Genomic DNA, 57,671 nt, shown 5'->3' with positions numbered 1-57,671 from the left:
TAAGAACTTTATTAAGTTGCATCTTATTTTCCTTACGTTATCAAACTTAGTTTCTACAGCCGATAAATTGCTATAGATAGTTACTTGCTACAATAGTTATTACTATCAATAGCTAATTGCTTTTAAGCGTGGCTACAGAAACGGTGACCATGCTGGCGCTCTTACACGTCCATTAGTTGCCGGTAATCTAGCTTTAAAACGACCATCGATAGATACCATCGACAGTACATTTGTTTGGTTGTAAATAGAGCTATAGATAACCATACCTCCATTTGGTGCAATACTTGGCGACTCGTCTAGTAAGGTTTTAGTTAGAACCTGTACCGCGCCTGTTTCCAAGTCTTGCTTGGCCAAGTTAAATCCAGAGTTGCTGCGATTCACCATAATCAGGAATCGACCATCAGGGGTAATTTGACCACCTAAGTTCTGGCTGCCTTGCCATGTAATTCTTTGGGTAGAATTATCTGACAAATTTACATTATAAATCTGGGGTTTACCACCGCGATCAGACGTAAAAATGAGAGACTTGCCATCAGGATGCCAGAAAGGTTCCGTATTGTTGGCACGGCCGCGAGTAATTTGCGTCAGTTTACGAGTCTGTAGATCAAGCGTGTAAACCTGAAGACTGCCTGTCTTCGAAAGTACTAATGCCAGTTTCTTACCATCAGGAGAGAATCTTGGCGCACCATTGTGACGAGGGTATGACGTCACCTTTTCACGTTCACCGGTGTAGATGTTCATGATAAAGATTTCCGCTTGACCATTTTGGAAGCTCACGTAAGCAAGTTTCTTACCATCTGGAGACCAAGCTGGAGACATCAGTGGCTGCTTTGAACGAAGAACCAAACGCTCGTTGTAACCGTCGTAATCCGCTACTCGCAGCTGGTACGGGTACTTGTCCTTATCATTCACTACAACGTAAGAAATACGCGTTAAGAATGCGCCTTTCTCACCTGTTAGTTCTTCATAAACAAGATCTGAAATTCGGTGTGCGTACTCACGTAAACGTGGGCCAGGTACGGTTGCTTTCTTATTGAAAAGAACGTGGTCTTTCGAAAGAACCAGTTGGCCCTCATCGCTCAGTGCACGGCTTTGACCATTAGTTAACTGACCACGTACGATATCAACCAGTTGGTAGTTCACTACGTATTGACCTTGCGCATCTCGAGTAATGCTACCGGTCAGCAATGAATCAACACCTAGGTTTGTCCATGCATCGAAGTCTACGTCCGCCTCGCTGTATGGTGTTTGTGGCATTTTGCTGGTTGCAACTGGGCTGAATTTACCACTGCGCTGCAAGTCTGATGCGATCACAGCAGAAACATCGTGTGGTAGCTTCTCTTTACCTTCCCATTTAAAAGGCACAATCGCAATCGGTCGTGCAGAGTTGATACCATCGGTAATAACGAGCTCCAACGCAGCGTGTGCAAACTGACTGCTGGTCGCTATTACAAACACAAAACTCAGTAATAGTTTCTTTAACACGGGTTCGTCCTTTTACTCTGGTAATACTGTTAGGTTAATGTTTTTCAACGAGTTTACGATATCTGGGTCTTTCGGTAGTGGGTAAGACTGCACTTGGGCTACTGCTCGTTTCGTCGCAGCACATAGCCGGCTGTCACCCTCTAGGATCGAAAGGCTACCTAAAATAGCGTTTGAACCAGTTGGGATCAGCTTGAGGTTAACCCTACACGACTTTCCCCTAAAGCTATCCTCCAATAGCAGGTTTTGCTCTATGAGCTGGGTATAAATCGCACCATATCGCTGAACTTCATCACCAATAAATTGTTGTCTTGCTGAAGAGTTTTGCGAAGCCTCGGTTTCAAGGCCTGCAAAGATGTCGTTAAGTGCCGCTTCTTGCTGCTTACGCTCTTCTTCAAGTCGCTTTAATCGCTCTTGCTCTTTACGTGCCTTTTCAGCCGCTTCTTTTGCCGCTTTCTCTTTCGCTAAACGCTCTTTTTCAGCTCGTTCAGCCGCCTCTTTCTCTTTACGTGCTTTTTCTGCCGCTTCTTTAGCCGCTTGCTCTTTTGCCAAGCGTTCCTGTTCTGCTTTTGCGATAGCAGCCTCTTTCGCTTTACGCTCTTGTTCCGCTTTAACTAATGCGGCCTCTTTGAGCTTACGATCGGCTTCAGCTTTCGCTGCGCGCTCTTTCTCTTGCTTAAGACGAACTTCTTCAGCTTTACGCTGTTTCTCTTGCTCAACGCGACGCTTCTCTGCTTCACGAGCTGCTTTTGCCTCTTTGGCTTGCTTCTCTTTCAGCTTGCGAATGTTCTCTTCTTCCGCCTTACGGTTGCGCTCTAAGCGTTCACTTTCTCGGCGTAGCTTATCAAGGCGCTCTTGTTCTTTCTTACTCGCAGCTTCGCGTTGCTGACGAATCTGCTGCGCTTGCTGGCGAACGAGCTGCGGATCAATAACAACCGCTTGAACCATTTGGCCGCTTGGCTCGGGCTCAGACATAGTAAAATCTGCACCCACAATCAGCACAACGAATAACACCACGTGCAGCGCTAGCGACACGATAAGTGGTGTACTTAAGCTATTCGATTTAGTCTTTTTTGTTTTCATGAATGCTACGGAGTTATTCCCTTATATCCGTCAGTAGGCCAACCTTAGGCACCCCTGCTCGGCTTAATTCATCAAGTAGTAAAACAACTTCAGCATACGGCGTTGCAGCATCGCCACCAACCGCCACTGGTGAATTTGGTTTAATTGAAAGCTCCGCTTTCACTCGCACAATGATCTCTTCTAATGACAGACCACGTTGAACTTCTTCGTTGTTCACGCTTAGCCCTAGTTCACCGTCTTTATTTACTTCAACAATGATAAAGCTGGCGTTATCGTCACCGAGAAGATCTTGAGCCGATTTTGCTGTTGAGGCTTGTGGCAACTCTACGTCCACACCTTGAGTAACGAACGGCGAGGTCACCATAAAAATAATCAGCAAAACCAGCATAACGTCGATGTAAGGTACAACGTTAATCTCTGCGGTCATTTTGCGCTTTTTAGGTTGGTATCCTGCCATCGATTATTCCCTGCCAGCCATCGCTTGACGGTGAAGAATGCTGTGGAACTCTTCAGAGAATGTCGCGTAGTTATGTTCTAGCTTACCTACACGGCTGCTGAATCGGTTGTACGCCATTACTGCAGGAATCGCTGCAAATAGACCCATCGCGGTTGCGATAAGTGCTTCTGCGATACCTGGCGCAACCATTGCTAGCGTTGCTTGTTTTACTTCACCCAATGCGATGAATGAGTGCATGATCCCCCATACGGTACCAAAAAGGCCGATGTATGGACTGATTGAGCCAACCGTTGCAAGAAACGGTAAATTGGTTTCCAGTTCATCGACTTCACGAGCAACGGCAACACGCATCGCACGGCCAGTACCTTCCATAATGAAATCTGGTGACGCTGCGTTAGACTTACGCAGGCGTGCAAATTCGGTGAAGCCTGCGTAGAAGATCTCTTCTGTACCAGAAAGCTCGTCTTTACGCTTGTTGCTTTCTTGGTATAGCTTAGACAGATCAACACCTGACCAGAACTTATCTTCAAAGGTCTCAGTGTGTTTCGCCGCTTGAGAAAGCACTTTACTTCTTTTTATGATCATCGCCCACGAGACGACCGACATACCCATTAGGGTAAGCATTACCAGTTTAACCAGTAAGCTGGCTTCTAAAATAAGGCCTAAAATTGAGATTTCAGCAGTCACTGTTTGTCAGCTCCGTAAGAATAAAAGTCGGCATAGCCTTAGGTTTTATTTTCTGATTGTCGATACATGCTACCTTAACCATTGCTTTACACAATGCTTTGCCATCAGGATTTACGATCTCCTGACAGAATACTAGGGAAGCACGTTTCAGTTCATAAATCTTTGTAATGACTTGTAAAGCATCATCAAGGCGCGCACCTTGGATAAAATCGATATCCATGTGTCGGACAACAAAACCGATGTTTTGTTCTAAAAGGACTTGCTGAGATACCCCAATTGAGCGCAGCATCTCGGTTCGAGCGCGTTCAAAAAACTTCAGGTAGTTGGAATGATAAACGACGCCACCTGCATCTGTGTCTTCATAATAGACGGTGACAGGCCAGGTAAATGGCTTAGATGATCCCTGCAAACTCATACCACAATACAAAAACGTTAAAGATATCACTATAACTCAACTCTTTGACATTAATAGTATAACGGCATGAAATATTTGATTTGTGTGGTGAAAAAAAAGGCCATCTGTATAAGATGACCTCTTTTCGGCTAAAAACCAAACAGTGCGATAAAGCCTGTATTCACGGGCATTGCGCCGCTATATGAACCTTAACACTGTTAGGTAGAGCAAAATTGTGAGTGAAGCATATGGGCTAAACAGCAACTGCCATACCCACGCTCTAGGCTTAAAACCAACCCCGAAAACCATGCTTGAACACACCGCCCAAATCAACATTGGACCGATGACCGCATTGAAGCCGCCAATACTCTCGGCGTAGGCTTCAGGATCCCACATAACCAAGCCAACATGCACGAAACCCAGTACTAGAGACAAAACTCGAAGAAGAGTCTTGTCCATAGGTTGGTGCAGCTTGGTCACTTGCTCAGTGAGATTACTCACTGTCTTTATCCATCATTTCTGAGTGCTCTAACCAAAGAGCGTTAATGATGCCGAATGCACATGCTAGAAGTACACCCAAAATCCATGCGAAATACCACATAAAATTTCTCCTAAGTTATTTAACTTCTAGCTTAGTAAGCTGAAACGTCGTTATCTTCGATGTGTTTCTTATCAAGACGACCGAACATTTTGTAGTAAGTCCAAGTCGTGTAAGCAAGAATCACAGGTACCATTACCGCCGCTACTGCAGTCATCAGGCCAAGTGTTAGTTCACTCGCTGTTGAATCCCACATTGTTAAACTGTGGTTCGGGATTAGGCTTGAAGGCATCACGAATGGGAACATCGCAAAACCAGCCGTTAGGATAACACCAGCGTTTGACAAGCTTGAGAACAAGAATGCAAAACCACCACGCTCAAAGCGAGACGCTACAACCGCTAGCAATGGCATTACCACACCTAGGATAGGCGCAGCCCACATTGCTGGGTACGTTTCAAAGTTCGCCATCCAAGCACCAGCTTGAACTGCTACTTCTTTGTTTAGTGGGTTTGAGTCAGCCATTGTGTCTAGCGTGCTTGTGATCACGTAGCCATCGATAGATTGAACCCAGAAACCACCTGCTACGAATAACGCAACCGCGATTAGACCTGTGATCTGAGCAACACCTCGAGCACGCTCGTGTAGTGACTCAGTCGTCTTCATTTGCAGCCAAGTTGCACCTTGCATAACAAATAGCATCAAGCTTAGTACGCCACACAGTAGAGCAAATGGGTTCAGTAGAGCGAAGAACGAACCTTTGTACTCAGACATCAGCAGGCTGTTTAGCTCAAATGGAACACCTTGAAGCAGGTTACCAAAAGCAACACCAAAGATAACTGGTGGAACTGTGCCGCTGAAGCAAAGCGCGTAATCCCAAGCTTTACGCCATTTTGGATCTTCAATCTTAGAACGGTAATCTAGAGCAAGTGGACGTAGCCAAAGTGCTGCTAGCGTTACGTACATCGCTAGATAGAATCCAGAAAACGACGTTGCGTAAACTAGAGGCCATGCAGCAAACAGCGCACCACCCGCTGTGATTAACCAAACTTGGTTACCATCCCAGTGAGGAGCAATGGTGTTCAGCATAATACGACGTTCAGTGTCGCTCTTACCGATAACAGGAGACAGAGCTGCAACGCCCATGTCGAAGCCATCAGTCACGGCGAAACCTACCAGTAGAACACCGATTAGGACCCACCAAATAAGTCGTAAGATTTCGTAATCAAACATAATATTCCCTCACTTATACTTCTACTGAACGGCTAACTTTGTCTTCAACAGAGTTGTCGTTTTGTTCGAAGTGGTAACGGCCTGTCTTAAGGCTACTCGGGCCTTTGCGAGCAAATTTAAGCATTAGGTAAACTTCTGCAATTAGGAACACTGTGTATAGTGCAAGAATTGCAAATAGTGATGTCCAAAGCTCGCCAATAGTCAGAGCTGATGCTGCAACGTTCGTCGGTAGGATTTCACCTACAGCCCACGGCTGACGACCGTATTCTGCAACAAACCAACCTGCTTCAATCGCAATCCAAGGTAATGGGATTGAGAATAGAGCGGCTTTAAGAACCCATTGCTTCTGTTCGATTTTTTGACGACACGTTTGTACAAACGCAGCACCAAATACGAATAGCATGATGAAGCCACACGCAACCATGATGCGGAACGACCAAAATAGAGGCCAAACAGTCGGGATAGAATCATCCGCCGCCATTTGGATTTGCTCTTCTGTCGCGTCAACCACGTTCTCTGTGTAGCGCTTAAGCAATAGACCGTAACCTAGGTCACCTTTCACTTCATCAAATGCTGCCATGTTCTCTTCAGACTTATCGCCTGCACGCAGTTTTTCTAGAAGCTCGTATGCGTACATACCCGTGCGGACACGATCAACGTGCTCGTCACGCAGATCACGTAGGCCTGTTACCTCTTTATCGAAAGAACGCGTTGCGATGATACCCATTACGTAAGGGATCTTAATCGCGTAGTCAGTATGCATTGTTTCTTGGTTTGGAATACCAAACACAGTAAATGCAGCCGGTGCTTCTTCTGTGTGCCATTCAGCTTCTACCGCTGCTAGCTTCACTTTCTGAACTTCACCTAGCTCATAACCTGATTCGTCACCTAGAACGATTACAGATAGAATCGCAGCCATACCGAATGATGCAGCAATCGCGAAAGAGCGACGAGCAAAGGCAAGATCACGACCTTTTAGAATGTAGTAAGAGCTGATACCTAGGATGAACATTGCACCCGTTGTGTAACCAGAAGCCACTGTGTGTACGAATTTAACTTGCGCTACTGGGTTTAGGACAACTTCAGCGAAGCTCACCATTTCCATACGCATTGTTTCAAAGTTAAATTCAGCACCCACTGGGTTCTGCATCCAGCCGTTGGCAACCAGGATCCACAGCGCAGAGAAGTTAGAGCCAAGTGCTACCAACCATGTTACTGCTAAGTGCTGACGCTTTGACAATCTATCCCAACCGAAGAAGAAAAGACCAACAAAAGTAGACTCTAGGAAGAATGCAACAAGCGCTTCGATTGCCAGAGGGGCACCAAAGATATCGCCAACATAGTGAGAGTAATAAGACCAGTTAGTACCAAACTGGAACTCCATGGTTAAGCCGGTTGCTACACCTAGAGCGAAGTTGATACCAAACAATTTACCCCAGAACTTAGTCATGTCCTTGTAAATTTGTTTGTCGGTCATTACATATAGAGACTCCATGATGGCAAGCAAAAACGCCATACCAAGAGTCAGTGGAACAAATAAGAAGTGATACATCGCTGTCAGTGCAAACTGCAATCGCGACAGATCAACAACATCAATCATGGTAACTCCTTTGTGTCGGCTGAATGACACTTGTGTGATTATTCACCGCAAAAATCCATGTTAAAACAATTAACGTGATTGTTATTACAAGTTGAAATTTGTAGCAAAAACGTACCGTTATAGTTAGATTATTGTTAAGCATGAGCTAATATAGCTGGCGCTAATATTACTGGTAAAATCAGTATGTTTCAAAAGGTTTATAGGAGAACCCTGCGTTGATTTGTATCAAATTTCTACGAGCAATTTAGAGTTATTTTTAACCAAACATGATTAAAATCACACCAATTATTAGGTTGGTAATAACGAGGCATGATATCTGTGACATGCCGCTATCACTCAATCAACATTTGAATTACAACTACCCATAAAGTATTAACAAGAATTATGACAATTTATTTCAATTTTTGTTAGCGACGTCAAATTTGAAATCAATGTTTTCAGTTTTGGAATGGCATATCGGCGACTAATATCGACTCGCTCAAAGAGTTGTTATTCTATAAAAAACTAAAAACCCCGGCGCTTATGCAACCAGGGTTTATAAAACACAACGACTAATTAACCTGGTCTATCAATACCAAAATGTAGGTAAGCACGATCGGTAGCGATTCGCCCTCTTGGGGTTCGTTGTAGATAACCCTGCTGAATTAGATACGGCTCTAACACATCTTCAATGGTGTCACGCTCTTCACCAATAGCAGCGGCCATATTGTCGATACCTACCGGGCCACCGCCAAATTTCTCCATGATCGCCAACAGAAGCTTTCTATCCATATAGTCAAAGCCCTTGGCGTCAACATCGAGCATGTTAAGTGCCTTGTCAGCAACATCTGCACAAATATGACCATTGCCCTTCACTTCTGCAAAGTCACGGACACGACGCAGCAGACGGTTAGCAATACGAGGAGTGCCTCGAGCGCGACGCGCCACTTCCAGTGCGCCTTCAGGGTCCATAGATAGCCCCAAACAGTCAGCACTGCGCTGTACAATGTTTTGTAGGTCATCAACCTTGTAGTACTCAAGGCGCTGCGTAATACCAAAACGGTCACGTAATGGCGATGTCAAAGAGCCCGCTCGCGTTGTCGCACCGATTAGGGTGAACGGAGGCAAGTCGATTTTGATAGAACGCGCCGCAGGGCCTTCACCAATCATGATATCCAATTGGTAATCTTCCATCGCAGGATAGAGCACCTCCTCAACCATTGGGCTCAATCGGTGAATCTCATCGATGAACAGCACATCGTTTTCTTCAAGGTTGGTTAAAAGCGCTGCTAAGTCGCCCGCTTTTTCTAATACAGGCCCTGAAGTGGTGCGGATATTCACATCCATTTCGTTTGCTACGATGTTGGCAAGTGTGGTTTTACCCAAGCCTGGAGGGCCAAAAATCAATAGATGGTCGAGTGCTTCATTACGAAGTTGCGCCGCTTTGATGAAGATCTCCATCTGATCACGGACGTGATCTTGGCCTTGGTAATCCGCTAACGCTTTAGGTCTTATTGCGCGATCGATGACGTCTTCGTCTTTGAATACTGGGTTGTCCGGCGCTATTAGGCGATCCGCTTCAATCATAGGTCATTCCAACTCAAGAGTGACAAGCTCTTGTTCTATTTAAGTTCTTTACTGCACTCCCCGACTCTAGCTTGAAGGCAAAGTGTTGCGGAGTGCATTTTATGTATACAGGTAAACCGAGTTTATACCATCGATTTTAGTGCTTCACGAATCAGTTGCTCGCTTGTCATGCCATCTTTCGCTATCTGCGACACAACCTTCGAAGCCTGAGTTGGTTTATAACCAAGAGCGAGAAGTGCACTTACCGCCTCTTCTTCAGCATCGTGCGCATTCGGTGTTGAATCAATTGGAGCCGCATCCGTTGCCGGTGTAAACAGATCACCCGCGCCCCAGCCTTTGAGTCGATCTTTCATTTCTACAACCAAACGCTCAGCGGTTTTCTTACCAACGCCTGGAAGCTTAACCAGCGTTGAGATATCTTCACGCTCAACACTCTGAACAAACTGGCTTGCAGTCATACCTGAAAGGATACCGAGTCCAAGTTTAGGACCAACACCATTAGCTTTAATCACTTCTCGGAACAGAGCTCGCTCTTTAACGGTGTTAAAGCCATAAAGCAGCTGGGCATCTTCACGCACAACAAAATGAGTATAGATAATCGCTTCTTCGCCTACTGCAGGTAGTTCATAGAAACAGCTCATTGGCATTTGTACTTCATAGCCAACGCCACTCACTTCGATTAACAATTCTGGTGGCTGTTTTTCAATTAAAATACCGCGAAGACGTCCGATCACAACTTACTCTCTTGATGGAAAATTATTTGATGGACAGAATATAAAAGAACTGGATGCTTATCCAGTTCTTTCTATTTGATTGGGGAATTAATTAGGTGTGCTTGGCGTTTGACACCGCGCTATTCAGGCTGGTGACTAATTGCTTAACGAGATCAACTTGTTGATTCAGTTGAATGCCGTTTGATGCAACTTGCCCTGACACGGTTTTGGTCTCTGCGACACTCTTTGCAACTTCGGTACTTGCCTGGTCGAGCTCATGCAAAGATCCCATCTGCATGGTCATGATGTCAGTGAGCTGATTCACGTCTGAAGAAATGGTCTGAACCTCGGAAATAATGCCATTCATTTCAGCTTCCGTGGTTTCGATAATGGTACGTCCGTGCTCAACTTCTTCTTTACTTCGGTCCAGCAGTGTTCGGATCTCAATCGCAGAATGGCTACTTTTCGCGGATAGCTCGCGCACTTGATCCGCCACCACCGCAAAGCCTCGGCCCTGCTCCCCAGCTCTCGCCGCTTCTATTGCTGCGTTGAGTGCCAGTAGGTTGGTCTGCTCTGCTACTGACGTAATCAGGTCTGCCACTTTCATGATCTCTTGGTTACTTTGGATAATCTGACTAATGGCGTTTGTCGATGCTTCCAAAGATTCTGAGCTTTTCTGCGCTTTCACTCCAACCGCTTCGCTGCGCTCTTTAAGTTCATTGACGAACGAGTTGGACTCCTCAAGCCCTTCTGTCATCTGGTGAAGCTGCTGACTCATCTGCTCAGCGGCACTCGCTTGAGATTCACAGTTCATGTTTAGGACTTCAACTTGAGAGTGGAGGTCTTTTGACTGCTGATCAAGCTGCACTGAGACGCCTTGCAAGCTCTGTGAATTATTGTTGGCTTGATCCAACACAACAGAGAGTTGAGCTTCACTTTGGGTAGCTTGCGCAGCAACACTTTGGCTCTCTGTTTTCGCGGCTTCTGCTTGCTCAATGGCGATTTCTTTCTGCTTAGCGGTAAAAGCTTGTGCTATGCATATCACCACCAAAGGCATCACTACTCCAGACCAAGTCTCCACCACCATTGCCTGCTCATTTAAGACGATATTTGGGAATACTGCACCGTTCAAATGCATAGAGGTCATTACCACCGCCACGCCTATCACTAAGGCACTCCATGTAAGGGCGATAATTCTAGTTCCAGATAAAAAGAAAGCGACCACCAGCAAAGGCACCCAGTAAGCTTGAGTAGAATCGACGACCCCGCCGCTTTGATAAATGATGTTTAGCGCATGAACGGCCATGCCGACAAAACCAAAATTAAGGGCCAAGATTGGGTTTTTCGAGAGCTTTAAAACAATGGCAGAAACCAGTTCAAGAACAATAAGGAAGATAGAGGTAGCAATTAATAGCTGTTCGCCATGCTTGCTCCATTTGATCAGACTGTAGAGTCCAACGATAAACGCAATGAAAGTAAACAGTAATAAAATGTCCGCCTGTCGCGACTCATTACTGCCCCATTGATGAGTTTTGGGTAGAAAGAGCGATCGCCACCATGTAATTGGGTTCATCGATAATCATCCTTGATTGACTTGTAAGACCTCCGACCAATGTTAGTTAATTGTTAAATAGAATGCGAACCTATTTAACAAAAACTGTTTTTGAAGTCTCATTTCATATCAAAGATAAGTAATTGATGGCGATTGGAATATCAATTGGAAGGATTAACGATAACGGCCGCGTCTCGCTGTAGTTGCTTTACCTGCTAACGCGATCAGCGTTTTATTGGTATTAGCATGACAAATTGCGACACCCAGTGCATCGGCAGCATCTGCTTGCGGTTTTGCTGGGAGTTTAAGCATGCTCATCACCATGTTTTGCACCAGTGATTTGTCTGCCCCGCCATTGCCAGTTACGGCTTGCTTGATAAGACGTGCGGCGTACTCATGTACTGGAAGATCTGCATTTACAGCAGCAACAATAGCACTGCCACGAGCCTGACCGAGCTTAAGCGCCGAGTCGGCATTTTTCGCCATAAACACCTGCTCAATGGCAAATACATCAGGCTGGAACTGAGTGATGATCTCACTCACACCGGCATAAATCTGCTTCAAGCGTCCTGGCAGTTCTTTCTCCGACATACGAATACAGCCACTACCCAAATATTGCAGGTGGCGACCATTTTGACGAATAACACCATAGCCCGTAATACGCGAGCCGGGATCGATTCCAAGGATAATAGACATGTTCTGTTCTTTCTTCTCGATCAGTACCGATAGTGATAAGTAGTAAGCGGGATTATGACGAGGCATTCGATCAGGCATAAAGGAGAAATGATACCTGTAACTCACTGTATTACGCTTCAGCAAATTTAGCCCCTTGATAGAAGGTACAACTTTTGCCAGCTTGTTTTGCCTGATATAAATCTGCATCCGCTCTTGCGAGTACAGTATCAAAGTTTTCAGTCGTTCGGTATTTTTCTAGCCCTGCACTGAACGATATGCTTAGTTTTACATCACCAAACATCAATACTTGGCGACTAACTGCACGATGAAGTTGTGTGACAACGTCTTGGATATCAAATTCACCATGTCTGATCAGTACTACTAACTCTTCACCACCGACACGAAACGTGTTCGATTCACCTGCTATGTTTTGGATTCGCTTTACACATTCAACCAACACCGCATCGCCAGCATCATGGCCATAAAGATCATTAAACTGTTTAAAATCATCGATATCTAGTACCAAAGCATATTGAAGCTCATCGATACCCTTTTGCCCGTCAACAGTTGAATACAATGCCAGTCGATTTCGCGCACCAGTTAAAGCATCATGGAGCGCTAAGGCCTTTAAATCGGTCACAGCTCTAACCCGACTCGTTTCATAAGCATGGGACACCACCCAAATACATAGATACGCTAGGATAAAATTTGCCACTAACGTAGCAGGAATCCATTCAGTCGCACTCGCCCCCGAATAAATGACATACACTTCCAGTATCAAACACACTAGGCTCCAATAAAAACCAACTTGTTTCCCCATCGCGAGGTAAAAAACCGTTGGCAAAACAATCGCCCATACGAAAAGTGCTTCTTCAATCAGTTTGGAGTGAGTACCAAAAATAATTAGGAAGGCGAGAACAAAGCTATGAAATGCGAGAAACCATTTAGGATGACTTCGGTTACGTATGTAAAACAACATAAAAGCAGAGATAAAGAAGTAGAAGATCTCCATCACTCCAAGAGCCATCGCTTTGTGTTCAAAAATAAAGATATTCGCCATACCAAGAAAAAGCGCAGCTCCACCCAAATTCAAACACATTCCAATTAGTACTTTACGTCGAAGCTGTTCCGTCGCTTCTATATTTAAGGCGTCCATACCACTTACATTTTATTAACTTATTGAATTTCCACCCTATCGTACTCGCAATAAAAACGCCACTCCTAGCTGGAGTGGCGTTTCTAATTAAAGAGTTAGTTAACTAAATTTACTCTTCTTCTTTCTTTTCAGCAGCTTTAACCGCGATCGCTAGCTCTTCAAGCGCAGCTGGGTTCGCTAGGCTTGGAGCGTCTGTTAGTAGACAAGAAGCATTCGTTGTTTTCGGGAACGCGATAACGTCACGAATGTTCTCTGTACCACAAAGTAGCATTACTAGACGGTCAAGACCGAATGCTAGACCTGCGTGCGGTGGTGTACCGAACTTAAGTGCGTCTAGTAGGAAGCCAAACTTAGCTTGCTGCTCATCAGCTTCGATACCTAGGATGTCAAATACTGCAGATTGCATTTCAGCATTGTGGATACGTACAGAACCGCCGCCTACTTCGTAGCCGTTAAGAACCATATCGTACGCGTTTGAGTTAGCAGCCGCTGGGTTCGCTTTTAGCTCTTCCGCAGTCACACCTAGAGGTGATGTGAATGGGTGGTGCATAGCGTGTAGGTTGCCTTCGTCGTCTTCTTCGAACATTGGGAAGTCAACAACCCATAGCGGAGCCCACGCAGACTCATCTGTCAGCTCTAGGTCTGTACCTAGTTTCAGACGTAGCGCGCCCATTGCTTCAGATACAGTGTTTGCTTTGTCTGCGCCGAATAGGATGATATCGCCAGTCTCTGCGCCTGTGCGCTCAAGAATACCGTTAATCACTTCTTCGTTTAGGAACTTAGCAACTGGAGATTGGATACCTTCCATGCCAGCAGCACGGTCGTTAACCTTCATCCAAGCTAGACCTTTCGCACCGTAGATACCAACGAACTCACCGTAACCGTCGATTTGCTTACGAGTTAGCTTAGCGCCACCTGGTACACGGATTACTGCAACGCGACCTTTTTCGTCGTTTGCTGGGCCTGAGAATACTTTGAACTCAACGTCTTTCACTAGGTCAGCAACGTCTACTAGCTCTAGTGGGTTACGTAGGTCTGGCTTGTCAGAACCGAAACGACGCATCGCTTCAGAGAATGGCATGATTGGGAACTCACCTAGATCAACGTCTAGAAGCTCTTGCCACATGTTGCGAACCATCTTCTCAGTTGTTGCACGTACTTCTTCCGCGCTCATGAAAGATGTTTCGATATCGATTTGAGTGAATTCTGGTTGACGGTCAGCACGCAAGTCTTCATCACGGAAACACTTAACGATTTGGTAGTAACGGTCAAAACCAGACATCATTAGCAGCTGTTTGAATAGCTGTGGAGACTGAGGAAGCGCGTAGAACGAACCTTTGTGAACACGGCTAGGTACTAGGTAGTCGCGTGCACCTTCTGGTGTCGCTTTCGTTAGTACTGGTGTTTCGATGTCTAGGAAGCCGTTGTCATCTAGGAAACGACGAACAAAGCTAGACGCTTTAGCACGTAGCTTGATGCGATCGCTCATTTCTGGACGACGTAGGTCTAGGTAACGGTACTTTAGACGCTGCTCTTCTGAGTTCTTCTGGTTGAAGTCTAGTGGCAGAACGTCAGCACGGTTGATGATTTCAAGACCTTTAGCGATGATCTCAACTTCACCCGTTGCCATGTCTTTATTTACTTGGCTGTCTGGACGAACGCGTACTTCACCCGTTAGTTTGATACAGAATTCATTACGAAGTTGGTTAGCTACTTCGTACGCATCTGCCATATCTGGGTCTACAACTACCTGAACGATACCTTCACGATCTCGCATATCGATGAAAATAAGACCGCCCAAATCACGACGACGGTTTACCCAGCCGCAAAGTTCTACAGTTTGTCCCGCCAGGGACTTGTTCAGGTTACCACAGTAATGGGTACGCATAATGAATTTCCCAATCTCTTAATAATTACTAATTTCTATGCTGTAACTAGACCGAATCTAATTACAATTCAAAGATCCATTTATACGCGGAAACTTATCTAAAATCGACCTTTCCCACGCCTATTTGTTGTGTTTTATTCGACGTTGACGCGTTATAGCTCACGAAACAGCCAAAGCGGTACAAATCTCGAACAAATATTCGTCAACACTGAAAAAATTGCGCTAATTATATATTGAAAGTACCCAAGTCAGCAAAAGTCTCGTAGAGTGTTTTTGACTGAAACAACCAAAGCACTTTTAGATACCATGACAAGATTACCTTTAAGGCTCGGGCTGACCATGTGGTCACACTCAGAGTGGCAGAGCCAATTCTATGGAAAAGGCACCAAACCAGCAGAAAGACTAGAGAAATATTGTCATGTTTTTCATACTGTTGAAGGTAATACCACCTTCTACGCAACTCCGTCTATCACTACGGTAAACAATTGGCGTAGCGCAAGCCATGATGACTTTCGGTTTACATTTAAATTGCCTAAATTCATCACCCACCAGCAGCAACTCAGACACTGCCAAGCAGAGTTGAAAGAGTTCCTGCAAATCATGTCACCGCTGCATGAACGTATTGGTCAATGGACAATTCAGTTGCCTCACCAGTTCGAGCCAGAATCACTGCCTGTGCTGCAACAGTTTTGCAAACTCTTCCCGAAAGAGATGAAACTCGGTGTCGAAGTGCGACACCTTGGATTTTTTAATAAAGGCGACGACGAAAAGCGTTTTAATCATTGGTTAGTAGAAGAGAACATCAACCGCATCATTATGGACAGTCGCCCTGTGTTTGCCGCAGCGCCAACAACGGAAGCCATTATTGATGCACATAAGAAAAAACCACGCGTACCCGTGCATGCAATCGCGACATCGAACAACCCGATGGTTCGTTTTATTGGTCAGCACGACGAGAAGCCCAATCTTGAGTTTTTCAAACCTTGGTTATCCAAGCTCCCGACGTGGGTAGCGGAAGGAAAACAGCCTTATTTAATGATCCACACTCCAGATAATGACCATGCTCCAGAACTGGCAGCCACGATATACAAACAGCTAATCGAGCAATGTCAGCAGCACCACAATATCAATCTGCCCCCACTCTCCGAATTTCCGGCTAATAAGGGTGATACGCAAATCAGCATGTTCTAACTCACCTACAGCCAAGCCATTGGCAGTGAAACCTGAGTTTTCGTGACACAGTGACATTTTTTACGTAAAATACGCCCCCTTTTATTTAGCACGCGAAAGTGCGCTAATTTGCTGACTGTCGAGAGAGAACGCTATGAGCAACAAAGACACTATCTTTTCCGCTCCTATTGATAAAATCGGTGATTTCACCTTTGATGCAAGGGTCGCTGAAGTATTCCCAGATATGATTCAACGCTCAGTTCCAGGCTACAGCAACATCATTTCTGCGATCGGCATGATGGCGGAACGCTTTGTCAAACCACACTCAAACATCTACGACCTAGGTTGTTCTTTAGGTGCTGCGACGCTGTCTATGCGCCGTCACATTCAACAAGAAGGCTGTACAATTTACGCCGTTGATAACTCAGAAGCCATGGTCGAACGTTGTAAGCTTCACGTTAACGCTTACCGCAGCGACACCCCTGTAGAAGTGATTGAAGCGGACATTCGCGAAATTGAAATTACGGATGCTTCCGTGGTCGTACTCAACTTCACGCTGCAGTTTCTTTCGCCAGAAGATCGCTTCGCTCTACTAGAGAAGATCTACGCGGGTCTTCGTCCTGGTGGTGTGCTTATCTTGTCTGAAAAATATGTCTTTGAAGATGAGAACGCAAACGAACTGCTGATTGACCTGCACCACGACTTTAAGCGTGCAAACGGTTATAGCGAGTTAGAAGTGAGTCAAAAGCGCAGCGCTATCGAAAACGTGATGCGTCCCGATTCGATTCAAATGCATAAAGAGCGCTTCGATAAGATTGGCTTCTCTAGCCACGAAGTTTGGTTCCAGTGCTTTAACTTCGGCTCGATGTTTGCGGTTAAGTAGTCTAGCTAATTGATACTGAAGAATCCCCGTCATTCCCTACGGTGAGGAACGAACGTGATAGGGAATCTCTTTTTTGCTTTAGCTTAGTCACTAGTATTTTTTATGAGTGTCGAGCGACTCAGAAAGCGCCCTCAACAAAACACTCTAGCATCTATTTATAGATCCCCGATGCACTCGTCGACTCGCGCTCGAGGATGACAGTAGTCTCGGGAAACAAAATTTAGGAACTTGTTCTAATGTTTAATTTTGCCAATTTTTACCAACTCATTGCTCAAGATACGCGCCTGCAACCTTGGCTGAATATTCTTCCTCAACAGTTAACGGATTGGCAAAATGCGGAGCACGGAGACTTCGACCGCTGGCTGCGTGCTTTAAACAAGATCCCACAAGGTGCACCGGATCAAGTTGACCTTAAAAACTCTGTTACGCTGACTAACGACACACCATTTCACAACGGTGAGTTGAAGAAGCTAGAAAACCTGCTGAAAACGTTCCACCCATGGCGCAAAGGTCCGTACACGGTTCACGGTATTCATATTGATACTGAGTGGCGCAGCGACTGGAAATGGGACCGTGTTCTTCCGCACATCACACCATTGAAAAACCGCAGCGTACTTGATGTTGGTTGCGGTAACGGCTACCACATGTGGCGTATGTTGGGTGAAGGTGCTCGACTGACTGTCGGTATCGACCCTTCTCACCTGTTCTTAATTCAGTTCGAAGCAATTCGTAAACTAATGGGTGGCGACCAGCGTGCACACCTGTTGCCACTCGGCATTGAGCAATTACCAAAACTGGAAGCGTTCGATACGGTATTTAGCATGGGCGTGCTCTACCACCGTCGTTCTCCTCTTGATCATCTAATCCAACTTAAAGATCAGTTGGTTTCTGGTGGTGAGCTAGTGCTAGAAACTTTGGTTATCGAAGGTGATGAAAACGCGGTACTTGTGCCAGTAGACCGCTATGCACAAATGCGTAACGTATACTTCTTCCCATCGGCTCGTGCTCTAAAGCGCTGGCTAGAGCAAGTGGGTTTTAAAGACGTACGTATTGTCGATGAAAACGTAACAACGGTCGGTGAGCAACGCACTACCGAATGGATGACGCACAACTCACTACCTGATTACTTGGATCCAAATGACCCAAGTAAAACAGTTGAAGGCCACCCGGCACCACGCCGTGCCGTTTTGGTGGCAACTAAACCATAGGCCCAGAAAAACTGTAGACGCTGACAAGCATTTGACGAAAGAAGACTCGAAATTGGATAAAATCCGCAGAGTGCTCAATGAATGAGCTATTTCGTCGAATGATAATTGGCTCTAGGCAAACATAGCCTGTCAATATGACCGGACGCTAACATTAGGATGCTTCACGCATCCTTTTTTGTGGGCTAAACTATTCAATAGTCTGAACTATTTTCTAATTTCAAAGGTTTTTATATGTTTAAGCGATTATCGCCTATTCTGGCGGTTGGTTTGCTCTCTGGCTGTACTCTCACTAACGGTGCGGCTTATCATCAAGAAACTCTGGATGCCATTGCAAAATCAGAGACAAACATCGCAAATAAAGTTCAAAACTTAGAGCTTCAACTTAGCAATCAAAGTGACTACATCGAGAGTCTAGAAGAAGAAATCATTGCCTTATCCAATGAAGTTGAAGTTCACCTAACTACTCTAGAAAAACAACAGGTCGAAGAGATCGAAGAGGAAGAAGTGATTGTCACTCGAGTCCCAGTTATTTCAAACGAGCAACCAACCATTCTAGGTGCCATTGAAAAAGTTACGATTGAGTCAATCAAGCAAAAGTTTGATGCTCGCGTAGATACTGGCGCCACGACTTCGTCGTTGAATGCAGTAGATATCAAAGAATTTGAGCGTAATGGCAAGAACTGGGTGAAGTTTCACCTAGCTGATAAATCGCAACCAGCAGAGGATCAAAAGTGGATTGAAGCACCCGTTGTACGCTACGTGAAGATTCGCCAATCGACCAGCGACGAGACAGAACGTCGAGCTGTGATCGAATTATGGGTGAAAGTTGGAAAAATCCATGAAAAAGCGCAATTTACATTGGCGGATCGCTCTCAAATGAGTCACCCTGTATTACTAGGGCGTGAATTTATCAAAGACATCGCTCTAGTGGATGTAAGTAAAAAGTACGTACAAACGGAAGATAAATAACAATAGTAGGGTAAGCTATGACGTCAAGAATCCCATTTTATATTTCGATCGTGCTACTCATCGTAGCCGGCATTGCATTGAGTGTGTTCAGACACACGACCTACGGCGTGCCATGGACGCCAGGGGAAACCCGACAAGTGTGGGACGTTGAGGCTCGAATCGAGTTCAACGCCATGGACCAAGAAGCGAAAGTATCGCTAGCGGCTCCACACACGCAATCAAACTATACACTCATCGGCGAATCCGCTTCCTCACCAGGCTATGGTATCTCTTACGTGACGACCGATACTGGTCGTCGAGCTGAGTGGTCTATCCGTCACGCAAGCGGCGCACAGACAATTTACTACAAAACTCAATTCTTAGTTGACCCTCAAGCGCAAGTTAATGCCGTACCACCAGAAGGTGAAGTGGCAACGCCAAGCTTTGACGGCCCTGAAGAAGCAGCAGCGAAAGCCCTTATCGACCGCGCAACTCAGCGCTCTGCAGACAACCTCACCTTCACTCGTGAGCTTGTTAAAACACTTAACGATCCAGACAGCCAAAACTCAGCGCTTATCCTTAACAACATGGATAAAGTGGAAGCAGCACACAAGTTACTTTCTTTTGCTGGAATCCACTCAAAGGTTGTTGGTGTTATCGAGTTAGAAGATGGCCGTCGTCGCCAATCTATCCAACATATGATTCAGATTTGGGACAAAAACCAATGGGTGCTTTTCTCTCCAGAATCTAGCCAACAACAAGTTCAGCCAAACCTCTTGATCTGGGATGAATCGAACGTTTCACTACTAGACGTTGTCGGCGGTCAAAACAGTAAAGTTCACTTCTCAATGATTGCTCAAGAGGTGACTCCAACTGAAGCGACAAACAGCAAGATTTCAGCTGACCAACTACTGAACCTTTCGATCCACAGCTTACCACTTGAAGAACAAGCGATGTTTAAGACCATCATGCTGATTCCAATTGGTGCGCTTATTGTTGTGTTCTTACGTGTTATCGTCGGCTTGAAGACATCAGGTACCTTCATGCCTGTTCTGATTGCTGTGGCGTTCGTACAGACACAGCTGGTGACAGGTATTGTCGGTTTCCTACTTATCGTTGGTACGGGTCTAGTAATTCGTAGCTATCTATCCAAACTTAATCTGCTGCTGGTCGCACGGATATCCGCGGTAATTATCACCGTAATCATGATTATTTCTATCTTTACGGTTGTCGCGTTCAAGGTTGGTTTGACTGAAGGTCTATCGATTACGTTCTTCCCAATGATTATCCTATCTTGGACTATCGAACGTATGTCTATCCTTTGGGAAGAAGAAGGTGCAAAAGAGGTTGTGCTACAAGGTGGTGGCTCGCTATTGACTGCTGTTCTTGTTTACTTGGCAATGACCAACCCATTCATTCAGCACTTAACGTTTAACTTTATTGGTCTACAACTTATTGTCCTAGGCGGCATCTTACTACTAGGTACTTACACAGGTTACCGCTTAACTGAGCTACGTCGCTTTAAACCGCTAGCGGAGGATTAAGTTATGTTTGAACAGTTTACATCGCCGTTTAAGTTGAAAGACAAAGGCATCATGGGGATGAACAAGCGCAACCATAGTTACATTGGTCGCTATAATGATCGCTCCAAGTACCCTTTGGTGGATGACAAGCTAAAAACCAAAATCATCGCTGAACAAGCGGGTGCTACCGTACCTAAACTGATTGGTGTGATTGGCCACCAAGCGGAAGTGAAGACTATCCACAAGATGGTTCAAGATTGGCCGGGGTTTGTAATCAAACCTGCGCAAGGAAGTGGTGGTAAAGGCATCTTAGTTATCACCTCTCACAAAGATGGTGTTTATACCAAACCTTCCGGTTCGACGATTGGTAAAGAGGACGTTGAGCGCCACATCAGTAACGCACTTGCGGGTCTATTCTCGTTGGGTGGTAAAAACGATGTTGCGGTAGTTGAGAACTTAATTAAGTTCGACAGCTGTTTTGATGGTTTTAGTTACGAAGGGGTGCCTGACGTACGTATCATTGTATTCAAAGGCTACCCTGTAATGGCAATGATGCGTCTATCAACATCGGCTTCCGATGGTAAAGCTAACCTTCACCAAGGTGCGGTGGGCGTGGGCATTGATATTGCCACAGGTAAAGCTGTACGAGCCGTGCAATTTGACCACCCCGTCACCCATCACCCAGATACAGGTAAAGAGCTTGCCTTGCTGCAAGTCCCTCATTGGGAAAAGTTGCTGACTCTAGCTTCTAGTGCTTGGGAAATGACAGGCCTTGGCTACATGGGTACCGACATGGTACTTGATGAGGAAGAAGGCCCAATGGTGCTTGAGTTGAACGCTCGTCCAGGGCTGGCGATTCAGATTGCTAACGGGGCTGGGTTGCTGCCACGTCTTCATCACATCGAAAACTTGGGCACACCCGCTGAGTACCCGAAACCTGCTGAGCGTGTTGCGTATGCTGCTAAGCAGTTTGGTGTACACGTCGAATAAGAGCAGCAGTCAAAAGCAACAACAACATTAGTGCTATCAAATAAAACGAAAGCCGCATAGTCTAACTATGCGGCTTTTTTATGTTCTGTACTTTAGGTACTTTCAAACATCACACGTGAACACTCTGCTCGGTGAATACGGGTTCGACCTTAACAGCTGCGACTTTAAATTCAGGGATCTTCGCATGTGGGTCTGTTGCTGTTGTCGTTAGACGATTCACCGGAGACTCCACAAAGTGGAACGGAATAAACACTACACCTTTCTGCATACGCTTAGTAACAAATGCAGCGATCTCAATTTCGCCACGACGTGTTGATACTTTCAGCATCTGACCATTGTTGATATTGAGCGCCTCAGCATCATGCACACTGATCATAGCTCTAGGCCCCGCCAAATTATCTAACCCTTTCGTTTTACGAGTCATAGTCCCAGTATGGAATTGCTCAAGGATACGTCCTGTAGTCAGTACTAGAGGATACTCTTCGTCTGGCAGTTCTGCAGCGTATCTAAATGGAATCGCCTCCATCTGCCCTCTCCCACGTGTAAACTGAGTTTGGTGCATAATACGAGTGCCATCAGGGTTGTTTTTGTTACTTGGCCACTGAATGCCGTTTATCGTAATGTTCTCCCAACGTAATCCACCATATTGTGGTGTTACACGAGCAATCTCATTCGTAATATCCGCTACCGACTGATAATTCCAATCGCTGCCCATGGCATTAGCCAGCATTTGAATGATTGCCCAATCCTCTTTCGCCTCACCCGGCGGTTTTACCGCAGGATTGATACGCTGCACACGACGCTCCGTGTTAGTGAAATGCCCAGATTTTTCAGCAAATGAGCATGATGGCAAGACAACATCTGCGTATTGAGCCGTTTCTGTCAGAAAGATATCTTGCACCACCAGAAAATCGAGCGCTTCAAGCCCCTCAATCACATGGGCTTGGTTTGGATCACTCAATACAGGGTTTTCCCCCATCACGTACAGCCCACGGACTTCACGATTACACGCGCCATCAATGATTTCAGTGAGTGTTAAACCGCTCTCAGCAGGCAGTTCAGCAACATCCCATTCCATCTCAAATTTCTTACGAACCAGAGGATTGTAGACCTTTTGATAACCCGGTAGGTTGTTTGGCAATGCACCCATGTCACAAGCACCCTGCACGTTCGACTGACCGCGCAGCGGATTAATACCGCCTCCTTCGATACCAATGTTGCCACACAGCAATTGCAAGTTAGCAATCGAGCGCACGTTATCATGTCCTGTCGTGTGCTGAGTGATACCCATTGAGTAATAAACAGCTGTGCGTTCAGCAGTACCGATTAGGCGCGCCATTGCAAAAATGTCTTCCGCTTTAACGCCTGTTATGAGCTCAACCTTTTCTAATGAATAGCTTGGCGACATCACCTCTTGTAATAGGGTATCAAAGCCATCGACACGCTCATCAATATACTCTTGATCGTACCAACCATGCTTTATGATCTGCTGCATCACACCGTTAAGCAGCATCACGTCAGTCCCTGGTCGATGAGCTAGATAAAGTTCGGCGTGGTCGGCGATATCGATGCGCTTAGGATCAGCAACAATCAATCGTGCACCGCCATGTCGCACGGCCTGCTTAATGTGAGAGCCAATGATCGGGTGTGCCGATGTGGTATCCGAGCCGATAATAAAGATAACATCGGAGTGTTTGATACTCGGAATATCATTGGTCATCGCACCGCTGCCCAGTGACGCCTCAAGCCCGGTGACTGTGGAGGCGTGGCAAAGGCGTGCACAATGATCGACGTTGTTTGTCCCCAGCTCTCGACGGATGAATTTTTGAAAAGCGTAGTTGTCCTCATTAGTGGTTTTTGCTGAAGAGAAGCCCGCTAGCGCCTGACTGCCAACACCTTTCTTAATAGCGGAAAACTTATCGGCAACCAAACGAATAGCTTCCTCCCAGCTAGCAGGTTGTAGCCAACCATCTTTACGAATCAAAGGTGTCGTAAGTCGCTCGTCACTACCGACGAAATCAAACCCGAAACGACCTTTAACACATAACATGCCTTCATTGACTGGCGAGTTAGCGCCTTCCACATAACGAATCTTATTCACCGATTCGTCAACATGCATAGTGAGCTTGCAACCCACACCACAATAGGTGCAGATAGTATCGACTTTTTGTAGTTGCTCAACAGAGCCTTGCTGTTTGTATCTCGCATCCACCATTGCTCCCGTCGGGCACGCTTGGACACAAGCGCCACACTGAACGCAATTAGAGTCGCCCATTAGCGTCTGATTTGGACCAAAATTCGGTCTAAGTTCAGGCCTAGAGCTTGGCTTCCCATTTTGTGCACACATGAAGCTTAAGACACCATGAACATTCTGCTCTCTACACGCTTGAATGCACTGACCACAGCTGATACATCGATTGGCATCAAAGACGATGAACTCTGAACTCGCATCCACTTCAAACTTATGTCGTGGTTGCTGGCTACTATTCCCTTGCTTAGCTTTTACTGCTTGCCAGACCGCATCATCCGTAACATCGACCTTATAATCATTGAATGTTTGCACAGCTTGGTATTCTGTCGCGTAGTCTCGCAGGTCACACTGAGTGTTCGCTTGGCAACCACACTCTAGACAACGTTGCGCTTCTTCAATCGCATCAGCGTTGGTGAAACCGAGTTCAACTTCATCGAAGCTTTGTTCACGCTGCTCTGCGCTTAGCTCAGGCATAATCTTTCGGGCGACACTTTGAATCGCTTGATATTGTTGCCGTTCAACTGCTTTTAATTGCTTCTCTTTGCGTGAATTGAAAGGCTTCACTGGTAACTGTGTCATAGTGCCGCTAAAGAAACGGTCTATCGCCTGAGCAACAATACGACCATCTCCAACAGCCTCAACCGCTGTTGCTGGTCCACGTCTAAAATCGCCGATACTGAAGATATTGCCTACCCCTGTGTGCATGGTATCTGGGTTGGCATCAGCAGTATTCCAACGAGTGAGTGGAATTTCTAAAGACTCATCAGTCATGAAGCTCAAGTCTGGCTTTTGGGATACCGCTGCAATCACAGTGTCGAATACTTCTGTGAAAAACTCTCCGGTTGCTTTCGGGCTTCGTCGTCCTGAAGCATCTGGTGCCCCGAGTTCCATTCGCTCTAAACGAATCGCTTTAACGCGACCATTGTCGTCTGCAATATTTTCCGCAGGGTTGGTCAGAAAGTGGAATTTAACGCCCTCGTGTTCAGCTTCTTCGATTTCGTAATCTTCGGCTGGCATCTCGTCTCGAGTCCGACGATAAATCAGTGTTGTCTCAGCCCCTGCTCTGACCGCCGTTCTAGCACAGTCTATCGCGGTGTTACCGCCACCGATGACCGCTACTTTTTTGCCTGTTGTATATTGTTGATCAGTGACGTAATCCTTCAGATAGTCGACACCGAGGTAACAACCCTCTAAATCGCTACCCGCATAATTCATCTCTACTGCACTGGAAGCCCCAACGGCTAAACAAACCGCATCAAAGTCTTGCGATAGACTCGACAGCGAAAAGTCTTCACCAAGCTTCTTATCGCATTCAATCACCATTCCGTTACGGCACATCAACTCAATTTCTTTGTCTAGAATTGACTTTGGTAGACGATACTCAGGAATACCATAACGCAACCAGCCACCAGCTTTAGGCATCGACTCATAGACAACAACTTGATAGCCCTCATTCGCCAAATAGTAGCCAGCCGTCAACCCACCCGGCCCACCTCCCACAATCGCGACCCGCTTTCCATTGTCCGGTTTCTTAGGTGGCGTGTAGCTTTCTTGCGCTTCTAAATCGATATCCGCAGCGTGGCGCTTTAACTGACGTATCGCAATTGAGTCGTCAACTAAGTTGCGGCGACATTCAGTTTCACAGAAAGCTGGGCATACGCGGCCAATCGACAATGGCATAGGTAAGGTTTGTTTGATGACCTCTATCGCCTTCAACGAGTCGTTTTGTGCGATGTGATGCAGGTAGGATTGGATGTCAACGCCAGCGGGACAAGCCGTCTGACAAGGTGCTTCACAATCAGCATAATGATCAGACATGATTCGATTTAGCGCGCGATGGCGATGTTGACTGATTTGCTCAGATTGCGTGTTAACGGTTAAACCTTGGTAGACGTCCAGTTCACAGGCTCGTTGCATTCCTCCACTTTCAACCTCAACAACGCATAGGTCACAAGGTATCTTTTCTCCAGAGCGGTTCAATCCACACAGCGATGGAATATCAACACCACATGTATTCGCAGCCTCGAGCACAGTTTGCCCCTGCTCGACAATGCGGTATTTACCGTCAATCACAATCTGAATCATAGTGAACCTTCCTTACACAGCATCTAAATGAACAATTAAGTAATACAATATTATTAATATTTCATCATGGTTACTATTACCATACATTATTTGTGGTTTTGTGCGTGTGACCGCAAACTCGTTCCATTGATATTAACCATAAAGTATAAAGGGATTTAGTGAGGGCTATTTCGGACACAAAAAAGCCCCTTCGAAAAGGGGCTTAGTTATCTATTATTTGCTATTCACTCGCGCTTGTTACGCTTCTTCTATCAGTTCTTGAACTGGTAACTCTGTTCTGTTTTGAGCAAAGCCGCGCAATCCTACAACGTGTACGTGTTCGTGATCTTTAAATACCTTACGAACAAGTTTGTAGGTTGTACCCTTTTCTGGACTGATATTCTCCGGCGCTGCAATTAGAAGTTGCATGCCAAGACGGTCACACAGCTCAAACAGAGTAGAGATAGACTTCGCATCCAGACGCGCTGCCTCATCCAAGAACAGCAGGCGACATGGAACAATATCTTTGCTGCGCAGGCGACGTGACTCTTCTTCCCAGCTTTGAACAACCATCAATAAGATAGATTGACCGGTACCGATCGCCTCACCTGTTGATAGCGCGCCTGACTCCGCTTGTAACCAACCATCTGAACCACGGTTTACTTCAACGCTTAGCTCTAGGTAGTTACGGTAATCAAGCAGCTCTTCACCTAGTACTTGTGGTGAGCGTTGGCCCATATCGATATGTGGGTTCACGCGCTGGAACAGCTTCGCCATTGCTTCAGAGAAGGTAAAGCGAGAGCTTTCAAACAGATCTTTGTGCTGCTCCTGTTGAGAAGCAAGACCAGTCAGCAAGATCTCATGACTCTCACGGATCTTCACATTCAAGCGCACGCCCTTAACCTGACCGAAGTAGATGTTCGATAGGCCTTGGTTAAGCATTCGAATTCGGTTCTGCTCACGCTGAATCGTCTTCTTAATGATGCTTGCTACCGACTCAGAGCTGATCGCTAGGCGGTTTTCACGTTGTGTTAGCTCTTCTGTAAGTCGCGCAAGCTCTACTTCCATCTCTTCGATCGCTTCTACTGGATCATCAGTATGGATAATGTCTTGACGGATACGCTCACGTAGGTGTTGGTACACAGCGATGTAGAATAGAACCTTACGCTCTGGGTGCGCATTGTCTTCCGACAGACGTAGTGCATCACGCAGATCATCATTATCGGCAACAGCTAAACGCAGTGCACCCAAAGATTTATCCGACATAGAACGCAGTTCACCAGCCGACAGGTAAGCCAGCTCACGCTTGTGTAGACGACGCTCAACGTCGTTTTCACGAGCCAAACGAAGTACTGAACACCAACCCGCTTTTGCTGCAACCACAAAAGTACGCAGCTCAACGTACTCTTTCTGTACCTTCTTCAGACGCTTAGCCAGAGACTTCATCTCAAGCTCAGTTGAAGTGATGGTGCGCTCGTATTCGCTCTTACGACTACGTGACGTATGCAAACGCTCTTGCAGTTCATCACGACGACGAACAGCGCGCTCTTGAGCACCTTCGTCGGCATTCACACCGTACTCTTGAAGTTCTTGTTTGAACTCTTGAACCGTTTCTAGTTTCGCTTGATGTGAACTCTTCAGAGCCGCCAATACTTGGTTGTATTGGTTCATTTGCTCACGAGCTTGCTTCAAGCCATCACGACCTTTAGCACGTGCTTGTTCAGCCTGAACCAGTTTCGCTTTTAGCTGCTCGCTCAATTCGCTGCTCTTGTTCAGCAAATCTACTGAGTCTGAGTAAGCAAAATAGTGACGACGTTCAATCAGATCAGACAGTGCAAACACCTTCGCCTTCAAGGCTTGCAGTGCTTGGTCTGCTTGCTTGTATTCCGCTTCCAGTGCATCAAACAGCTCTGGGTCTGTATCTAGGGCAGTTACGATTTTCTCTAGGTTTTGCAGCGCTTTACCGTGATTGCTCAGGTAAGATTTCGCTTCACCTAAACGCTCCAGTTGCGCTTCTAGCTCAGCCAAGCGCTCTGCTAATGTTTCGTCTTCTAAAATACGAACCATAGGTGCTAGCTTGTCTAAAGCAGCTAATGCTTGTTTGCTCTGTGCAAGCTGACTACGTTGCTGCTGCTCTTTCGCATCCAACTCAGCTAGGGCACGAACAATTTGGTTACGCTTATCACGTACCGATGCCAACGCCTGCTCAGGATCAGCATTGAATGCTACATGCAGGTGTTTCGCAACAAACGTATTAAACGCTTGGTACAGACGATTTAGCTTCTGAGAGTCAAAGGCAGCTTTCGCATGGTTTTCAACGACCACATCACGCTCTTCGCGCAGCTTCTCTAGACGCTGTTCACGTGCCGCACGACCAAACAACGGGATATCTGGGAAGCGTGAGTAGCGCATTTGGCGATCATTTAACTGAACGCACACTGCACCTTCGAGTTCATCGGCATTGAATGAACTGTCGTCGAATGCGTCAACGTCACCCTCAAGGATGTAAAGATCCTCTGGACAGTCTTCAAGATCCACCAGCTTCTCTTTAATACCGTCAAGATCCGATACCACGATCGCGTGACGAGCAGGACCGTACATTGCGCTGAAGTATGGTGCGTCGTCGATCGTAATATCATCGTAGATCTCTGACAGAAGTACGCCGCCTAGAGTATCTGCTAGGCCTTTCAAACGAGGATCGTTTGAACCACCAGGTGAAGCCAGACGCTCAATCTCAAGTTCGAGTTCACTGCGACGTTTTGCCAATTGATCTTTCGCGACAGACTGTGCTTTTTCATCTTCAAGCACTTGCTGCATTTGAGTCATCACAGCTTGGCTATCTTCAAGTTCAGCATTCGTTTGCTCACGAAGACTATCTAGTGCGTCGTTTGCTGTAATCCACGCAGGTGCAATCGCTTCAAGCTTTTGAATCTCTTGATCGTGGTTATGCTGTACACGACGCTTTTCACTCTTCGCTTCACGCAACTCTTCTTGAGCATACTCAAGCGTTTCGATCTGCATTGCATGACGTTCACGTTCTTCTTCAAAGACCGCTTCATCATTCAGCTGAGTGTTGTGTTGCTTCTGGTACTCTTCAGCCAGCTCTTTTGCTTGACGCTGTTGCGCCACATCACGAGCCATATCACGATGCTGAGCTCGCCATTGCTGTTCGTTTTCAACAATGTGTTTTGCGTTGCGACCTTTATCAAGCGCTTGTTTAGCCGCTTGTGATGCTTCACTACGCTCTACCGCACCTACAATGCTTTTTACGAGAGACAGTGCTTTTTCAAACTGAGCAGACGCCGCTGACGACATATCCAATTTATGTTTCGTTGCTAAAAGGTGTTGCGTGCTCTGTTCTTCTTGCGTCTTAAGGTCAGAAACCAGCGTCAATGCGCCTTCCGCAGTAATAGACTCATCATCCAATAACTGTTTGGTTTTCTCCAACGCTTGTACCGCTTGTTGGTACTGCAAGGCACGAGTCTGCTGAACGTCTAGGGCTTGTTGGTAATCCGCAAGCTGGGTTTTCAGGCTATCCACTTCTTCTTCAGTAATGGTCGCCTGCTCTTCCGCAAGAAGAACGCGCTCTTGCGCCTCTTCAACGACCATCATCTGCTCTTCTAGACGCTCGCTAAGCTCTTCAAGATCTTCGCTGTAACGCTCAATCTTCTCTTGTTGGCGCAACGCTGTTTGTACAAGTTGTAGATGGTCTGAAGCCGCTTGGTAATCTTGTTCAAGCGAAGATTCTTGTTCAACTAGCAGCTCAAGCTCTTCTTGCACGCGATTAAGCAAGTTATTCTGTTCAAGCAAGGTTTCACGAGAGCCGAACAGCTCACCACGTAGTTTCATCGTCTGATCAAGCTTATTGCGACGATCGTTCGCATGGCGCATGTAGTCTGCTGCCACGTAATTAGTTGACTCTGTGATCAAGTGTTTGAACAAATCACGATCCGACTGTGTTGTCTTGATCGCTTCTAGTGTCATTCGGTTTTCGCGTAGCGCCGATTCCATATCTTGGAAGGCTTTCTTTACGCCACCGTTTTGTGGCAATAGGTAATCACGTAATGAACGCGTAATTGCACTTGAGATACCACCGTACAGAGATGCTTCAATCAGACGGTAGAACTTAGAACGGTCGCCACTGTTACGCAGCTTCTTAGGCACAACACCAAACTCGAACATTTGAGCATGGTAATCAACGATAGAAGAGAACGCTTTAAAGTGAGCACCTTCGTACTGAGCAACCGCTGCTTTTACATTATTAAGCTGACATACGCGCGCATGGCTGTCCGATACGTTTTCAATCAGTACATCCGTTGGCTTCACATGGCTTGGAAGGCCTTGAATTAAGAACGGCTTGATGTCTACTTTTTTGTCACGACCAGCTACTTGTTGAAGCTTAACCGCAAACAATAGGCGCTGATTTCGCGAGTTAACCACATCAAGAGCGGCATAACACGCACCCGGTTGTAGCTTACCGTATAAGCCTTTATCACGAGATGACTGTGAGCTACCCGCTTCCGTTGTGTTTCGGAAATGAAGCAGGGTTTGGTCAGGGATCAACGCCGTAATAAACGCAGCCATCGTAGTCGATTTACCCGCACCGTTACCGCCAGAAAGGGTTGTCACCAAACCATCGATGTCAAAAGTACGTGCGAAGAAGCCGTTCCAGTTAACCATGGTTAGCGATTGATACTTACCTCTTTCAATCATGCTTCACCTTCTTCTTTTGTCTGTTCGTTGCTCATAATTTCGTCACCGAAAATGTCTTGTTGAGCATCTTGTTCTGTCTCTTCTTGCTCTTCGTTAAGCAAGCTACCTTGGTTTGGTTCTTGAGTATGAACCACGGCTTCACCGTCACGGATTAGGCGCAGTTGTGCTTCGCGCATATCGTCACCAACGCGTACGTCTGCACCAAAGCGGAATACCGCCTCACTAATACGGAATTTACCTGTTTCACCGATGGAGATAAGCATACCGATACGGCGTAGACGACGTAGAGAGGTTCTCACTTTTTCGAAAAGTTTCTCTTTGTCTAAATCAGAACCAGAAGCACGGTTGGTTGCCAGCTTCATCAGTTTCTTTTCATCAGCAAGAGCCATCAACTCTTCGAACAGCTCTTGGTTGGTGAAGATACCTTCGTGAGCTAGGCGCTCTGGGCTTAGGTAAAGGAAACACAACACTTTACCCACCAGCATATCGAGCTCTGATAGTACACTTCGACCAATCAACGAGGTTGAACGAGGACGTAGGTAGAAGAAGCCCTCTGGCGCTTTGACCAACTCGGTATTGTAGCGTTGATAAAACTGTTGAAGTTCCAGTTCGAAGTCCGACAACAGTGCGTGATTATCTAGATCTTCTGTTGAAATATGCTTACCTGAACGTAGCATGCTATCAAGCGCTGGGAACAGTGGGTTCGCAATCGCTTTTACCAGTTTCTCTGGCATGTAATCATCAGTACTTGTTAATGACATTTGCTTGTACCTTTGCACCGAAATCGTTGATTGCCTGCCAATCAGGCTGAATCGCCTGATAGTCAGACTCTGAGTAACCTAAGCGCACCGCTTGGTCGACAACAATTCTGGCTAAATCAAAATGGTGTGTGCGAGGGTGCTCTGCAAGGTAATCTCGCAGTATTAGGCCAAGGTCGATTGGCGTCCCTTGCTGTTTGTGAACCTTCAACATCTCAGCAATTCTGTCTGAGAGGTAATCGTTCACTTGTTCAAATTCTTCGTACTCTACATCGAGTGGCGCTTGACCCATTACCTCATCGTCACGAAGCACTAGAGCCTCATCACGTAGGTCTGTGAGCTTCTCAGCATCGGCATACGTCAAGAGCCACGGTGCATCAAAATAATCGGTTACCGACTGACGCAGTCGTTGGCTGAACGCTCGGTTCTTATCCATATCGATGGCAGTACGAATAAACTTATGTACGTGGCGATCGTAACCGATCCATAGATCAATGGCTTGCTGGCCCCAACTTGTGATTCTGTCTAGCTTCATTTGTAGACCGAAAAGGGTTTCACCAACGAACTCTAGCTCGTCGTCACCATAAACAATCTCTTGGATATCAAGAATCTGTGTTTGTAGCTCATCACCAGCCGCTTGTAAGGTATCTTGAAGCTCTTTTAACGTTGCGGAGGTTTCAGATAACAGAGCTTCACAGTTATTGATCGCTTCACGCCAATCTTTGTTAAGAAGGTCCGCAATCTGCTGTTTAACAGTCTGTTGCTGCTCATCCATTACACGTTGGTTAAGATCGATTTGGTCAAAGATCTCACCAACTGAGTATTTTAGGACGCCATAAACGTTTTTACGCCAGTGACCCGGCGTTCCGCCTTTTTGTGCGGCTTCAATGGCCTTCGCCATCTCGTCAGCAACCATCGATAGCTGAATCGATAGTTTCAACTTCGAGAATTGGCGGTGGCGTAGGTAGTAATCTGAAATACCAATTGCGAGCGGCGATAGACGATAAATGCTCGCACCATCGGTAATCTCGCTGGTAAAACGGCTAATCAATTTCTGTTTTACCAGTTCATTGATTGCGTTGTTTGCACGAAACGCTGAGGCTTCGCCGGTATCTTCGAACAGACGAGTGACAATGGTAAACGCGTCGTGCAGTTCACCCTCACCTAACTCTTCATCGAACCTTTCGTTGCTTAGTACTGCGATAGCAATTAGAAATGCCAATCGCTCAGGCGGCAAATTTAATGAAAAATCATGCTGCTTGACCCAGCCCACCAACTCATCAATTGGCTGCTCTTCGGCAGTTTGAGTCATTTCACTCATTGTGGTTCCTGTTACTGTTCTTTGTAACACCGAGCAGATGTCGATGTTACGCCTTTTCTTTATAACGCGGGCTAGCAGGTTATAGACTGTAGCCTAGGAATGCGATGGCAACTCTTGTACCACATTCTCCGCTTTTTTATTCTGGTTTTTGCGCCCAAACGTGAATATAACGACCTAAAGAGAGGTAAGGCTCTTGGCGACATAGCTGCTTCTCAAGCTCAAGCACGTCTTCGAATTGATAGTCGCCCATGTATTCCATGTTACCTATGTAATCGCTAAACGAGCGAATACCCGACTTTCCTTTAATCTCAAGACCCGCCTCTTCTATCCATTGATAGACTTCTTCAGGCTTCAAACCTTTTTGGGGTTGCAGCTTAAACCGTTTTCGATGTGGCATCCCATTTAATACATGAGGAATATTGCCACAAATCACATTTTTAAGGACTAATCCGTGATGGTTGTAAAACATAATTGATGCCACGCCACCCGGTTTAACTTGCTTAAGCAGGATATCCAAAGCCTCTTTTGGATCGGCTAACCACTCCATCACGGCATGAAACATCACCATGTCCACGGGCTCATCCATATGCTGTGCAATGTTTTGAACCGGAGAGTGAATGAATCGATACTGTTCAAGCAAGCCGGCTTTATCAATATCTTGCTGTGCCAATTTCAACATTTCAGAAGAAAGATCACACAGCGACACTTTGTGCCCCAAGCCAGCTATCTTTTGCGACATCTGAGCTAAACCACCTCCTGCATCCAGAATATGCAAAGGTGATTCATCGGTTTTGAATGTGCTTAACGCTTGCTCTAAATCTTCCCATACGATGATCTGACGGATCTCTCCTTTGTCAGAGCCGTAAATATTTTTTGCAAATTTGTGGGCAATATCGTCGAAATTACGGTCTTCAGTCACAGCTACTTGAGTTATCATGTCCTATCGTGCCTGCTATTCTGTCACAGGAATTTCAGGAATAAAGAGGCGATGTCTCTTTTTAGTACTAAGTGATGTTTTTTCGGACTATTCGGATATGTTTGAGCTGAAAAAAGTAGTGTCTTCACTGTTGATGCCACTGCCAGCAATGTTAATTCTCGCTTTTCTGGGCTTAGCCCTTGTTATGTTCACTACAAAACGTAAAACAGGGTGCCTTATCACGCTGTCTGCATTATGTGGCATTTTCCTTATCGCGTTCCAACCCGTTTCTAGCCAACTTCTTATGCCAATGGAACGCCAATACACCGCATTCTTACCGACTAATGAACCTGTCGATTACGTGATGGTATTGGGTAGCGGCCATGTGGTGGATGACCAAATCCCACCAACGTCTGAACTTAGCCGAACTGGCCTAATGAGACTAAGTGAAGGTATTCGCATTCAACGAATCTACCCGGGAGCTAAGTTAATCCTGTCTGGCTATGGTGGTGGCACTGAAGTTAGTAACGCACGTATGATGGCCAAGGTTGCCCTAGCTTTAGGCGTAGCCAAACCTGACATTATCTTGCTTGAGACAGCCAAAGATACGTGGGAAGAAGCACGTCAGGCTGCAGCGTTTGTAAAAAACAAGCGAATGGTTTTGGTGACTTCTGCAAGCCATATGCAGCGTGCTCTTAACGAGTTCCATGACGCGGGTATTAAACCAATTCCTGCGCCAACCAATTTCTTAGCTCAAGAAGGCATTGAGCAGCCTTGGAACAAGTACATGCCAAAAGCAATTTACTTGGAGCAAACCGAGCGCTACTGGCACGAAACGATGGGCTTAGTTTGGCAATCACTGCGCGACTGGCTAGATAACCAAAGTTCTGAAATGGATGAGCCAGTTGTAATCTCTGAGCCATCGATGCTTGAAGAAGAGAATTCTACAACCTCTGGTGCAATACCAACGAGCGGCGCACAGCCAGCACACTAATGCTGTATAACATGAATGACCATTACTAATGGCCTATGTTCTTTTCAAGCTGATTCCATAAACAAAAAGCCGAGATACTGAATATCTCGGCTTTTTCAATTTCGCTTGTTGAGCATTTTAATTCTGAGCGTTAATCGCCAGCAAACATGTAACCTTCACCATGAACCGTCACAAAGATTTGAGGGTTCTTCGGATCAAACTCCATCTTGGCACGCATACGACGAATCAATACGTCAATGGTACGGTCGTTTGGCGCATCAACACGGTGGCTAATCATATTTAAGATTCGCTCACGGCTTAATACTTGGTTCGGGTATGAAGACAGCGCAACCAATAGCTCATATTCTGCTTTGGTTAATTTCACTGGCTCACCGTTTTTGCTCAGTGCGCGGCGTGGAATATCAAATGTCCACTCACCAAAACGAACGATAGATTCGTCTTCTGCCTGCTCCGCCGCACCTGCTGGTGACTTGCGAGCAGCAGAGATTCGCCAAAGTAGGTTTTTCACTCGAACCAATAACTCGCGAAGTTCGAATGGTTTGGTAACATAATCATCTGCGCCCATCTCTAGGCCTACAATTTTGTCGATGCTATCCGTGCGTCCAGTAACTAAAATAATCCCAATGTCTGATTGACTGCGTAATTCGCGAGTTAGCATCAATCCATCTTCGCCTGGTAAGTTGATGTCCAGCATAATGAGGTCAACGTTATTCTCTTCTAAAACGTTTCTCATTTGAGCGCCGCTTTCTGCTTCGCTTACTGTGTAACCCTCATTCTGGAAATATCCAACCAGCTTACTACGGGTTACCACATCATCTTCAACGACTAATACGTGATAGCTCATCTACACCACTTTTCTTATTTAATAGTTTCAGTGACTATTCTATTCATAACTAGTAACAATTCTAGTAGTACGCAAGATAAAAGCCAGAAACCTGAATTTTTTTTGATACAAGACAATCTTAAACCTTGCTATTTAACCTCCATCGCAATTCAATATAGGCATTACTACTAACGAGTGACTTTGCAATTAGCAAATACAACCGTTAGCAAGCCTTCGTACCGCAGATATTACGAAAGACGATATTAGGATTATTGAGATGAAAGAAACGAAAGCGTTCAATGAACAACGAGCTGAAATCTACTGGTGGCTATCGAGCCTGTTCGCAAAAGAGCTGACTCAAGAAGAACTGGATAACTACCACTCGGTTGAGATTCGTTCGTTTTTAACTGGTCTTGGCGACAATGAGACGCTTAAGCCAGCAATCAATAACCTAGTAGATGCACTTAACCGACTGCAGAATCGTGAAGACGCTCAATTGGAGCTTTCGTCAGATTTTTGCGAATTGTTCCTTAAGTCAGACAAATACGGTGCTTTACCGTACGCTTCTATTTACTTAGACAAGAGCGGCCTGCTAAACGCCAAGCCAGCTCAAGACATGGAAGCCATCATGGCGTCTTACGGTATCGCCGTAAACCAAGACCTAAAAGAGCCTGCTGACCACCTGGCTATCGAGTTGGATTTCCTCGGCAACATTATCATTCGTTCAAACGATCTCGAGAGTGAGCAAGAATTAGAAGCAGCTTTCACTGCACAGCATGAATTTGTTGAACAACAACTTCTCAGCTGGGTTCCACAATTTGCAACGAAATGCCGTGAATTTGATGAGTTTGGTTTTTACGCTTGTGTTGCAGAATTGCTAGCCGCTTTCTGTAAACTTGATGCGCAATATTTGGCTGGTGAATAAATTCACTAATGACTAAAGGCACAATTTAGGTAGAATGTGACAATTCACCCAGATTTCTGGGTGAATTTTATTGCGAGTATTTTCTAGTCAGTCTAAAATTGTGACCGCAAACGATAAAATATGAAACATTCTCGAAATGCTATGCTTTAAATTAGCTAAGAGCATTTCGGTGTTAAGACAAACCGCTCTCATTAGCGGTTTTTTGTTTTTTAGCACTTTAGTACCGAGAGAGCCCTACACATTCTAAGCTCTTGTTCTGGTAGCTTAAAACGGCTACTTGCTCCGTACTGCTGAGGAAGTAGCTATCAATAGGATAAAGCCATGGCAACTATAAAAGATGTCGCTCGCTTAGCCGGCGTATCAACAACCACCGTTTCTCACGTGATCAACAAGACACGTTTCGTAGCAGAAGCGACTCAAGAAAAAGTAAACAAAGCCGTAGACGAATTAAATTATGCACCAAGTGCCGTTGCTCGTAGTTTGAAATGTAACTCTACGCGCACAATCGGTATGTTAGTAACTCAATCAACTAACCTATTCTTCTCTGAAGTGATCGACGGTGTGGAAAGTTACTGTTACCGTCAGGGCTATACGCTGATTCTATGTAACACCGGTGGTATCTACGAGAAGCAACGTGACTACATCCGAATGCTTGCTGAAAAGCGTGTAGATGGCATCTTAGTAATGTGTTCTGACCTAACAGAAGAACTTCGTGAAATGCTTGACCGTCATGCAGACATTCCAAAAGTTGTTATGGATTGGGGTCCTGAAAGTTCACAAGCAGACAAGATCATCGACAACTCTGAAGAAGGTGGCTACCTAGCGACTAAATATTTAGTTGAACGTGGACATGAACGTATTGCATGTCTAAGTGGTCACTTAGATAAAGCGGCGTGTGTCGAACGTATAGCTGGTTACCGTCGAGCACTGGCAGAGGCAGACATTCAAGCCGATGACAACCTAATCCTTGAAGGTAACTTCGAGTGTGATACGGCTGTTATCGCAGCAGATAAAATCGCTGCAATGGAAAATCGCCCTACCGCGGTATTCTGTTTTAACGATACGATGGCGCTTGGTCTTATGAGCCGCCTACAACAGCAAGGTATTAAGATCCCTGAAGATATTTCAGTGATTGGTTACGACAATATTGAGTTGGCAGAGTACTTCTCACCGCCGTTGACGACTGTTCACCAACCAAAACGTCGTGTCGGTAAGAACGCGTTCGAAATCCTGCTAGAACGTATCAAAGACAAAGAGCACGAAAAACGCGTGTTCGAGATGCATCCAGAGATCATTGAGCGTGCGACAGTAAAAACGTTAAAATAACGTAAACTTTAGAAAAATCTAATAAAACGCACCGTTTGGTGCGTTTTTTTTATTTGTCAAAAATAAAAACCCAGTTGCATATGAAAGCAACAATTAACTGAATTAAGATCACATTTTAGAATAACAAGTGTGAACCTCATTCAACAAAAAACTTTATTCTTGATTATACAGTCACGCACAGGGCAAATCACTTGAAAGGGTGAGACGCAAAGCCTCCGGCCTAACCCATTATTGGTATGGTAGCGGGGTTACCGATGGCAAAATGCAGTATTTCCTACCTTTAGTAGTAATTTACGGCTTATTGACAATTTTATTGCGACATTTTGCTAATCTCTCGGACCTGCTTATTTGGTGGCGTAATTCAAATACACCGAGATAAACAATATGGATAAACCGATACTCAAGGACTCAATGAAGTTATTTGAGCCACTTGGAAAGATAAAGTCACGCTCAATGTTTGGCGGTTTCGGCCTTTTTGCCGATGACACCATGTTTGCATTGGTCGTAAACAATCAGTTGCACATTCGAGCTGATAAGAATACTACTTCACAATTTGAACAACAGGGCTTCGAACCTTACGTTTACAAAAAGCGTGGATTCCCAGTCGTTACTAAGTATTTTGCCCTCCCAGAAGACCTCTGGCATACTCAAGAACGTATTATCGAGCTGGCAAAAGCTTCCCTTAACTGTGCTAAAGAAGAGAAACAAATCCAATCATCGGCGAAACCGACTCGATTGAAAGATTTGCCAAACCTTCGACTTGCCACAGAGCGTATGTTGAAAAAAGCAGGGATCGATACCGTTGAGAGCTTGTATGAGTCAGGTTCTGTTAATGCATACAAAGCCATTAAAGAATCTCATTCATCAAGTGTTAGCTTAGAATTACTTTGGGCGCTTGAAGGTGCAATCAACGGCACTCATTGGTCGGTGATACCTCAGCAGCGACGCGACGAGCTCATTAGTTCTATTAATTAGGTCCAAATCACTTAATTGTAAAAAGCCACATTAATGTGGCTTTTTTTATTTTCTTTTGAAAGTTAATCTTTCCTTCTCCTGTCTAACTATACTAACTATAAGCAAAAGATTAAGGGACGCTCCCATGAGTAAGAAAATGATTTTAGGCATAATTTTAGTTGCCACGATAGTGTTACTAGCCGTTAACTTTGGTCAATACTTGACGCTTGAAAATGCCAAAGCTCAGCAGGCACTTCTTAACGACTACATAGAGAGTAACTTTGTTGTTGCAGCTGCAACCTACTTCATTCTCTATATCATGATTACCGCTTTCTCTATTCCAGGCGCTGCTGTAGTTACGCTGCTCGGGGCAGCGCTATTCGGCTTTTGGACTAGTTTATTACTGGTGTCGTTTGCAAGTACCATAGGTGCAACACTAGCGTTTTTGAGTAGCCGTTTTCTACTGCGTGACTGGGTGCAAGGTAAGTTTGGCGATAAGCTGTCTACTATTAATCAAGGCGTAGAAAAAGATGGTGCATTCTACCTATTCTCTTTACGTTTGATTCCGGTATTCCCATTTTTCTTAATTAACTTACTAATGGGCTTAACACCTATCTCTGTAGGGCGCTACTATTTGACTAGCCAATTAGGGATGCTTCCTGGCACTGCAGTTTACTTAAACGCAGGTACTCAGTTGGCAGAGATCGACTCGCTATCAGGCATCGTATCCCTTTCTGTACTGCTTTCTTTCGCACTACTTGGCGTATTCCCAATCGCTGCAAAATGGATTATGGGTAAGTTTCGCTCTGCGCCAGTCGCAGAATAGATAAGGAAAATTGATGAAGATATTCAGTGCTGCAAACCCAACAGAGGCTCACATAATATGTGGGCTTCTAGAGAGTGAAAAAATTGCCTGTGAAGTACGTGGGGAGGGATTGTTTGGTTTAAAGGGGGAAATCCCTTTCTCTGAAGAAACAGACCCATATGTGTGGCTCTACGAGCCTTCTGATGCAACAGCAGCACTAAATCTCATCAATGCTTATAAGAAGCAACAAGATTCCATCATCTATGAAGAGTGGCGCTGTAGTCAGTGTCACGAGGTCAATGAAGCCCAGTTTGGTTCTTGTTGGCAGTGTGGTTCACCTTGTCCTGAAACATAAGCTTTGTAAAAACGAGTCCTTAAAAAACAGGAAGCGTAATCGCTTCCTGTTTTTTGTATCTCATTAGATCGAGTGAACGATGCTCGCCACACTCATATTATTTGATTTGCTTCTGAATAAACTCAATAGAGCGCTGGTTGAACTCTTCTGGTTGCTCCACGTTACAAACGTGACCACAGTTGGCAATTTCCACCAGCTCACTTGATTTATGTGCCGCCACCATCTCTTTAACGGGCTTGATGAACATGTAGTCGCGCTCTCCCATCAGATACAAAGTTGGAATAGGTAGCTCTCGCTCTTTGAAGTAACGCATCAACGGGTTAACGTCAGCGGTAAGAATAAACCAGCGCTTAAACTCCTTTTGACACAGCTTTTTCGCTTCGCGGATGAAAAGGTGTCTAGACTCTCGCTGACTCTTTTGTGGCATAACAATGTAAGCAAACAAGCTGTAAAGCCACATATAAGGGATAATATGTTTACTTAAGTTACCTAATTTGACCAAGACTTGAGACCGCGTATTCAAGCGCGTTACAGCACCACCGAGTACCATTGAGCGAACACGCTCTGCGGCCAACTCAGCGACATTTCGAACGATAATGGTTCCTAAGGACATTCCAACAAAATGCGCAGAACGAATTTTTAGGTGATCGAGTACTTTAAGAATATCGAGCGTCACCGCTTTGAACGTGTAGCGGTTACTGATCAGCTCTTTTAATAGATTGTCGGATTTGCCATGACCTCGCAGGTCAATCAGCAACAAATTAAAGTGCTGTTTGTAAGCTTTGATCTGCTTAAACCAAATGGACGAACTCCCACCAGCACCGTGGACGAAAACGACCCACTCATCACTGGTCGGGTGATTGAATGTTTTATGGAATAATAAACTCTCAGACATACCTATCGCTTTAATTCTACTTATTTGCTTGGGCACCATTGCTAGATGCTTGGTAATGATAGCACGCTATTAAACCGATTAAGTGATAGTAGTGTCAATCATCTTATCAGCGTTCTGAATAGCTCAACCACAATTACTCCCAAAGCGTTATATGAAACTATTGAGAGATCGACAGTTAATTTAAACGCTAACTGTGACACTTTAAAAACAAAAAAAGGTGTTCACAATGGAACACCTTACTTTTCAAGTACACAAATTACAACGCAGTGTGATACATCTCTAAATAGGATTTAGCAGCATCTTCCCAGCAAAAATTCTGTTGCATTGCATAGAGCTGAACGCGACGAACTTCTGTAGGTTTTTGTGCATAAAGCAACAGAGAGCGATGCAATACCGAGAGTAAAGCCTGAGGGGTTGGCTCGCTAAAAGCAAAGCCTGTGGCCAGTTCAGGGTTATCATCGTAATGATTAACGCTGTCTTTTAAACCGCCAACTGAGCGAACGATAGGTAGAGTGCCATAAGCCATGCTATAAATCTGATTTAAGCCACAAGGCTCAAATTCAGATGGCATTAAGAAGAAGTCTGAACCGGCTTCAACCAAGTGAGCCAACTCGTTGTTGTAAGCTTCAACAAACGAAAACTTCTCTGAATGCAGCGCGGAAAGCTCTTTAAGCTGGCTTGCTAATACGGGATCACCTGTACCCACAATCACGATTTGCAGTTCATTCTTGAGGAACTCTTCAATGATCGGAATTAAGTAGTGAACACCCTTCTGGTTAGTCAGGCGACATACCATGCCATACACGGCGCAATCAAACTCAGGTAAACCAACTTCTTGCTGCAGCTTTTGCTTACAAGCGGATTTGCCTCGAGCCATACTGTGCTTCGTTGCTTTGTATTTGCGCGGTAGATAAGCATCCGTCTCTGGGTTCCATGAACCGTAATCACAGCCGTTTAGAATACCAAACAGGTCATCAGAACGTTGTTGGAACTCTCGCGCCATACCGTGGCTTCCAAGCTCTGTTTTTAGCTCTTCAGCGTACGTCGGGCTAACGGCATTGATCTTATCTGCACACATCACACCAGCCTTTAGCATAGTGACATGGGTGTCACTTACTGCGGCTTCAGGCACATATCGACCGTGCATTTCTGGTAAGTTCTGCAGTTCATCATAAGAGAACACGCCCTTAAAGACGGCATTGTGTATCGAAATAACACTGCGCATCTCTTTGAAAAAATCGTGCTCTTGATAGCGAGACTTCAACAGGTATGGAACAAAGCCAGTGTGCCAATCGTTGGCATGCACAATATCCGGCTGGAAACCAAGCTTTGGCAACATGTCTAAACAAGCAGCGCTAAAAAACGCGAACCTTTCGCCATTGTCAGCGTAAGCTTGGTTGTTCTCAGCGTACATCTCTGGGCGATCAAAGTATTGTGGACATTCAATACCAAAGACTTGAACGCCTTCAACGCTTAACTTTTTAACTTGATAAGCCGTATGAGGCCAGTGATCGAGCTCAGTCGATAGGATAACTTCAGCTGATTCGATATTCGGGATTTTGCTGTATGCGGGGATGGTAACTCGAACGTCCTGTTCGAGTGTTTGTAACGCTTTAGGCAGTGCCTTGGCTACATCAGCCAAGCCACCACTTTTAATTAAACCTTCAACTTCAGACGCTACAAAAAGTACCGAGAGAGTCTTAGTAACCAACTCGTGCTCCTTTAGGGATTACTACAACACCATCTTCTGAAACATGGTAGTGCTTTTTATCTTCTTTCAGATTCACGCCGATTTGAGTGCCCGGTGCGATATCTGCATCTTTATCGACGATAACACGGCGAAGAACACAGCCCTCACCTACTTTAACGTCACCAAGTAAGATACTTTCGCTGATATCACAAGCAGATGCAATATTACTGCGGAAACCAAGTACACACTTCTCGATTCGAGAGCCGCGTACGTAACTACCGTTACATACTAAGCTATCGATGATCTGTACTCGCCCGTTTGCAGAATCTGTAAAGGTTGCCGGCGGTAGTGGCGGGTAGTAAGTGTGAAGAGGCCATTTACGGTTGTATAGAGAGAATGGCGCATCTTTTTCTAGCAAGTCCATGTGTGCCTGCCAGTAAGCGTCAATCGTACCCACATCGCGCCAGTAAACTTCCTCTTTCTCACCAGTAATACGGTTTGTGCTGAAGTCATAAACAAACACGTCACCACGTGGGAACATGTTTGGAATAATGTCTTTGCCAAAGTCATGAGATGAGCCTTCGCGATCTGCATCTTCTACCAGTTCTGCAAACAGTTCGTTCGCTTCAAATACATAGTTACCCATTGAAACGAGTGCCGAATCAGGGTCGCCAGGGATTGACTTAGGATTTGCAGGCTTCTCTTCAAAGCCGATCATACGCCCTTCCGCATCAACTTCGATAACACCGAACTCTGATGCTTCAGCCAAAGGCATACGTAGAGCAGAAACCGTCAGCGCCGCTTTCTTCTCTTTATGGAAATCAAGCATTTGCTTAATGTCCATTTTGTAGATGTGGTCAGAACCAAAGATACAAACTTGATCTGGTTCTTCTAGTTGCATGAAGCGAAGGTTTTGATAAATCGCATCCGCCGTACCTTCATACCAACGCTTACCCGTACGCATCTGCGCAGGAATTGGGTCGATGAATCTATCTGTTATCCCACTGATATTCCAGCCTTTTTTCATGTGGTGGAATAGTGACTGCGACTTAAACTGTGTCAAAACGTAGATCTTCATAAGATCTGCGTTTACGAAATTGTTTAAAGCAAAATCAATTAAGCGGTAGCTTCCGCCGAATGGAACCGAGGGTTTGCTGCGAGATTCAGTTAAAGGTCTTAAACGAGAGCCTTCACCGCCAGCAAGAATCATTCCCAATACACCAGCCATTTTATTCTCCATATATTTATAGCTTGTCGATGTTGGTACTTAGTTTAGGGGTAAGCCTATGGGGGTAAGCACCAACTCTTATTTTAGGCACTTAGTACATATCCATTCATATTCAGTGACAAAATACTAAGCCAAACGTTGTTATATGTGCACTATGCTTTGCACTTGGTTTTATATACGTTATCGACTTTTCAGTCGATTTCAATTTTTAATATGCCATTCTGTGGTATGTGAAACGATTGCTTTTCTAAGTCTCAAAGCAGCTCACATTACACAGACTTTCAGAAACATTACATTAACAATGAAAACACATGCCTTCTACATCAAAATACTGATCTGCTAATTACAATATTTTAATTTAGTTACATTAATGTTAACGCTCGCAAAGAAATCATACTTTCTTTTCTAAATTATTTCATACCTCAAAAGAATTATTTTTTCAGCCTTGAGACAATTATTGCACTGTGTTGCATAAAAACTCATATTCAACACAAAAAAAAGCAGCCAAACTAGGCTGCTTTTTTACTCACTATTTTTCTTTTGGCTTTTTGCGCTTATCTGTGACTTCCCATTTTCCGTCAATAAACAGCGCTGTCCAACCAGAAGGTTTGCCGTCGACCTCGGTTCGTACGTAGTTCTCTTTGGTCTTACGACTAAAGCGAACCACTGTCGGCTTACCGTCTGGGTCAGCAACAGGAGCTGTCGTCAGGTATTGGAATTTCGGCGAAATGCGGTCTTTAAAGCGAACCAACTCTTCCACTAATGGTGCACGCGTTTCACGTGATTTAGGGAAATTACTTGCCGCCATAAATAGACCAGAAGCACCGTCACGCAGTACAAAGTACGCATCTGAGTTTTCACATGGAAGCTCAGGGAAGTGAACAGGGTCTTCTTTCGGTGGCGCAACCTCACCATTTTTCAGAATCTTACGTGTGTTCTTACAATCGTCGTTGGTACAGTCCATGTATTTACCGAAGCGACCGTTTTTCAGAACCATATCTGAACCACACTTGTCACATTCAACAACAGGACCATCGTAGCCTTTAACTTTGAACTCGCCGTGCTCTACAACGTAACCATCACAGTTCGGGTTGTTACCACAAACGTGCATCTTACGCTTGTCATCGATCAGGTAAGCGTCCATCGCTGTTTCACAAATAGGACAACGCTTCTTAGCTCGCAGTGCAGCAGTTTCAACGTCTTCCTCAAGAACATTGATAATGCCTTCTTCATCGCCAAGGTTAATCGTTGTCTTACAACGCTCTTTTGGTGGCAATGCATAACCTGAACAGCCAAGGAATACACCGGTAGAAGCAGTACGAATACCCATGTTACGGCCACACGTAGGACACTCAATATCAGTCTCTACGATGTGGTTTGGCTTCATGCCGCCAGCCGCTTCATCAAGGTCCGCTTTTTCGAGATCACCGGTAAAGTCTGTAAAGAAGTTGTCTAGAACGCCTTTCCAGTTCGCTTCGCCTTCCGCGATTTGGTCTAACTTCTGCTCCATACGAGCAGTAAAGTCATAGTTCATCAGGTCGTTAAAGCTCTGGTCGAGACGGTCAGTAACAATCTCACCCATCTTTTCAGCGTAAAAACGACGCTGCTCAACCTTCACGTAACCACGATCTTGGATCGTTGAGATGATTGATGCGTAAGTCGATGGACGACCGATACCACGTTTTTCAAGCTCTTTAACCAAAGCTGCTTCAGTGTAACGTGCAGGTGGCTTAGTAAAGTGCTGCTTAGGATCAAGCGTCACAAGTTTAAGCTTATCGCCTAGCTCAACCGATGGCAGGATAGTGTCATCGTTCTTACCCATAGGGCGTTGTACACGAGTCCAACCATCAAACTTAAGGATACGCCCTTTAGCTTTCAGAGTGTACTCGTCTGCTTTTACACTGATTGTTGTTGAATCGTATTGTGCAGGCGTCATTTGACACGCGACAAATTGATTCCAGATCAATGAGTACAGTTTGTGAGCGTCAGCATCAACGCCTTTTAGGTCTTCAGACTTAACGTCAACACTTGATGGGCGGATCGCTTCGTGCGCCTCTTGTGCGCCCTCTTTGCTGCCGTAAACAAGTGGTTTAGCTGGTAAATACTTATCACCAAACTCAGAGTTAATGTACTCACGCGCCATATCTACAGCTTCTGAGCTCAAGTTCGTCGAGTCAGTACGCATATACGTGATGTAACCCGCTTCATAGAGTCGCTGAGCCAACATCATCGTCTTCTTAACGCCATAACCCAAGCGAGTACTCGCGGCTTGTTGTAGCGTCGACGTAATATAAGGTGCTGAAGGTTTGCTCTTAGTTGGGCGGTCTTCACGCTTGCACACTTCGTATTCTGCTTTTTCTAGAATACTCAGTGCTGCTTTTGTCTGTTCTTCGTTTTCAGGCTTGAAAGCAACACCTGCTTTCTGAGCGACCTGAAGACGGAAATCGGTTTTGTCGCCTGTTTGCGTATCAGCGTGGATATCCCAGAACTCTTCTGGAATGAACGCATTGATCTCGCGCTCACGCTCTACCAGCAGCTTAACAGCTACCGACTGTACACGGCCTGCAGAAAGACCACGTGCTACTTTTTTCCAAAGTAGTGGCGAAACCATGAAGCCTACAACACGGTCCATGAATCGACGCGCTTGTTGAGCGTTTACGCCATCAATATTGAGCTCACCCGGAGTTTCGAACGCTTGTTGAATCGCGTTCTTAGTGATCTCGTTAAATACTACTCGTTTATATCTCGCTTCATCGCCACCGATGATCTCACGAAGGTGCCATGCGATAGCTTCTCCCTCGCGGTCCAAATCGGTTGCGAGATATACATGGTCTGCATTCTCAGCTAGCTTTTGGAGTTCAGCCACGACTTTTTCTTTGCCTGGCAGAACTTGATAGTTCGCTTCCCAATCTTTATATGGGTTGATACCCATCTTCTTGATGAGTGCTTTGCGATCTTTTTCTTTCTTGATACGAGCTTTCTCTTCTGGGCTCATACCCTTTGTTGAAACAGCAGCCGCCTTCTTGCCTGTGCTTTGTCCCGCCGTTGGTAAGTCACGTACGTGACCTACACTCGACTTAACGACAAAGTCTTTGCCAAGATATTTATTGATAGTTTTTGCCTTGGCTGGCGACTCCACTATAACGAGCGATTTACCCATATTGACACTAACGTCCTTAATCACGATGCTTCAGCACCAACAAATCAACTGTGGGCTTTTACGCATGATATTCTAAATTCATTGCTTCTTTTTTTACTATTGTGCGAGATTAAAAGAAGATCAACCGCTTTTTTCAAAATTGGATCTGATCGCTCGACAATTCAGCGACTCAGTTGAGAAAAGGGGCACAATAGGATTTGAGACTAAAGTACAATCAAACCGTACTTCAAAACGCCTGTTTTTCAAGCTTCTTATATAAACGGGGGTCATACTAATCTTGTCTATGTTTCAATGGCGAGCCCTGTTCAATTATTTTTGTCATAAATCACAAAATATCGAACATAAAATCGAAAACTCCTATTCGACTTGGGGTCAGGTCATTGAATTTCTACTCTGTCGCTCTAAACTCCATCTATCCATCGTTATTAGAGAATCTCAATGAGTAAACAAGCAATCACAGAGTTCGACCTTCTGCTTATCGCAAACCAAGTCATTCAATCTCACGCTGACTATATAGAGGGAATGCGCGCAGATAGCGTTACAGAGAAAGATGATGTATTAGTATTCAAAGGCGAATACTTCTTGGACAGCAATGGTCTACCGACCGAAAACACCACCGCAGTATTCAACATGTTCAAGTACCTAGCGCACCACCTGTCTAAAGAGTTCACGCTACAACAATAGCGCTCCAATAGAAAAATAGAGCTCTAACAAAAGTGGCTTCAATTAGATCGACATAGACAGAGCCACACTACCAAATAAAAAGCTTGCCCTTGAGCAAGCTTTTTTGATTTCCAATGTACTACTGGCTAAGCATTTTCAACTTGTCAAAGTAGTCTGGAAAAGTCTTCGACGTACACCCTGGATCGTTAATCGTCACAGGAGTATCGCTCAGCGCCACCAAAGAGAAACACATTGCCATTCGGTGATCGTCGTACGTATCGATTGCCGCATGTTTAAGCTCAGAAACAGGCTGAACAATGATGTAATCTTCACCCTCTTCCACTTCCGCACCCACTTTACGTAATTCTGTCGCCATCGCAGCAAGACGATCGGTCTCTTTTACGCGCCAGTTGTATACATTGCGAATCGCCGTTGTGCCTTCAGCAAACAGAGCTGTCGTTGCAATCGTCATCGCGGCATCAGGGATATGGTTGTAATCCATATCAATACCTTTTAACTGACCAACACGAGAGATAACGTAATCGTCGCCCCACTCAATCTCAGCACCCATTTTTTCGAGTGCGTCTGCAAACTGAATATCACCTTGGATACTGTTTTTACCAATACCCGTTACCTTGATCTCACCGCCTTTAATCGCAGCTGCTGCTAGGAAGTAAGATGCTGATGAGGCATCACCTTCTACAAGGAAATCTCCCGGCGCAACGTATTGCTGGCCAGTTGGGATAACGAACTCTTGATAGTCGTTGTTAATCACATCAACACCGAACTGTTTCATGATATGTAGAGTAATGTCGATGTAAGGTTTAGATACTAGCTCACCTTCGATCTTGATGGTGATTTCGCCCTCAGCTAAAGGTGCAGCCATTAGAAAAGCTGTTAGGAATTGGCTAGAGATCGAACCGTCAATTGATACGGTACCGCTCTTCAAGCCCGTGCCTTTGATTTTTAATGGCGGGTAGTTTTCATTTTCTAGATATTCAACGTCAGCGCCAGCTTCTCGTAGAGCCGTCACTAAGTGGCCAATCGGGCGCTCTTTCATGCGCGGCTCACCCGTCAATACGTATTCACCAGAACCTAAACATAGTGCTGCGGCAAGTGGACGCATCGCAGTACCAGCGTTACCAAGAAACAGTTCTAACGCTTCTTGGCTTGCGAATGCACCACCAAGACCTTCAACTTCACAAACCGTTTTGTCATCTGACAGTTGGTAGCTAACACCTAGCTTAGTTAAAGCATTCAGCATATGACGAATATCGTCACTGTCTAGAAGGTTAGTTAGGCGTGTTTTGCCACTCGAAAGTGCTGCAAGTAGCAACGCTCGGTTAGAAACACTTTTTGAGCCAGGTAGGTTAACTTCCCCACTCACTTTTTGTATTGGTTGTAACGTAAGGCTTTCCATTAAATCTATTTAATCCTTGTATCACCTGACTGACCGTATTCGATTTATTTTCAGGCGATGAATAATTCTTCGTAATTGCAGACTAACGAACTTTTCCGATGAACTCCAGAGCAAATCGACCAGAAAAACCTCAATCAGTCAACAAACGAAGTGTAATTTCAAACTAGTACACTAGATCAACGCGTACACCGTCTGAGAAGTACAGAATTCTTACGTCATCACCGCGAGAGAAAAGCATCGAGCTGTCGACATCTTGAATAATATTGATCAGCTTATTGTCGTCGGTTTTTACCAATAACTCGACAAGCTTGTACTCAACTCGATATTGAGTATTGGCTCTGTTTCTTGCGATACCTGCACCCGCCACAGCACCGACGGCTGTCGCCACTTCTTTACCGGTACCGCCACCAAACTGATTACCAATCAAACCACCAATAGCCGCGCCAAGTAGCGTTTCCCAACCATTGGCTTTTGACTCTACAATCTCCTGTTGAGTGATATAACGCACGGTATCAATCTCACCATACACAACCTCATTGACCGGTCGAGCTTGATTCCTGTTATAGGCTGCATTTGCTATAAGAGGCAAAAACAGTAAAATCCAAAGCAATTTCTTCATGACAACACTCCTAACGACCTTTGGTCTATGTAAATCTATAAGCGATAGCAATGACTATATACTTAACAGAGTTGGATACTACTAGTATAGAATTCCCTTCACCATTTGAAGCGCTTGATGATCCAAACGGATTACTGGCTTTTGGTGGCGATCTTTCTCCTGCGCGTATTCTCAATGCATATAGTCATGGCATTTTTCCATGGTACGGGCCTGGCGAACCTATCCTTTGGTGGAGCCCAGCTCCGCGAGCCGTATTTAATCCTAAGACATTTCAACCAGCTAAAAGTCTCAAAAAATTTCAGCGTAAACACAACTACCGTGTAAGCATCAACCTAGCGACCGACAGAGTGATTGGCCTTTGCTCATCATTACGCCCCGCTGAAGAGACATGGTTAAACCAAGATATGCAGCGCTCTTACATCGAACTAGCGAAAATGGGACATTGTCACTCCGTTGAAGTATGGAACGAAGACGAGTTGGTCGGAGGTTTGTATGGCATCCTTCGTGGTGAGCTTTTTTGTGGTGAGTCGATGTTTAGTACCCAGACCAACGCCTCGAAGATCGCCCTATGGTATTTTTGCCGTCATTTCTCACAATATGGCGGGCAACTGATTGATTGCCAAGTAATGAACCCTCATTTGGAGTCGCTCGGTGCAATGGAGATCGAAAGAGAGACTTTTCTAGAATCTCTGTCATTATTAAAAGAGCGTTCTATTGCAGCAGAGTGCTTTCAACCACAATGGCTCGAGGATTGTTCGGAATGAGTTCAGGCTTACATCAGATCAGAATCGGATTAACCGATAATCATAGTTGTAGCTACCTACCAGAGAGGCAAGAGCGTGTGGCTGTTACTCTCGACGAACACATGCACACACCTGATAACTATGAAGTTCTATTGGCCAACGGTTTCCGTCGCAGTGGCGCAACCATATACAAACCTCATTGCGATAATTGCTCTTCTTGTCACGCATTAAGGTTAGCCATCCCAGAGATACAGCTTTCAAAAAGCCAGAAGCGCCTTCTTAACAAAGCCAAGTCATTTAAATGGGTCATGAAACCACAAATGGATGAGATGTGGTTTGAACTGTATAGCCGTTATATTACGACTCGTCATCGCTCTGGAACTATGTATCCACCGAAGAAAGATGAATTTTTGCAGTTTTCTAAAAACGATTGGCTAAATACTCAATATTTACACATCTACCAAGATGAAAAATTGGTGGCGATTGCCGTTACTGATGTGATGAGTCAAAGCACCAGTGCGTTTTATACCTTTTTCGACCCTGACATCGATTTATCGCTAGGCACACTGGGAGTTTTGTTTCAAATTCAACATGCTCAACAACTCCAAAAACAGTGGCTGTATTTGGGTTATCAAATCGACGAATGCCCCGCTATGAACTATAAAGTGCGATTTCAACGTCATCAAAGGCTAGTAAATCAAGTGTGGCAAGGGTAGAATACGCCACAACTTTACATAATTTGATTTTGACGGCACAATCATCGCCGTTGAAAACCGCCAAATGTCGAAAGAGGATTAGATGGCTAAAGAAGACGTAATCGAGATGCAAGGCACTGTCCTTGATACTCTACCAAACACAATGTTCCGTGTTGAGCTTGAAAACGGTCACGTAGTGACAGCACACATCTCTGGTAAAATGCGTAAGAACTACATCCGTATTCTTACTGGTGACAAAGTAACTGTTGAGATGACTCCATACGACCTTTCTAAAGGCCGCATCGTCTTCCGTGCTCGTTAATGTCTCATTAGTGAATACGATAAGAAGCGGAGCCTAGTGCTCCGTTTTTTATTGCCTGACGCTGAGCACTTTCTCTATCTTTCTTCATTTCTTTCGTATCTCGCATCTCGCATCTCGCATCTTCAAAACATAAAAAAACGCACGACCGAAGCCGTACGTTTTAAATTGATGTTTATAAAAGAGAATGATTAGTGCATCACTTCTTCTTTCGCACCAACATAGCTAAATTGAAGCTCATCTTTCTTTAGCGTTACTTTCACAGTACCACCGTCAACTAAACTACCAAACAGCAGTTCGTTTGCCAGAGGCTTCTTAAGCTGCTCTTGAATCACACGCCCCATTGGACGAGCACCCATCGCTTTGTCGTAACCTTTCTCAGCTAACCAATGACGGGCATCTTCTGATACTTCCAGAGACACGCCACGAGCGTCTAGCTGAACTTGTAACTCAACAATGAACTTATCAACCACTTGGCTAATCACAGTCGGATCTAAGCTGTTAAACCAGATGATATTATCAAGACGGTTGCGGAACTCTGGAGTGAACACTTTCTTGATAGCACCCATCGCATCTGGCGCGTGATCCTGTTGGATCAAGCCGATCGATTTCTTCTCTGTTTCAGCCACACCCGCATTGGTTGTCATCACTAGGATCACGTTACGGAAATCCGCTTTACGTCCGTTGTTATCCGTTAGAGTACCGTTATCCATTACCTGCAGTAGTAGATTGAAGATATCAGGATGCGCTTTCTCGATCTCGTCTAGCAATACAACAGAGTGAGGGTTTTTTATAACCGCATCTGTTAATAGACCGCCTTGATCGTAACCAACATAACCAGGAGGCGCACCAATCAAACGGCTCACCGAGTGACGCTCACCGTATTCAGACATATCAAAACGCAGTAGCTCAATACCCATCAGTTTCGATAGTTGTACTGTCACTTCCGTTTTACCTACGCCTGTTGGGCCAGCGAACAGGAATGAACCTACTGGTTTGTTGTCTGCACCTAGACCAGCACGTGTAAGCTTAATCGCCTCACTCAATGCATCGATTGCCGTATCTTGGCCAAACACCAACATTTTCATACGGTCATCTAGGTTTTGCAGAATATCTTTGTCCGAAGAAGATACTGACTTCTCAGGGATACGAGCCATCTTAGCAACCATAGACTCAATATCAGCAACGCTCACCGTTTTCTTACGACGGCTTGCTGGAGCTAGGCGACTGCGAGCACCCGCTTCATCAATAACGTCAATCGCCTTATCAGGAAGGTGGCGTTCATTAATGTATTTAGCCGATAACTCTACTGCAGCACGCAGGGCTTTATTGGTGTAGCGAACCTCATGGTGCGCCTCGTACTTAGGCTTAAGACCAATAAGGATCTTGGTTGTGTCATCAAGTGATGGCTCAACAATATCAATTTTCTGGAATCGGCGAGACAACGCACGCTCTTTCTCAAAAATACTGCTGTACTCTTGATAAGTCGTTGAACCAATGCAACGTAACTTACCGCTACTCAGTAGAGGTTTAATTAAGTTTGCTGCATCTACTTGGCCGCCCGATGCTGCACCGGCACCGATAATGGTGTGGATCTCATCGATGAATAGGATTGCGTCTTCTTCTTTCTCTAGCTGTTTCAGAATCGCTTTAAAACGCTTCTCAAAGTCACCACGGTATTTAGTACCCGCAAGTAGAGAACCAATATCCAATGAGTAGATAACGCTGCTTTGAATCACTTCGGGCACCTGGCCTTCTACAATTCTCCACGCAAGACCTTCCGCAATCGCAGTTTTACCTACGCCTGCTTCACCAACGAGTAGAGGGTTATTTTTACGACGACGACATAGTACTTGGATTGTGCGTTCTAGCTCTTTATCACGACCAATCAGTGGATCGATGTTGCCTTTCTTCGCCACTTCGTTAAGGTTAGTCGCAAAATTTTCAAGTCTGTCTTCTGAACTCGCCTCTTCTGCGTTTTCAGCACCAAACGAGTCAGACGATGAAGCACTATCGCCTTCATTGCTTGCTTTGGTGATTCCGTGAGAAATAAAGTTAACAATATCTAAGCGACTGATATCGTTCTTCTTCAACAGGTAAGCTGCGTGAGACTCTTGCTCGCTAAAGATAGCAACCAGAACGTTGGCACCGGTTACTTCGCTGCGACCCGATGATTGAACATGGAAAACAGCACGTTGCAGTACGCGTTGGAAACTAAGTGTTGGTTGAGTTTCTCGCGTTTCGTCGCTTTCTGGGATAAGAGGAGTGGTTTGATCAATAAAAATATCGAGTTCGTTACGCAAGGCGTCAAGATCGGCTTGGCATGCCAATAACGCTTCCTTAGCCGCATCATTTTCTAATAATGCAAGTAGGAGGTGCTCGACAGTCATAAACTCATGTCGCTTTTCTCGCGCTCGAGCAAAAGCGCCGTTCAAGCTTGATTCTAATTCTTTATTCAGCATAAGTACCTCCTAAGGGAACAACAGTGTTGTCCGAACAAGTCTTTAAGCTTGCTCCATTGTACATAGTAGCGGATGCTCATTTTCCTTTGAATACATCGTCACTTGCGCTACTTTTGTTTCCGCTATCTCTGCGCTGTAAGTCCCACAGATAGCTTTACCTTCATAATGAACCTTGAGCATAATTTCCGTTGCTTTCTCGATATCTAGTGAGAAGAATCGCTCTAGGATCTCGATTACAAAGTCCATTGGCGTGTAATCATCGTTATTAAGTACGACGTTATACATTGCCGGTGGCTTAACTTTCGTTTTTTCTTTCTCCAGTAAATCAGAGCCTGGAGCCGCCCATTCAAAGTTTCTACTCATGTTAGCTTTGCTAAGGTTATTTTTGGAAATCGGACATGTGCGATACTTAAATCTACCACATTCACCGTTTAGGGTGTACTAAGAAACGGTGTTAGAAAACGAGACCAAAAATCAAACCCATACATTGAGCCTAATCCACCATTTACCTTGCTGCAAATAAAAGATGCCTATTGCGTCGATTAACATATGTGATTGATTAAAAAGGCAGCATAAACATACGCAAAACAAATATTTGCGCCCTTAAGTTACAAATAAGTTAATAAATAGTTCAGATTCTCAGGTGTGATTTGTTATTAAAAATGATCAATTTTCTACCAATTTGCTATTGACTGTGCTCAATCATTAGCTACATTGGAGCTAAAAGGTTTTTTTACATTAAAATTTAACAACACGGAATAATTACGCAAGGCAGCGATATTTCATGTCAGCAATGTAGAAGTTCAGAACAGTGACGATATTTTTCGTCGTTTCAGAATCGTATCAATGACACTTTTTAAAGTTGATATAAACAACATCAGTAACAAAATGCATGAGGGATGTATAGCATGGCTACAGGTACAGTAAAATGGTTTAACAATGCCAAAGGGTTTGGTTTCATTTGTCCAGAAGGTGAAGAAGGTGACATTTTTGCTCACTATTCAACGATACAGATGGAGGGTTACCGTACACTCAAGGCGGGGCAACAAGTCGATTACGAAGTTGAAAGCGGCCCGAAAGGCTCACACGCAAGCTCCGTAGTACCGGTAGAAACTAGCCAAACAAAGTAGTCGCTATTCATTTACTGCTCTTATCTAAAACGCCCTGTTTAAAACAGGGCGTTTTTATATGTGCAATAAAAAACGCCCCTAGCGGAGCGTTTTTAAACAAGATTTAGATTACTCTAAATAATAACTATGCATTAATCACTGCATTTAGTGTTGCGCTTGGACGCATTAGAGCTGAAGTCAGCGCATCATCAAATAGGTAGTAACCACCTAGTTCGCCTTTAACACCTTGTGCACCGTTTAGTTCACCAACGATCGCTTCTTCACTTTCAGACAGCTTAGCCGCTACGCTTGCAAACTCTTGTGCTAATTCAGCATCAGCCGTTTGTTCTGCTAGAGCTTTAGCCCAGTATGTCGCTAGGTAGTAGTGGCTACCACGGTTATCTAGCTCACCGACTTTACGAGATGGTGACTTGTTCATGTCTAGGAACTCACCTGTCGCTTTATCTAGTGCATCCGCCAAAACTTGAGCTTTAGCATTACCTGTTACTGTGCTTAGGTGCTCAAGTGAAGCCGCAAGTGCGAGGAATTCACCTAGAGAGTCCCAACGTAGGTGGTTCTCTTTTTCTACCTGTTGAACGTGCTTAGGAGCAGAACCGCCAGCACCAGTTTCAAACAGACCACCACCGTTCATTAGTGGAACGATAGACAGCATTTTCGCCGATGTACCAAGCTCTAGAATTGGGAATAAATCCGTTAGGTAATCACGTAGAACGTTACCCGTTACTGAGATTGTATCTAGACCTTCTTTGATACGAACTAGAGAGAACTTAGTCGCTTCAAGTGGAGAAAGAATCTTCAGTTCCAGACCATCTGTATCATGCTCAGGTAGGTAAGCATTTACTTTCTTAATCAGCTCTGCATCGTGTGCACGAGATTCGTCTAGCCAGAATACTGCTGGAGTCGCTGATGCACGAGCACGTGTTACTGCAAGCTTAACCCAATCTTGAATTGGTGCGTCTTTAACTTGACACATGCGGAAGATGTCGCCTTCTTCAACAGCTTGCTCAAGAAGTACTGCACCATTTGCATCAACAACTTGAACTGTACCAGCAGCATCTAGGATGAACGTCTTATCATGAGAACCGTACTCTTCTGCTTTTTGAGCCATTAGGCCAACGTTTGGCACGCTACCCATTGTTGTTGGATCAAATGCACCATTCTCTTTACAGAAATCGATAACAGCTTGGTAGATGCTTGCGTAGCTACGATCTGGGATCATCGCTTTAGTATCTTTCTGCTTACCATCTGGCCCCCACATTTGACCAGAAGAACGTAGCATCGCTGGCATTGACGCATCAACAATGATGTCACTTGGTACGTGTAGGTTTGTGATACCACGATCTGAATCAACCATAGCTAGAGGTGGTTGAGTCTCGTATACCGCTTGTAGGTCAGCTTCGATAGCTTCTTTCTGCTCATGTGGCAGTGATGCGATCTTAGCGTATACGTCACCAATACCGTTGTTCACGTCAACGCCCAACTCTTCAAATAGTTGCCCGTATTTCGCGAATACATCTTTGTAGTAAACCTTAACCGCATGGCCAAAGATCACTGGATCAGAAACCTTCATCATTGTTGCTTTCATGTGCAGAGAAAGCAGTACACCCTGCTCTTTTGCTGAAGCAATCTCTTTTTCAAAGAACGCAACAAGCGCAGCCTTGTTCATCACTGAAGTATCGATGATCTCTTTGTCTTGCAAAGCAAAAGCTGGCTTCAATGTCTTCTTAGCGCCATCTTGACCAACAAACTCGATGCTTACTTCTGTTGCGCCGTCGATAGTGGTCGATTTTTCGCTACCGAAGAAGTCTTTGCCGTCCATACTCGCGACATGAGACTTAGAGTCTGCAGCCCATGCACCCATTGAGTGTGGGTTTTTCTTCGCGTAATTTTTTACAGAAAGCGGTGCACGACGGTCAGAGTTACCTTCACGTAATACAGGGTTTACAGCACTACCTTTAATCTTATCGTAAGTTGCTTTGATCGCTTTCTCTTCGTCTGTGCTTGCTTCTTCTGGGTAGTTAGGAAGTGCGTAGCCTTTTGCTTGAAGCTCTTTGATAGTTGCTTGAAGTTGTGGGATAGACGCAGAAATGTTTGGAAGCTTAATGATGTTTGCTTCCGGTGTTTTTGCCAACTCGCCAAGTTCAGCAAGTGCATCACCAATACGTTGCTCTTCAGTTAAGTAGTCAGGGAAGTTAGCAATAATACGCCCTGCAAGTGAGATATCACGAGTATCAACGTTGATACCAGAAGAAGCAGTGAATGACTGAATGATAGGCAGTAGAGAGTATGTCGCTAGTGCTGGTGCTTCGTCTGTAATGGTATAGATGATGGTTGGTTTTTCAGTAGGCATGAAATTTCCCTATAGTTCTGACAAGCTCACTCATTGTGAGAATGTTTAAATTGACCAGTAGACAGTGCTTGAGAGCAACGAAGGTCTACTCGATAGTCGTACTCTATCTTATTTTTCATACCGTTTTATGACGGCATGAACCAAATCCGTGAGTGCGTTGTTATAATAAAACACGTTGGTATAATTAAACAAATTGGGCTTTATAGTCCATTAACTTGTTCTATTTTGTGTCTTTTAGGCGCGCAAATGATAGCTCAATTCCGTTTCAGTGAAAACTTTTCAGCACACTTCGTTTACATTTTTGCAAGGTAGTTAACATGTCTACTCGCTCTCGTAGCACTTCGCGCT

The 57,671-nt window shown here is 45.0% G+C and carries 49 protein-coding genes and 1 riboswitch (2 of these 50 cut by a window edge); of the genes, 18 read left to right on the top strand and 31 right to left on the bottom strand.

Features of this window, described 5'->3' with window-relative positions:
* The 16 genes from pal to aspS form a co-directional block, all read right to left on the bottom strand.
* On the bottom strand, positions 1–22 hold the 5' portion of the coding sequence (gene pal, locus KI743_RS00760; protein WP_032549405.1) for a peptidoglycan-associated lipoprotein Pal. It extends 521 nt beyond the left edge of the window; the window shows 22 of its 543 coding nt (coding positions 1–22); the start codon lies at positions 20–22; its stop codon lies off the left edge, out of view.
* A 110-nt stretch (positions 23–132) separates the two neighbouring features.
* Complete coding sequence (tolB, locus tag KI743_RS00755) at positions 133–1,485, bottom strand: Tol-Pal system beta propeller repeat protein TolB (protein WP_285464208.1); 1,353 nt, start codon at positions 1,483–1,485, stop codon at positions 133–135.
* 12 nt (positions 1,486–1,497) lie between these two features.
* Positions 1,498–2,565: a cell envelope integrity protein TolA gene (gene tolA, locus KI743_RS00750; protein WP_150871852.1), complete on the bottom strand. Its 1,068-nt coding sequence runs from the start codon at positions 2,563–2,565 to the stop codon at positions 1,498–1,500.
* Positions 2,566–2,578: 13 nt separating this feature from the next.
* The gene (gene tolR, locus KI743_RS00745) at positions 2,579–3,022 is read right to left on the bottom strand and encodes a protein TolR (RefSeq protein WP_032549409.1); all 444 of its coding nucleotides are present in this window, start codon (positions 3,020–3,022) and stop codon (positions 2,579–2,581) included.
* Between the two features lie 3 nt (positions 3,023–3,025).
* Positions 3,026–3,709, bottom strand: coding sequence for a protein TolQ (tolQ, locus tag KI743_RS00740; RefSeq protein WP_032549410.1), 684 nt, complete (start codon positions 3,707–3,709; stop codon positions 3,026–3,028).
* Positions 3,699–4,136 (bottom strand): tol-pal system-associated acyl-CoA thioesterase, encoded by a 438-nt coding sequence (gene ybgC / locus KI743_RS00735; RefSeq protein WP_285464269.1) that lies wholly within the window; start codon positions 4,134–4,136, stop codon positions 3,699–3,701. Before ybgC ends, tolQ begins: the two co-directional genes overlap by 11 nt.
* A 165-nt stretch (positions 4,137–4,301) precedes the next feature.
* Complete coding sequence (ybgE, locus tag KI743_RS00730) at positions 4,302–4,604, bottom strand: cyd operon protein YbgE (RefSeq protein WP_032549411.1); 303 nt, start codon at positions 4,602–4,604, stop codon at positions 4,302–4,304.
* Complete coding sequence (gene cydX, locus KI743_RS00725; RefSeq protein WP_000270284.1) at positions 4,597–4,704, bottom strand: cytochrome bd-I oxidase subunit CydX; 108 nt, start codon at positions 4,702–4,704, stop codon at positions 4,597–4,599. The genes ybgE and cydX overlap by 8 nt, the downstream gene beginning before the upstream one ends.
* 31 nt (positions 4,705–4,735) lie before the next feature.
* Positions 4,736–5,872: a cytochrome d ubiquinol oxidase subunit II gene (cydB, locus tag KI743_RS00720; protein WP_032549412.1), complete on the bottom strand. Its 1,137-nt coding sequence runs from the start codon at positions 5,870–5,872 to the stop codon at positions 4,736–4,738.
* A gap of 13 nt (positions 5,873–5,885) precedes the next feature.
* Complete coding sequence (cydA, locus tag KI743_RS00715; RefSeq protein ID WP_032549413.1) at positions 5,886–7,472, bottom strand: cytochrome ubiquinol oxidase subunit I; 1,587 nt, start codon at positions 7,470–7,472, stop codon at positions 5,886–5,888.
* A gap of 555 nt (positions 7,473–8,027) precedes the next feature.
* Entirely contained in the window at positions 8,028–9,038 is a 1,011-nt protein-coding gene (gene ruvB / locus KI743_RS00710; RefSeq protein WP_285464202.1) for a Holliday junction branch migration DNA helicase RuvB, read from the bottom strand.
* Positions 9,039–9,160: 122 nt separating this feature from the next.
* Positions 9,161–9,772: a Holliday junction branch migration protein RuvA gene (gene ruvA, locus KI743_RS00705; RefSeq protein ID WP_032549415.1), complete on the bottom strand. Its 612-nt coding sequence runs from the start codon at positions 9,770–9,772 to the stop codon at positions 9,161–9,163.
* A 91-nt stretch (positions 9,773–9,863) separates the two neighbouring features.
* The gene (locus KI743_RS00700) at positions 9,864–11,324 is read right to left on the bottom strand and encodes a methyl-accepting chemotaxis protein (RefSeq protein WP_285464199.1); all 1,461 of its coding nucleotides are present in this window, start codon (positions 11,322–11,324) and stop codon (positions 9,864–9,866) included.
* Between the two features lie 153 nt (positions 11,325–11,477).
* Positions 11,478–11,999 carry a crossover junction endodeoxyribonuclease RuvC gene (gene ruvC, locus KI743_RS00695; protein ID WP_032549418.1) on the bottom strand — a complete coding sequence of 174 codons (522 nt, stop codon included), beginning with the start codon at positions 11,997–11,999 and terminating at the stop codon, positions 11,478–11,480.
* Between the two features lie 109 nt (positions 12,000–12,108).
* Entirely contained in the window at positions 12,109–13,134 is a 1,026-nt protein-coding gene (locus KI743_RS00690; RefSeq protein ID WP_285464198.1) for a GGDEF domain-containing protein, read from the bottom strand.
* Between the two features lie 109 nt (positions 13,135–13,243).
* On the bottom strand, positions 13,244–15,022 hold the full coding sequence (aspS, locus tag KI743_RS00685; protein WP_150871845.1) for an aspartate--tRNA ligase: 1,779 nt from the start codon (positions 15,020–15,022) through the stop codon (positions 13,244–13,246).
* Positions 15,023–15,328: 306 nt separating this feature from the next.
* On the opposite strand from aspS, the gene KI743_RS00680 reads away from it, so the two are divergent.
* From KI743_RS00680 to KI743_RS00655, 6 genes are all read left to right on the top strand, one after another.
* Entirely contained in the window at positions 15,329–16,213 is an 885-nt protein-coding gene (locus KI743_RS00680; RefSeq protein ID WP_285464268.1) for a DUF72 domain-containing protein, read from the top strand.
* Between the two features lie 133 nt (positions 16,214–16,346).
* Complete coding sequence (gene cmoA, locus KI743_RS00675) at positions 16,347–17,075, top strand: carboxy-S-adenosyl-L-methionine synthase CmoA (RefSeq protein WP_032549420.1); 729 nt, start codon at positions 16,347–16,349, stop codon at positions 17,073–17,075.
* Between the two features lie 236 nt (positions 17,076–17,311).
* Entirely contained in the window at positions 17,312–18,283 is a 972-nt protein-coding gene (gene cmoB / locus KI743_RS00670; protein ID WP_285464191.1) for a tRNA 5-methoxyuridine(34)/uridine 5-oxyacetic acid(34) synthase CmoB, read from the top strand.
* A gap of 231 nt (positions 18,284–18,514) precedes the next feature.
* Entirely contained in the window at positions 18,515–19,252 is a 738-nt protein-coding gene (locus tag KI743_RS00665; protein ID WP_285464189.1) for an ATP-dependent zinc protease, read from the top strand.
* A gap of 17 nt (positions 19,253–19,269) precedes the next feature.
* The gene (locus KI743_RS00660) at positions 19,270–20,775 is read left to right on the top strand and encodes an inactive transglutaminase family protein (protein ID WP_032549424.1); all 1,506 of its coding nucleotides are present in this window, start codon (positions 19,270–19,272) and stop codon (positions 20,773–20,775) included.
* A 3-nt stretch (positions 20,776–20,778) separates the two neighbouring features.
* A complete protein-coding gene (locus tag KI743_RS00655) occupies positions 20,779–21,744 on the top strand; it encodes an alpha-L-glutamate ligase-like protein (RefSeq protein ID WP_285464187.1) in 966 nt (321 codons plus the stop codon).
* A gap of 109 nt (positions 21,745–21,853) precedes the next feature.
* Here the strand turns inward: KI743_RS00655 and fdhF are convergent, their stop codons facing one another.
* From fdhF to cmoM, 5 genes are all read right to left on the bottom strand, one after another.
* Positions 21,854–26,080, bottom strand: coding sequence for a formate dehydrogenase subunit alpha (gene fdhF / locus KI743_RS00650; protein ID WP_285464185.1), 4,227 nt, complete (start codon positions 26,078–26,080; stop codon positions 21,854–21,856).
* Positions 26,081–26,317: 237 nt separating this feature from the next.
* The gene (mukB, locus tag KI743_RS00645; RefSeq protein ID WP_285464183.1) at positions 26,318–30,772 is read right to left on the bottom strand and encodes a chromosome partition protein MukB; all 4,455 of its coding nucleotides are present in this window, start codon (positions 30,770–30,772) and stop codon (positions 26,318–26,320) included.
* On the bottom strand, positions 30,769–31,533 hold the full coding sequence (gene mukE, locus KI743_RS00640) for a chromosome partition protein MukE (protein ID WP_150871830.1): 765 nt from the start codon (positions 31,531–31,533) through the stop codon (positions 30,769–30,771). Before mukE ends, mukB begins: the two co-directional genes overlap by 4 nt.
* On the bottom strand, positions 31,514–32,851 hold the full coding sequence (gene mukF / locus KI743_RS00635) for a chromosome partition protein MukF (RefSeq protein ID WP_150871828.1): 1,338 nt from the start codon (positions 32,849–32,851) through the stop codon (positions 31,514–31,516). Before mukF ends, mukE begins: the two co-directional genes overlap by 20 nt.
* 136 nt (positions 32,852–32,987) lie before the next feature.
* On the bottom strand, positions 32,988–33,770 hold the full coding sequence (gene cmoM / locus KI743_RS00630; RefSeq protein WP_285464266.1) for a tRNA uridine 5-oxyacetic acid(34) methyltransferase CmoM: 783 nt from the start codon (positions 33,768–33,770) through the stop codon (positions 32,988–32,990).
* 115 nt (positions 33,771–33,885) lie between these two features.
* Here cmoM and elyC point away from each other — a divergent pair, with 115 nt between their 5' ends.
* Positions 33,886–34,761, top strand: a complete 876-nt coding sequence (gene elyC, locus KI743_RS00625; protein WP_285464179.1) for an envelope biogenesis factor ElyC — start codon at positions 33,886–33,888, stop codon at positions 34,759–34,761.
* A 130-nt stretch (positions 34,762–34,891) separates the two neighbouring features.
* Here the strand turns inward: elyC and torR are convergent, their stop codons facing one another.
* Positions 34,892–35,605 carry a two-component system response regulator TorR gene (gene torR, locus KI743_RS00620; protein WP_032549433.1) on the bottom strand — a complete coding sequence of 238 codons (714 nt, stop codon included), beginning with the start codon at positions 35,603–35,605 and terminating at the stop codon, positions 34,892–34,894.
* Between the two features lie 256 nt (positions 35,606–35,861).
* On the opposite strand from torR, the gene torD reads away from it, so the two are divergent.
* The 5 genes from torD to KI743_RS00595 all read left to right on the top strand — a co-directional run bounded on the left by torD (position 35,862) and on the right by KI743_RS00595 (position 39,949).
* Positions 35,862–36,509, top strand: a complete 648-nt coding sequence (gene torD / locus KI743_RS00615) for a molecular chaperone TorD (RefSeq protein WP_150895152.1) — start codon at positions 35,862–35,864, stop codon at positions 36,507–36,509.
* A gap of 321 nt (positions 36,510–36,830) precedes the next feature.
* The gene (purR, locus tag KI743_RS00610) at positions 36,831–37,835 is read left to right on the top strand and encodes an HTH-type transcriptional repressor PurR (RefSeq protein ID WP_285464177.1); all 1,005 of its coding nucleotides are present in this window, start codon (positions 36,831–36,833) and stop codon (positions 37,833–37,835) included.
* A 171-nt stretch (positions 37,836–38,006) separates the two neighbouring features.
* Positions 38,007–38,091, top strand: a riboswitch (cyclic di-GMP riboswitch).
* Positions 38,092–38,219: 128 nt separating this feature from the next.
* Positions 38,220–38,810 carry a TfoX/Sxy family DNA transformation protein gene (locus KI743_RS00605; protein ID WP_285464175.1) on the top strand — a complete coding sequence of 197 codons (591 nt, stop codon included), beginning with the start codon at positions 38,220–38,222 and terminating at the stop codon, positions 38,808–38,810.
* Between the two features lie 124 nt (positions 38,811–38,934).
* The gene (locus KI743_RS00600; RefSeq protein WP_285464173.1) at positions 38,935–39,615 is read left to right on the top strand and encodes a TVP38/TMEM64 family protein; all 681 of its coding nucleotides are present in this window, start codon (positions 38,935–38,937) and stop codon (positions 39,613–39,615) included.
* A gap of 13 nt (positions 39,616–39,628) precedes the next feature.
* Positions 39,629–39,949: a putative signal transducing protein gene (locus tag KI743_RS00595; RefSeq protein ID WP_032549439.1), complete on the top strand. Its 321-nt coding sequence runs from the start codon at positions 39,629–39,631 to the stop codon at positions 39,947–39,949.
* A 97-nt stretch (positions 39,950–40,046) separates the two neighbouring features.
* Here the strand turns inward: KI743_RS00595 and KI743_RS00590 are convergent, their stop codons facing one another.
* From KI743_RS00590 to topA, 4 genes are all read right to left on the bottom strand, one after another.
* Positions 40,047–40,844 carry an alpha/beta fold hydrolase gene (locus KI743_RS00590; protein ID WP_032549440.1) on the bottom strand — a complete coding sequence of 266 codons (798 nt, stop codon included), beginning with the start codon at positions 40,842–40,844 and terminating at the stop codon, positions 40,047–40,049.
* Between the two features lie 256 nt (positions 40,845–41,100).
* Complete coding sequence (gene glgA / locus KI743_RS00585) at positions 41,101–42,555, bottom strand: glycogen synthase GlgA (protein ID WP_285464171.1); 1,455 nt, start codon at positions 42,553–42,555, stop codon at positions 41,101–41,103.
* On the bottom strand, positions 42,545–43,774 hold the full coding sequence (gene glgC, locus KI743_RS00580; protein WP_084181813.1) for a glucose-1-phosphate adenylyltransferase: 1,230 nt from the start codon (positions 43,772–43,774) through the stop codon (positions 42,545–42,547). The genes glgA and glgC overlap by 11 nt, the downstream gene beginning before the upstream one ends.
* Positions 43,775–44,291: 517 nt before the next feature.
* Positions 44,292–46,922 carry a type I DNA topoisomerase gene (gene topA, locus KI743_RS00575; protein WP_152468460.1) on the bottom strand — a complete coding sequence of 877 codons (2,631 nt, stop codon included), beginning with the start codon at positions 46,920–46,922 and terminating at the stop codon, positions 44,292–44,294.
* Between the two features lie 438 nt (positions 46,923–47,360).
* On the opposite strand from topA, the gene KI743_RS00570 reads away from it, so the two are divergent.
* The gene (locus tag KI743_RS00570) at positions 47,361–47,606 is read left to right on the top strand and encodes a YciN family protein (RefSeq protein WP_285464169.1); all 246 of its coding nucleotides are present in this window, start codon (positions 47,361–47,363) and stop codon (positions 47,604–47,606) included.
* 118 nt (positions 47,607–47,724) lie between these two features.
* On the opposite strand, the gene aroA is transcribed toward KI743_RS00570, so the two are convergent.
* The gene (aroA, locus tag KI743_RS00565) at positions 47,725–49,005 is read right to left on the bottom strand and encodes a 3-phosphoshikimate 1-carboxyvinyltransferase (protein WP_032549447.1); all 1,281 of its coding nucleotides are present in this window, start codon (positions 49,003–49,005) and stop codon (positions 47,725–47,727) included.
* Positions 49,006–49,168: 163 nt separating this feature from the next.
* Positions 49,169–49,624, bottom strand: coding sequence for a glycine zipper 2TM domain-containing protein (locus KI743_RS00560; protein ID WP_150895171.1), 456 nt, complete (start codon positions 49,622–49,624; stop codon positions 49,169–49,171).
* Positions 49,625–49,674: 50 nt separating this feature from the next.
* Between KI743_RS00560 and aat the strand changes: the two genes are divergently transcribed.
* The 3 genes from aat to infA all read left to right on the top strand — a co-directional run bounded on the left by aat (position 49,675) and on the right by infA (position 51,384).
* Complete coding sequence (gene aat, locus KI743_RS00555) at positions 49,675–50,388, top strand: leucyl/phenylalanyl-tRNA--protein transferase (protein ID WP_285464166.1); 714 nt, start codon at positions 49,675–49,677, stop codon at positions 50,386–50,388.
* Positions 50,385–51,083: an arginyltransferase gene (locus KI743_RS00550; RefSeq protein ID WP_285464164.1), complete on the top strand. Its 699-nt coding sequence runs from the start codon at positions 50,385–50,387 to the stop codon at positions 51,081–51,083. The genes aat and KI743_RS00550 overlap by 4 nt, the downstream gene beginning before the upstream one ends.
* An 82-nt stretch (positions 51,084–51,165) precedes the next feature.
* Positions 51,166–51,384 carry a translation initiation factor IF-1 gene (gene infA, locus KI743_RS00545; RefSeq protein ID WP_001040192.1) on the top strand — a complete coding sequence of 73 codons (219 nt, stop codon included), beginning with the start codon at positions 51,166–51,168 and terminating at the stop codon, positions 51,382–51,384.
* Positions 51,385–51,572: 188 nt separating this feature from the next.
* Here the strand turns inward: infA and clpA are convergent, their stop codons facing one another.
* Both clpA and clpS read right to left on the bottom strand, forming a co-directional pair.
* Positions 51,573–53,843, bottom strand: a complete 2,271-nt coding sequence (gene clpA / locus KI743_RS00540) for an ATP-dependent Clp protease ATP-binding subunit ClpA (protein ID WP_032549454.1) — start codon at positions 53,841–53,843, stop codon at positions 51,573–51,575.
* 42 nt (positions 53,844–53,885) lie between these two features.
* Positions 53,886–54,206, bottom strand: a complete 321-nt coding sequence (gene clpS, locus KI743_RS00535) for an ATP-dependent Clp protease adapter ClpS (protein WP_032549455.1) — start codon at positions 54,204–54,206, stop codon at positions 53,886–53,888.
* Between the two features lie 545 nt (positions 54,207–54,751).
* Here clpS and cspD point away from each other — a divergent pair.
* Positions 54,752–54,973, top strand: coding sequence for a cold shock domain-containing protein CspD (gene cspD / locus KI743_RS00530; protein ID WP_032549456.1), 222 nt, complete (start codon positions 54,752–54,754; stop codon positions 54,971–54,973).
* Positions 54,974–55,097: 124 nt separating this feature from the next.
* On the opposite strand, the gene KI743_RS00525 is transcribed toward cspD, so the two are convergent.
* Positions 55,098–57,323 (bottom strand): NADP-dependent isocitrate dehydrogenase, encoded by a 2,226-nt coding sequence (locus KI743_RS00525; RefSeq protein WP_285464162.1) that lies wholly within the window; start codon positions 57,321–57,323, stop codon positions 55,098–55,100.
* A gap of 317 nt (positions 57,324–57,640) precedes the next feature.
* On the opposite strand from KI743_RS00525, the gene KI743_RS00520 reads away from it, so the two are divergent.
* Positions 57,641–57,671, top strand: the beginning of a protein-coding gene (locus KI743_RS00520; RefSeq protein WP_285464160.1) for a pseudouridine synthase. It continues 707 nt past the right edge of the window; only the first 31 of its 738 coding nucleotides appear in the window; it begins with the start codon at positions 57,641–57,643; its stop codon lies beyond the right edge, outside the window.

This window comes from Vibrio sp. D420a, assembly GCF_030248625.1.
GTDB classification, from domain to species: Bacteria; Pseudomonadota; Gammaproteobacteria; order Enterobacterales; family Vibrionaceae; genus Vibrio; species Vibrio fortis_A.
This window is presented reverse-complemented; position numbering and strand designations above follow the sequence as displayed.

Excerpts from the sequence above, each read along its gene's own strand:
- tolA (WP_150871852.1), bottom strand. The coding sequence starts at position 2,565 with ATGAAAACAAAAAAGACTAAATCGAATAGCTTAAGTACACCACTTATC.
- tolR (WP_032549409.1), bottom strand. The coding sequence starts at position 3,022 with ATGGCAGGATACCAACCTAAAAAGCGCAAAATGACCGCAGAGATTAAC.
- cydX (WP_000270284.1), bottom strand. The coding sequence starts at position 4,704 with ATGTGGTATTTCGCATGGATTTTGGGTGTACTTCTAGCATGTGCATTC.
- cydB (WP_032549412.1), bottom strand. The coding sequence starts at position 5,872 with ATGTTTGATTACGAAATCTTACGACTTATTTGGTGGGTCCTAATCGGT.
- cydA (WP_032549413.1), bottom strand. The coding sequence starts at position 7,472 with ATGATTGATGTTGTTGATCTGTCGCGATTGCAGTTTGCACTGACAGCG.
- ruvB (WP_285464202.1), bottom strand. The coding sequence starts at position 9,038 with ATGATTGAAGCGGATCGCCTAATAGCGCCGGACAACCCAGTATTCAAA.
- KI743_RS00700 (WP_285464199.1), bottom strand. The coding sequence starts at position 11,324 with ATGAACCCAATTACATGGTGGCGATCGCTCTTTCTACCCAAAACTCAT.
- ruvC (WP_032549418.1), bottom strand. The coding sequence starts at position 11,999 with ATGTCTATTATCCTTGGAATCGATCCCGGCTCGCGTATTACGGGCTAT.
- KI743_RS00690 (WP_285464198.1), bottom strand. The coding sequence starts at position 13,134 with ATGGACGCCTTAAATATAGAAGCGACGGAACAGCTTCGACGTAAAGTA.
- aspS (WP_150871845.1), bottom strand. The coding sequence starts at position 15,022 with ATGCGTACCCATTACTGTGGTAACCTGAACAAGTCCCTGGCGGGACAA.
- KI743_RS00680 (WP_285464268.1), top strand. The coding sequence starts at position 15,329 with ATGACAAGATTACCTTTAAGGCTCGGGCTGACCATGTGGTCACACTCA.
- cmoA (WP_032549420.1), top strand. The coding sequence starts at position 16,347 with ATGAGCAACAAAGACACTATCTTTTCCGCTCCTATTGATAAAATCGGT.
- cmoB (WP_285464191.1), top strand. The coding sequence starts at position 17,312 with ATGTTTAATTTTGCCAATTTTTACCAACTCATTGCTCAAGATACGCGC.
- KI743_RS00665 (WP_285464189.1), top strand. The coding sequence starts at position 18,515 with ATGTTTAAGCGATTATCGCCTATTCTGGCGGTTGGTTTGCTCTCTGGC.
- KI743_RS00660 (WP_032549424.1), top strand. The coding sequence starts at position 19,270 with ATGACGTCAAGAATCCCATTTTATATTTCGATCGTGCTACTCATCGTA.
- KI743_RS00655 (WP_285464187.1), top strand. The coding sequence starts at position 20,779 with ATGTTTGAACAGTTTACATCGCCGTTTAAGTTGAAAGACAAAGGCATC.
- fdhF (WP_285464185.1), bottom strand. The coding sequence starts at position 26,080 with ATGATTCAGATTGTGATTGACGGTAAATACCGCATTGTCGAGCAGGGG.
- mukB (WP_285464183.1), bottom strand. The coding sequence starts at position 30,772 with ATGATTGAAAGAGGTAAGTATCAATCGCTAACCATGGTTAACTGGAAC.
- mukE (WP_150871830.1), bottom strand. The coding sequence starts at position 31,533 with ATGTCATTAACAAGTACTGATGATTACATGCCAGAGAAACTGGTAAAA.
- mukF (WP_150871828.1), bottom strand. The coding sequence starts at position 32,851 with ATGAGTGAAATGACTCAAACTGCCGAAGAGCAGCCAATTGATGAGTTG.
- elyC (WP_285464179.1), top strand. The coding sequence starts at position 33,886 with ATGTTTGAGCTGAAAAAAGTAGTGTCTTCACTGTTGATGCCACTGCCA.
- torR (WP_032549433.1), bottom strand. The coding sequence starts at position 35,605 with ATGAGCTATCACGTATTAGTCGTTGAAGATGATGTGGTAACCCGTAGT.
- torD (WP_150895152.1), top strand. The coding sequence starts at position 35,862 with ATGAAAGAAACGAAAGCGTTCAATGAACAACGAGCTGAAATCTACTGG.
- purR (WP_285464177.1), top strand. The coding sequence starts at position 36,831 with ATGGCAACTATAAAAGATGTCGCTCGCTTAGCCGGCGTATCAACAACC.
- KI743_RS00605 (WP_285464175.1), top strand. The coding sequence starts at position 38,220 with ATGGATAAACCGATACTCAAGGACTCAATGAAGTTATTTGAGCCACTT.
- KI743_RS00600 (WP_285464173.1), top strand. The coding sequence starts at position 38,935 with ATGAGTAAGAAAATGATTTTAGGCATAATTTTAGTTGCCACGATAGTG.
- KI743_RS00595 (WP_032549439.1), top strand. The coding sequence starts at position 39,629 with ATGAAGATATTCAGTGCTGCAAACCCAACAGAGGCTCACATAATATGT.
- KI743_RS00590 (WP_032549440.1), bottom strand. The coding sequence starts at position 40,844 with ATGTCTGAGAGTTTATTATTCCATAAAACATTCAATCACCCGACCAGT.
- glgC (WP_084181813.1), bottom strand. The coding sequence starts at position 43,774 with ATGGAGAATAAAATGGCTGGTGTATTGGGAATGATTCTTGCTGGCGGT.
- topA (WP_152468460.1), bottom strand. The coding sequence starts at position 46,922 with ATGGGTAAATCGCTCGTTATAGTGGAGTCGCCAGCCAAGGCAAAAACT.
- KI743_RS00570 (WP_285464169.1), top strand. The coding sequence starts at position 47,361 with ATGAGTAAACAAGCAATCACAGAGTTCGACCTTCTGCTTATCGCAAAC.
- aroA (WP_032549447.1), bottom strand. The coding sequence starts at position 49,005 with ATGGAAAGCCTTACGTTACAACCAATACAAAAAGTGAGTGGGGAAGTT.
- KI743_RS00560 (WP_150895171.1), bottom strand. The coding sequence starts at position 49,624 with ATGAAGAAATTGCTTTGGATTTTACTGTTTTTGCCTCTTATAGCAAAT.
- aat (WP_285464166.1), top strand. The coding sequence starts at position 49,675 with ATGACTATATACTTAACAGAGTTGGATACTACTAGTATAGAATTCCCT.
- KI743_RS00550 (WP_285464164.1), top strand. The coding sequence starts at position 50,385 with ATGAGTTCAGGCTTACATCAGATCAGAATCGGATTAACCGATAATCAT.
- infA (WP_001040192.1), top strand. The coding sequence starts at position 51,166 with ATGGCTAAAGAAGACGTAATCGAGATGCAAGGCACTGTCCTTGATACT.
- clpA (WP_032549454.1), bottom strand. The coding sequence starts at position 53,843 with ATGCTGAATAAAGAATTAGAATCAAGCTTGAACGGCGCTTTTGCTCGA.
- clpS (WP_032549455.1), bottom strand. The coding sequence starts at position 54,206 with ATGAGTAGAAACTTTGAATGGGCGGCTCCAGGCTCTGATTTACTGGAG.
- cspD (WP_032549456.1), top strand. The coding sequence starts at position 54,752 with ATGGCTACAGGTACAGTAAAATGGTTTAACAATGCCAAAGGGTTTGGT.
- KI743_RS00525 (WP_285464162.1), bottom strand. The coding sequence starts at position 57,323 with ATGCCTACTGAAAAACCAACCATCATCTATACCATTACAGACGAAGCA.